The following is a 47,967-nucleotide window of genomic DNA, read 5'->3' on the forward strand; positions in this document are numbered from 1 at the left end:
CAGAATTAATACATAGGCTTTTAAGTTTCATTTAAAATAATTAATTCATAACTCAAAAACCCATCGCAAAATAATAAATTTAAAGATGTACTCTTGTTTATTTTAAAACCATTGGCTTTATTAAAAACCTTAAAAATACGAAATATTATACTGTCCCTCTATTTGTGCAAAATTTTGTTATGAAAAAAATTCAAACGATTGTATTTATTACCTGCTGCTATGCGCTTTATGCTACGGCTGAAGTTAAATCTTCAGCAAACAGTATACTCATGGAACTCATGAGCTTAAGCTTAGAAAAATTATCTGAAGTTGAGGTGATTACGGTATCTTCTGCTAGCAAAAAATCGCAAACTATTATGGAAACGGCTGCCGCATCTTATGTGATCACACAGGAAGATATTCGCAGAGCGGGTATTACAAATTTGCCAGAAGCTTTACGTTTAGTACCGGGGATTCAAGTAGCACGAATTGACAGTAATAAATGGGCTATTTCTGCGCGAGGATTTAATAGTCGTTTTTCTAGTAAATTACTGGTTATGATTGATGGGCGTGCAGTTTATACACCATTACGTTCAGAAGTGAATTGGGATTCTCAAGATGTGTTATTAGAGGATGTTGAAAGAATTGAAGTCATTCGAGGGCCTGGAGCATCCTTATGGGGCGCAAATGCAGTCAATGGTATTATTAACGTTATTACTAAACAAACCTGTGATACACAAGGTGGATTAGTTAGCACAACAATAGGTTCAGGTGAAGAAAAAGGGGGGGTTGGTGTACGTTATGGTGGAAAACTATCTCAAGGACATTATCGAGTGTATGGAAAATTACGCCAAAATGATAATTTTATGAATGCACAGGGTAATGAACAACATGAAAACTGGGGAACACAGCAAATAGGCTTACGTATTGACCAATCAGCGCAAAAAGATACATGGGGTATGGAAACTGAATATTATGAAAGTCAGTATGATAGATTTGACACCAGTTCTGATAGTAATAAGCAAGTTAAAGCGACAAATTTTCATCTGTTAGGTCGTTGGAAGCGAGATTTAACTGATGGAGATATGCAATTACAAAGTTATTATACCCATACGAATAGAGATGATACTTTATACAAAGAACGTCGGGATTTAGTTGATATAGATTTTCAACATAGTATAAGAAGTTGGCAAACACATGAAATTATTTGGGGTTTAGGGTTTCGGTATACGCAAGATGATATTCAGGGAACAAAGAACGTATATTACTCACCAGAACAACGCAAAGATAGTTTATTCAGTGCATTTATACAACATGAATGGCAACTTGCTGAACAATGGCGTTTTACTTGGGGTACAAAGTTAGAACACAATAATTATACAGGCTTTGAAATACAACCTACCGTGCGGATGCTATGGTCGCCAGATCAATACCATAGTGTTTGGGGTGCGGTTTCGCGTGCAGTAAAAACCCCTTCACGGACGGATAGTGATTTTAATTTAAAAGTAGCAGGTTCAAGCATACCTATTTATATTAATGGGAATAATGAGTTAGATTCTGAAACATTAATCGCATATGAATTAGGTTATCGCTTTCAGCCCAACTCGCATTTTTTTATAGATTCCAGCCTGTTTTTTCATGATTATGATGATCTCATTGCTTCTGGAAACCCAAGTTTTGTACCTTACCCTGAACCTAGTTTGCATTTCTACAGTCAAAACAATATTCAAGGGCATTCTTATGGTGCTGAACTCTCGGTACAATGGCAGGCTACAACAGATTTGAAAATAGCGTTGAAATATAATTATTTAAAAGAGCAAGAATCATTGAAAAATGAGTCATATTCAGCACAAGATCAAGCTAATTTACAAATATATTGGAATATTAGACCACAATTTACATGGGATAATAGTATTTACTATATGGGAAATGTACAAGATACCGATATCGAAGCTTATACCCGTTGGGATACCAATTTAGGTTGGAAAATATCCAGAAGTACACACCTCAATATAGGTATACATAATATATTGGATAAGCAACATCATGAATTTGTAACAACTTCGGGTATTGAAGCATTGGAAATACCAAGAAGTTTTTATCTAAAGCTACAATATACTTTTTAACTTACTTCTGTTCAGTTTTATAAATATCCCTATTTTCAATAGACGAAAAAAAACCTCTCAAGAGAGAGGTGACAAAGGGAGAATTAATTGATATAAACTCACGCAATTTCAGTGCCATTAAATCTATATCCAATCCATTGCTCCTCAATAATGTATTCTGGATTTTCTGGATCAATTTCTAACTTCTCCTTTAATTTTTTAACTGTATAACCTAAGCGTTTTTCTTCCCGTTTTGATAAATGTAAACGTTTCAACAAGCATGAAGAAATCACGATGTCTCCCGCTTCACGCATCAAAATATGCAACACTTTAGTTTCTAATGCGGAAAGAGGAATACTTTGACCACATTTGATGGCTCTTTGATGGCCAAAATCAATACTTAAATTTTCATCAATCACAATATGTGCGGTTAAGGGATAAGCATAATGTCCAAACTTTTGTAACACTCTTTGCACTCGCGCAATTAATTCTAAAGGTTTGAATGGTTTTGTCACAATATCATCATAAATATGTTCAAAATGATGACTTTCCGCACTTTGTCCATGCTCTCTTTGAATTAAACTAATCACGGGTAAATCACTAAATTGTTTAATGGCAATACAAAATTCATAAGCTTGAACTTCAGGTGAGTCTAAATCTACAATGGCTAAATGAGGTAAACCATGAATTTTAATTAAATCAAGTGCTTGTTCTTGACTATTGGCTGTAAAAATTTGATAACCTAAATAATTTAATTTATTGCTAACAGATTGGACGCGCAAAGCTTCACTTTCTAACACCAGCACTCGATATTTTTGTTGTAAATAGCAGTTTTTTTCTTTTAGCAGCGACATCATTTTTTTCTACTTATGTTTAGACTTTATACAATTAAGTCAAAATTTATACCACTTAATATATTTTTATTTTATTCAATTATTTAACCTAGATTTGTTGTTTTTAACTGCATTGATTCCAACAAGCCCTATTCCTCACAAATTGCTTGTCTAGCGGCTTAACATGAGTAATACCAGAGATTAGTAGGATATTATGTGGGCAGTTTTTTGACAGATTTATCATAAGATGCGTCCTAATTTAAACAGGGATGTGCTTGCAAAGTAGCTCTTAATCGCCAAGATGGTTATAATCTGTTACAAAGAGTTTGCCTAAAGGATATATGTTGATGGATTACAGACCGCGTGATAATTTACTTCAAGATAAACTTATTCTCATCACAGGCGCAGGTGCGGGCATTGGACGTGCTGCGGCGAAATCATTTGCTGAGCATGGTGCAACAGTCGTTTTGCTTGGTCGCACGATTAAAAAACTAGAACATGTTTATGATGAAATTGAGCAAGCAGGCTCACCACAACCTGCAATCTATCCAATGAATTTGGAAGGCGCAAGCCCTAAAGATTATGAAGATTTAGCTGATACTTTAGAAAAAGAATTTGGCCGATTAGATGGTTTATTACACAACGCATCATTATTGGGTGTTTTAACCCCGATTGAACAATATGATGTTAATTTGTGGCATCAAGTCATGCAAGTGAACTTAAATGCACCGTTTATGCTCACTCAAGCCTGTTTGCCATTATTAAAACAATCTGACAGCAGTTCAGTTGTATTTACTTCATCAGGAGTTGGACGTAAAGCCCGTGCTTATTGGGGAGCGTATGCGGTGTCAAAGTTTGGTAATGAAGGATTAATGCAGGTTCTAGCGGATGAATTGGAAAATACTAATATTCGGGTGAACAGTATTAACCCAGGGAAAACCCGTACTACGATGCGTGCGGCGGCTTATCCTGCTGAAGACCCAAACACATTAAAAACGCCTGAAGAAATCATGTCAATGTATTTATATTTATTTGGCGAGGATAGTAAGGAAATCAATGGACAAGCATTTAGTGCTCAAGCTTAATAGTTCATTTATTAATTAAAATCATTGTAAAACACATGACTTTTGCCACGCTGGCTTGTAAAATGCTCCCTAGGTTTTCAAAACAAAGCTGTCATAGAACTTGAATAGCGATAGGTTACATAGATAAGGCTTTTGTGTTAAAGTTTTGCACCCTGCCTTAGATTTGGGGATTTTGTTTATAAGTCAGTCGATTGCATTGAACAATGTGATTTAAGGGCGACCTTTTATAACACGCAACCTCTTGCTATTCGTTGGACGTTAATATGAAAATAACTGCTATCGGTGTCAACGCAGCCTTTTCCACAGGTGTATTTGAAGATGTCATCTCCACAGAAGATGCCTTACAATTAATGTTAGAGCTTGCGCGCTCGCCTCGCTTTCAGGATTTATCAGAGGAAGAATTATTAACACATATAAAGCAGTACGCGAAACGTCTTTATAATCCAAAATGGCAATCTAATTTTTTGCTTGAATTTGATATGCCAAGCAAGCGCGGCAATGGCCCTTATCGTTTATTACTCGATGTAGGTGGCGATGTGCGTCATGCTTTAAAAGCTTTGGGTCTATCTTCTAGTGATATTGACGGCATTTATATTTCACATCCCCATAACGATCATATTGGTGGTGTTGAGTATATGGCACTGACGACTTTATTTAACCCGTTTTATACTAAAGAGAAAAAACAGTGGTTAGGTAATCAGTTCATTGCCGACAAATTATTTTTAGAATATACCACGTGGCCAAATCCGCCAAAAAATACCAAACCCGATTTATTTATTCATCGCAAAGTATTAGAGCCTTTAACCCGTGCAGTAAGCCCCGGTTTAGACACAGTGCAAGGCGTGCCTGATGTCTGTTTAGAAACTTATTTCGATTTGCATTTAGTTGGTAAACAGGAGAATGGCAAAACCATCACTCATGTATTCCAAGATGGTGATGAAACATGGACGATGAAGCCCGTGTTTGCGATGCACGTGATTTCCAGTTCTGAAGAAATGCCAAGTTATGGGATTAATTTTGAGTATTCTGGTGGGTATAATGTCCTAATGCCAACAGATATACAATTTATGATTCCGCAGCAATTAGATGCACATTATCGTAAAGCTGATTGTATTTATATGGATTGTGAAACCAGCCCATTTGCCTCAGGCGTACATCCACATGTTTCTGATTTAGTTAAGAATCTATCTACTGAAATTCAGAAAAAATGCTTGCTTTATCATTATGATGGTTATCCTGATGTACCAGATAATATGTTTTTAGGCATTTTGGAAGCGGGTGATTCACATACTTATCCACCTGAAGGGTTTGAGCCAAGGTATCGTATTAATAATAATCCAAATAATGACATGAATGGATGATAACTTAATGTAGACTTGAGTGTTCTACATTAAGTTTTAATATGATTAGCCTAACTCAAATTCAATAATCCATAATGGCTGTTTGCTTTTATCATAAGCCTGCCATAAATCTTTGTAAGCTTGCTTTGATTGCGGGTGAGCTGCATCAGGTGCAATTTCAGCTAATGGCTGTAATACAAACGCATATTTTTCAATTTCATCGCGAGGAATCTCTAGCGACTGCTCCTTGATAATCCAATCATCGTACAGCAATAAATCCAAATCTAAGGTTCGAGCCGAAAATTTAGCGGTATTACGTTCTCGCTGATTATCATGCTCTATTTGACGCAAGGTTTGTTGAATGTGTTGAGGTGTGTCATTTGTTTGAGCACCAACCACTAAGTTATAAAAATTATCCCCTTCAAACCCAACAGCTTCGCTTTCATACACGGAAGAGACTTGCAATTGACCATATTGCTGACGCAGCGCTTTAATACTATTTCTAATATATTTTTTAGGGTCAATATTACTGCCAATACTAATATAAATCTGAGCCATTAAGATTTAGTCCCTCTTTCGATAATAATTCCAACATCGCGTGCACCTCTTAAAGCACCCCGTTTATTCAGTTGTACTCTAACCCAAGGAACAGAAAATTCAGTCAAAATAATTTCTGCAACTTGTTCAATCAGTTTTTCAACCAATTGGAAGTCACTACTACTCACAAAGTCAATGAGACGTTTAGCAACCGCTTTGTAGTTTAAGGTATGCTCAATACTATCAGTGGCAGCCGCTTTGCTAATGTCAGTCGCCATTTCAATATCAAATACCACTGTTTGCTTGATTTGCCGTTCCCAGCCATAAATACCAATAACAGTATCGATCTTAAGTTCTCGAATATAAATAATATCCATAGTTCACCTTGTGCAGAATGAGGCAGCAAGTGTTATTTAAAACACGCATTATAGGGGGGTTATGAGAATGAATAAAGTAATATAGTCAGTTTAAGCTAAAAGGGGAACAGCATAAACCGTGCACTATTTATTGAAAACAGGGTCATTTACAATAGTGGGGATTATTATTGATTTGCTCTAGCTTGAAAAACTTTAAATAATGAGCGGTTCATTATCGAAAAACCTTAAAACACAAGTCTTGCTACATTTTTTATGAGTTACTTGGTAAAATGAATGTGCCTATTTAAATTATTTATGCTAACTAATTGAGATTGATAAATATGACCGTCATTCGTGAAGCAGATTTCATTCAAAGTATTGCTGATGCTTTCCAGTTTATTTCTTATTATCACCCTACCGATTATATTCAAGCCTTAGCTAAAGCTTATGAAGCGGAGCAATCACCTGCTGCAAAAGATGCAATGGCGCAAATTTTAGTCAATTCACGGATGTGTGCAGAAGGTAAACGCCCTATCTGTCAGGACACAGGTATTGCAATGGTGTTACTCAAAGTGGGTATGCAAGTGCAATGGGACAGTAAAATGACCGTGACTGAAATGGCCAACGAAGGTGTACGCCAAGCGTATATGAATCCTGATAATAAATTGCGGGCTTCAATTTTGACTGATCCTGCAGGTGCTCGTAAAAACACCAAAGACAATACCCCAGCCGTGGTGCATGTTGAATTGGTCGAAGGTGATAAAGTTGAAGTCAACGTTGCGGCAAAAGGTGGCGGCTCTGAAAATAAAACCAAATTTGTGATGTTAAATCCAAGTGATAGCATTGTGGATTGGGTATTGAAAACTGTACCGACGATGGGTGCGGGTTGGTGTCCACCGGGGATTTTAGGTCTTGGTATTGGTGGTACAGCGGAAAAAGCCATGTTATTGGCCAAAGAATCCTTAATGGGACATGTCGACATTCATGAATTACAAAAACGCGGTGCAAGCAATCGGGTTGAAGAATTACGTTTAGAGTTATTTGAAAAAGTGAACGCTTTAGGCATTGGTGCACAAGGTTTAGGCGGTTTAACCACGATTTTAGACGTGAAAATTTTAGATTATCCAACTCATGCGGCATCTCTTCCAGTGGCGATGATTCCTAACTGTGCAGCGACTCGTCATACGCATTTCACATTGGATGGTTCTGGTGCAGCAGTTTTAACCCCACCAAAAATTGAAGATTATCCCGCCGTGACTTGGGAAGCTGGCAGCGATACCAAGCGGATTGATTTAAACACGATGACAGCAGAAGACGTGGCAAGCTGGAAACCGGGTGAACGTTTATTACTCAATGGTAAATTATTAACAGGTCGTGACGCAGCGCATAAACGCATCCAAGACATGTTAGCCAATGGTGAACAGCTTCCTGTTGATTTCAAAAATCGCTTTATTTATTACGTAGGCCCTGTTGACGCGATACGTGATGAAGTGGTTGGCCCTGCTGGTCCTACAACCGCAACCCGTATGGATAAATTCACTGATATGATGTTAGAAAAAACAGGCATCATCGGTATGGTGGGCAAGGCAGAACGCGGCGCAATTGCGATTGAAGCGATTAAGAATCACAAAGCGGTTTATTTAATGGCTGTTGGTGGTGCGGCGTATTTGGTATCAAAAGCGATTAAAGGGGCTAAAATCGTTGGTTTTGAAGATTTGGGCATGGAAGCGATTCACGAGTTTGAAGTAGAAGATATGCCTGTCACGGTTGCGGTAGATTCTACAGGTGATTCTGTACATCAATCTGCACCAAAAGAATGGCAAGCGAAAATCGGTAAAATTCCTGTCGTGAGTTAATAAGAATCTAAAATTGGGGGTGTCAATTAGTGTGGCACTCCTCCTTAAGGCTATACAAATAGCACTATTTATTTGTTCATTGTGATGGAGATATTTGAATAGAGGCAATAATAAACAAAATGATAAGCACAGTAATTTCCCATTCAATAGGAATAATTATATTTATTTGTTTATGAAACCATTCTCGTGAAGGTGGCAATACTAAAAAACTCATACAATTAAATATTAATCCAGTAACTATATTGTTTTCAAATATAAAGGCAACTCCTGATAGTAAAAATAAAATACCAAATATCCAACCCAAAATGAGAAAAATATAATCTACCCATGTTTTGTGTTGAATGATCTTAATGTCTAGTAACATAGAGTGTTTATATTTCTTGTCATAGTCTCCATCTGGATAAAATGCATTCAATAGTTTTTTTCCATCAAATGAATCTAAAGGAACAAGCTCATTATTTTGGCACTGGCAACAGATTCTATCTATCGATGTAACAAGTTGTATTGTGCGTATAAATAGAAAAACTATAAGTGCTAGCCATATTAGCAGATTTAGGAAGAGTAAAATTAAACCTGGAAAAAAAGCCAATACCCAAAATATAAATATACTGAAGGGTTTTCCACCCAATTTATACTGTCCTTTTCCTTTATAGCCACACTTAGAACAAATCAATTCAACACCTTTAGTCTGAATAATAACTTCTCGGCTTTTTACTTGTTTTTCATCATAACCCCTACGTAAATCAGGATTAGATAAAATACTGTACGCTTTCTTGGTTTTTTGGATACGAAGCTGGGCAGCTTGCTTTAATTGTTCGGTAGAAGCATCATCTTTAAGACCTAAAAACAGATAATGCTTTTTTTGTACAGCAAGTTTAACTTTATTAATTTGAACTTGAGCCGCTCGCTTAATTTGAGCTTGCTCAATGTCTTGCTTAACACCTAGTATTTTATATAAAGATGGCTTCATCACCTTAACCTACAAATCATTAAAAGACAGAAAGTGAATAAGCAGATTAGCATTAAGGTTATATCAGGACAAGCATTTAAATTCCTCATAATTTAGGAACAGACTGCTCAACAGACTCATCCTCAAATTCAGATATAGCAAAATCCTCTAGCTTTTTAACTGGGGTTTGAGGCTCTAATCTATGAACCTTTTGTTTTATCATATTTAAGTAATTCAATAAGCTGTCAAACCTCAGCTAATTTACTCTCAGGTAAAATCATTAATTCTCGATAAATATCATCGGCTATTGTACTCATACAAGCACCTCTTCATTATTTGATGATGTCTAAATCGATTATGATGGTGGTCTGAATTAGGGTTTACTGAATTTTAGGACTAACAAGATTAAGATTTTAGAGGTATTTAGAAATTGTAGCAAATACTTGAGATTAGCTTGGATATAATCCTGATTTAGATATTGAGGATTGAAATGCAAGTTTTGCACGATTGTCATACGACAATATGTGCAAAACGAGGACTACGTGTTTAATTGGTGTCTGGCAATGGCTCACCAATAGTAAAACTACGGCCTGAACGATTAGGATGATTTTCTATGGTAATCACCTCATTTTTATATTCTACAGTCACACCTTGCACCACCCCAAAACGCATTTTAAACGGAGGCTCACCTGTCACCGTCACACTGCGCCCAGCTTTGGCCACACCTTCAAATACTTTTTCACCAGTATTGTCAATAATCCGTGTCCATGAATCAAGCGAGTAGTTCACGACGGCAGTATGCAATTGTTCCGCAGTAAATGTCGGCGTTGCCTCTTCAGCACTGGCTTCGCTTGCAGCATCAGTTGAAGTCAATGAAATAGTGACGCTGTCAACATCATCAGATGACTCTGTTGCTGTGGTTTCATTATTATCGGCAGACTCTTTATCACTACCATTTTCAGCACTTAAACGTGGTAATGCTAAAAGATGTTCCCCAGCATTATCAATTGTTTCAGGTAATTCCATTCCTATGCCACCTTGCATTGGCTTACCCGAAAATGAACGAATGCTGCCCAATACCACTAATGCTGCCACCGCTAAGAAAAACAGGATAGTAAAGGTTTTAACGCGCCAATCTTTACTATTCACACTATTCACTTGACCGCCATAATTAATTTGAGGCGTAATCATTGGCAATGACTCATCAGGCTGAATCGTATTGTATGCACCAACTAACGCATCAGATGATGGTACATCCAATAATTTAGCATAATTGCGAATATAACCGCGTACAAAAATAGGTGGGGGTAGTGCTCCATAATCCCCTGCTTCCAATGCTGTTACAACACCAGTATCTAAATAAAGCCTATCTGCGACATGATCTATAGAAAGATTTTTTTGTTCACGCAGTTGCTTCAACCATTCACCAGGTTTTAAGCCATTTAATTCAATTGAGTCCGAAACGGGTTCTACAGGCTCTGCTGATTCTTGTTGTTCACCCTCAGCCGAATCTTCAGTCGTAATTTTAATGACACCCTCTTCCGTAGCATCATTTCCATAAGTTGTTGTCATATTATGTACCGTAATTCTCTATTTATGATAACGTTTTTTGTTCAACCATTGTACTTCAATAGCATCTGGAAATTCAGAACGCAAAATTCGTGCATAACGTGCTTTTGTCTCTGTATCATGTAGTGCATGTGCAATGCGAACCCCTAGCCATAAAGTTTGTGCATTATGAGGTCTATCTTCTATATAGCGTTTAAAATAGTCTTGTGCTACATTATAACGACCTGTATCAGAATTCAGTAGTGCCATTTGATATATAGCACGAGAAAAACGTGGGTTTAAAGTCAAAGCATGGCGTAAATAGGCTTCTGCCTCTTCATTATGATTATGCCGCATCGCACAGATCGCCGCATTGGTTGCAGGCACTTCAGGCCGTGCATATACAGGATTTGCCAACGAAATAAGAAATGACCGATTCGCATTTTCCCAAGTGCCATATTTGCATAAAAACTGACCATAATTATTTTGAATCGTCGCATTATAAACCTGCAATTTCACCGCTGTTTCATAGTGATTTCGTGCATCTTCAATTTGGCCAACCCGTTCAAATAAAATAGCAATCGTGCTATGGGCATCGGCATAATTCTCATCTTTTTCAATCGCTTTGCGTAAGCGATTCAGTGCAATTTCCATTTTGCCCCGTCTCATATACTCAATGCCTAGATTCAAATTGATTTCAGATACTTTTTCAGGTTTATAAGGCTTCACTTGGCTAATGTCGTATTCCAAATGCTTTAGGTCATCTAAACTGTTAAGCTGAGTAAAATCCTTATCAGTAATCACAGGGTTGCTGCCACAAGCCACTAACGATATTGAGATTACAAATAAGATTAAATACTTCATCCCATTATTCTCGGTTGCATAGTAATCGGCTTAGTGTGGCCTTGCCTTTTATTAAAGACCCGTCCAACAAGTTGACCACAAGCCGCATCAATGTCATCGCCACGGGTTTTGCGGGTCACGGTGATTAGACCTGCATTGATTAAAATATCTCGAAACGTATTGATTCGCGCCTGACTCGAACGTTGATAAGGCGAGTTAGGGAATGGATTAAATGGAATCAAATTAATTTTTGCAGGCACATTGCGTAATAGCTTAGCCAGTTGTTGTGCTTGTTTAGGACTATCATTGAAATCTTGCAACATCACATATTCAAAGGTAATTTTACGACGGTTTTCATTTTTAATATAATCACAACAAGCTTCAAGTAATTCTGCAATCGGATATTTTTTATTGATTGGCACTAATTCATTGCGTAACTCATCTGTGGGCGCGTGTAATGAGACCGCAAGATTGACAGGACATTCTTGTTTTAAACGTTCCATCGCGGGGACAATGCCTGCGGTGCTTAATGTAATTCGTCGCCATGATAAGCCGTAGCTAAAATCATCTCGCATCAAATTCATCGCTTTGACCACATTTTTAAAATTCGCCAACGGTTCACCCATACCCATTAACACAACATTGCTGATGGCTCGCTGTTGTACATCGGTTGCATAGATGTCTTGAGAACGTAAGTGATGTTCTGCTAACCACAGTTGCCCAATAATTTCGCCAACAGTTAAATTACGACTAAACCCTTGCTGTGCGGTGGAACAAAAGCTGCAATCGAGTGCACATCCCACTTGGGAAGAAATACATAAGGTATTGCGATCATCTTCGGGAATAAACACCATTTCAATACGGTTACCATCAGCCAGTTCCAGCACCCATTTTCGTGTACCGTCTACTGATATTTGCTCCGTGACGATTTGCGGGATTGTTAAGCTGGTTTCAGTCTGGAGGCGTTGACGCAATGTTTTGCTTAAATTGGTCATTTGGTCAAAATCTGTTATGCCAAGCTGGTGCACCCATTTTAAAACTTGAGTCGCACGAAATGGTTTTTCACCCCATTCAGTAAAAAATTGGCCTAAATCTTCGCGGTTATAATCTAATAAATTCATCATATTCAATTATCAATTAGTAGTTATCAAATAACAGTCATCAATGAGCAATGAGCAGTATAAAAAACGATACTTAATCGCTTACTGATAACTGTTTACTGACAACGATTCACTGATTAGCGTGTTCTTGGGCAAAGCTCAGCATCAGTGAAAAAATAAGCAATTTCAGTTGCAGCAGTCTCTGTAGCATCAGAGCCGTGTACTGCATTTTCATCAATCGATTCAGCAAAGTCAGCACGGATAGTGCCAGCAGCCGCATCTTTAGGATTTGTCGCACCCATTAAATCACGGTTTTTCTGAACGGCAGCTTCACCTTCTAACACTTGCACCATGATAGGGCCAGAAATCATGAAGTCGACTAATTCGCCAAAAAATGGGCGTTCTTTATGAACAGCATAGAAGCCTTCAGCTTGTTCACGCGATAAGTGCAACATTTTAGCCGCGATGATTTTTAAGCCACCTTTTTCAAAGCGAGCATAAATTTCACCAATCACATTTTTTGCAACTGCATCTGGCTTGATAATAGAAATAGTGCGTTCAATCGCCATTCAAAAGTACTCCAGTTGGTTTTTAGAGAACGCAATTATATCAATTTATCAGCCAGTTAGGATATAAGATTTACATTTGTTTAATAAAAAGCTTAATGTGTTGATTATATGCAGGTTTAATTTTAGCTATTTGTTTTAGAATAATGAGGAAACTAAAGCGCATTCTCCAATTTTAGATAACGTATTCCAGATGAAAAATAAGCCGTTATAAAATAGATTAATCCTCTGTTATATCTGAATTATAATTAATTTCTGACAGCTTGTTATCGAGCATTTCCAGTTTCTGGATTAGAAGCCATTAGCAGATAGATAACGCTGATATTTTTTAAAAAAATTAGTTGACTCAATTTTCTATGATTAAGTTGAACTAATATCATCAGAGCAAGATAAATAATGGCGTTTACGGTATTTTTAAAACAACGGTGGCCATGTTATTCTAGCAGTTAGAAATACCATTGATTGTTGGAACGACTGGGCTTTCTATATAAAAAATCAAATCGCTTAAGCAAAACTGGCTGTGGAACGATAATGGATAACTTTTCCCAATTGCTAACTATTTTACCAACCCATAAAGTCTTACTGACGGATGAAGCAGTACGCCCTTATGAATGTGATGGTTTATCTGCCTATAAACAACGTCCGGGCGCGGTGGTGCTACCCGATACGATTGATGAGATTAGAGCTGTGTTACGCTTTTGTCATCAGCAGAAAATACCGATCGTTCCGCGCGGAGCAGGTACAGGCCTATCGGGTGGTGCTTTGCCGCGTGAAGATGGGGTTTTACTCAGCTTAGCCAAATTCAAACATATTCTAAAAATTGACCCTGAAGCTCGTAGCGCAACGTTACAACCCGGTGTGCGTAATTTAGCCATTTCACAAGCAGCGGCTGCTTACAATTTGTATTATGCACCTGATCCTTCTTCACAAATTGCTTGTACGATTGGTGGTAATGTGGCAGAAAATTCAGGCGGTGTGCATTGTTTAAAATATGGTTTGACTACCCACAATATTTTACAGCTTAAAGTGCTCACAATGGACGGCGAATTATTAACTATTGGCAGTGAGGCTCTCGATAGCTCAGGTTATGATTTATTGGCTCTGATGACAGGTTCAGAAGGCTTGCTTGGTATTATCATTGAAATTACAGTGAAATTATTAATCAAACCACCTGAGATTAAAGTCTTACTCGCCAGTTTTGATGAGGTCACTTTAGCAGGTCAGGCTGTGGCAGATATTATTGGCTCTGGCATTATTCCAGCAGGTTTGGAAATGATGGATAATGCGGCGTTATGTGCGGCTGAGGATTTTGTCAAAGTGGGTTATCCCAAAGGCGCGGCGGCCATTTTATTGTGTGAATTAGATGGCAATCAAAATGAAGTTGATTTACAGGTCGAACGGGTACAAAAATTACTTAAACAAGCAGGTGCAACTGAAATTCGGGTAGCAGAAACGGAACAAGAGCGAATGCAATTTTGGGCAGGACGTAAAAATGCGTTTCCAGCGGTTGGACGGATTTCACCTGATTATTATTGTATGGATGGCACAATCCCTCGTAAACACTTACCCAAAGTTTTAGAAGGCATTAACCAACTGAGTCAGCATTATAATTTGCCTGTGGTGAATGTATTCCATGCAGGTGATGGCAATTTACATCCTTTGATTTTATATGATGCGAATCAAACGGGTGAGCTGGAAAAAGCCGAAGAATTTGGTGGCAAAATTTTAGAATTATCCGTTGCTTGCGGTGGTTCAATTACGGGTGAGCATGGGGTCGGTATCGAAAAGATTAACCAAATGTGTGTGCAATTCAATGCAGATGAGTTGAGTCAATTTCATTCGATTAAACAGGCTTTTGATCCCCTCAAATTATTAAATCCAGGGAAAGCGATTCCGACTTTGCATCGTTGTGCGGAATTTGGTGCATTGCATGTACATAATGGTCAATTGCCATTTCCTGATTTAGAACGGTTTTAGAGAGTGTATTGGAAATACGCTTTGCTATTCGATCTAGCATCATTTTACAAGGCAATATTTTGTAAATAAACACGCTCTAATCAGATTGGAGAACAGCCCACAAACTGGATAACTCTATTAATTACAACTTTAGCTTGTATCAATATCAGAGGCTAGAGTGTTAAAATAGAGCCAGATAAGTTTTATAATCTCACCAAATAACAATAGGCATAAAGAGTTCTATGGCACGTATCACGGATTGCTTTGACCGTCTCAAACAGCAAAATAGCACTGCATTGATTCCATTCATTACGGCAGGAGACCCACAGCCTGAATTTACTGTCCCATTTATGCACGCTTTGGTGAGTGCAGGTGCTGACATTATTGAATTAGGGATTCCTTTTTCTGACCCAATGGCCGATGGGCCCGTGATTCAAAAAGCCAGTGAACGCGCTTTGGCCGCAGGCACGCATTTAAAAGATGTGTTAGAGATGGTTAAAACCTTTCGCCAACAAGACAGCGATACACCTGTGGTACTGATGGGTTATTTAAATCCTATCGAAATGATGGGTTATGAAGCCTTTGCTCAAGCAGCTCATGCGGCGGGTGTTGATGGTATTTTAAGCGTAGATTTACCTCCTGAAGAAGCTGAAGAGCCTTTGAAAATATTCAAAAAATATCAGCTTGATCCTATTTTCTTACTTGCACCAACCAGCGATGATGAACGGATTCAAAAAGTAGCACATTATGCTTCGGGCTATTTGTATTCAGTTTCACTGAAAGGTGTGACAGGCAGTGCTAATTTAGATGTGAATGCAGTGAGTGAGAAAATGCAGCAAATTCGCCAGCATACTGATATTCCAATTGGGGTTGGATTTGGGATTAAAGACCCTGAAACAGCGGCTCAGGTTGCCAAAGTCAGTGATGCGGTGATTGTTGGAAGTGCTTTAGTTAAACGTATAGAAACACTACCACATGGTGAATTATTAGAATCCATGAGTGATTTTGTAAAATCCTTACGTCATGCAATGGATAATGTCTAATGAGTAAAGTTGATACAGTTTTTGGTATTCATGCAGTTCAGAAAATTTTAGATTCTGACCCGATTCGTATTTTAGAAATTTGGGTATTAGAAGGACGGCATGATAAACGGCTGCAACCCCTAATTAGGGAGCTTGAGAAGCTAGGATTGACTTTAAATACGGTTCAGCGCAAGACTTTAGATAAATTATCTCAAGAAGGCCAGCATCAAGGTATTGTGATTCGTTGCAAAGCGTTGCCAGCTCTGAGTGAAAATGATTTACAGCCGCTTATTGACCGACTAGAAAAACCTGCTTTTTTCCTTATTTTAGATGAAGTGCAAGACCCGCATAATTTAGGTGCTTGTTTTCGGACGGCAGATGCAGCAGGTGTGGACGCGATTATTGTGCCGAAAAATAAAGCCTGTGGCTTATCGCCAACGGTGCATAAAGTGGCTTGTGGTGCAGCAACCACGATTCCTTTTATCCAAGTCACTAATTTAGCGCGGACATTGCAATGGTTACAAAAGCAAAATATCTGGATTATTGGTACTAGCGATCAGGCAAAAAAATGGGTTTATGAGATTGATTTTACTGCAAATATTGCGTTGGTCATGGGTGCTGAAGATACAGGCTTGCGTCGTCTGACTGAAGAGCATTGCGATGAACTGGCTAAATTACCCATGTTAGGTTCAGTTGAAAGTTTAAATGTCTCTGTTGCTACAGGTATTTGTTTATACGAAGTGGTTAAACAACGCTTGGCATAACAAGCTATTTAATCAAATACAATGCTTTAGAGTGTTTTTTGGAAGGCCTTCTATTCCTAAGCATTCGCATAAAAATGGCTCTATTTGCAATTCTTAGCATTTTGCCATGATTACAGGTAAGCCATATTGAATCTTAGTTTAAGCTTGCCTGTAAGTTTTTCCAAAAAAGCCTAAAACCCGTTATACTAAAAAACTGCTTGTTCTCTCACATTGGTAATAATAATGAAAAGTATTTTTTCCATATTATTTATATTGTTATATAGCAATATTGCTTGGGCACAATTGCCTGTTTATGTCAGTATTTTGCCTCAAAAATATTTTGTGGAACGGATTGGCGGAGAACATGTCAATGTTTCCGTAATGGTACAAGCAGGGCATAGTCCTGCGACTTACGAACCCACGCCACAGCAAATGGTAAAACTAAGCCAAACAAAGCTTTATTTCAAAATTGGTGTACCGTTTGAGAACGTGTGGTTACATAAATTACAGCAAAATAATCCGCAATTAATGGTTATTGATACGAGACAGGGTATTGATTTGCAGGCAATGCCAGATATAGAAATGCTATTTTCTGAACATCATGAAGAAGCACATGAGCATGAGGAACATCATGAAGAAGCGCATGAGCATGAGGAACATCATGAAGAAGCGCATGAGCATGAGGAACATCATGAGGAAGCGCATGAGCATGAGGAACATCATGAGGAAGTGCATGAGTATGAGGAACATCATGAAGAAGCGCATGAGCATGAGGAACATCATGAGGAAGCACATCAGCACGGCGAATTTGACCCGCATATTTGGTTAAGTCCGCGTTTAGTCAAAGTAATGGCGCAGCACATTTTACAGCAACTTATCAAATACGATCCTGAACATAAAACCGACTATCAACAAAATCATACACAATTTATTCAAGATTTAAATCAACTTGATGCTGAGATTCAACAAACTTTGAGTGTAATAAAAGATAAACGTTTTATGGTGTTTCATCCTTCATGGGGCTATTTTGCTCAAGCTTATGGCTTGCAACAAATTCCAATTGAAATTGAAGGTAAATCACCGAATTCAAAAGATTTAGTCCGCCTTATCAACTATGCACAACAGCAAAATATCAAAGTCATTTTTGTACAGAAACAATTTAGCCAAAAAGCCGCTCAAGCGATTGCTGATAATATTCAAGCCCAACTGATCGTTGTAGACCCATTAGCAGAAAATTATATTCAGAACCTGAGTGCAATAGCCCATACATTTGTGAAAGTGATGAAATAATCCATGACAACGGCGATTCAACTTGAGAATGTCAGCTTTGCTTATGATGCTCCAACTATTTTGGAAAACATTAGTTTAAACATTGAAACTAAAGAATTTTTAGGCATTATTGGTCCAAATGGCGGCGGTAAAAGCACTTTATTAAAAATCATTTTAGGCTTATTGAAACCGACTCAAGGCCACGTCAATATTTTTGGTAAACCGCCCGCCAAACAGCGGGTTCATATTGGTTATGTACCGCAATTTGCAGCCTTTCCGCGCCATTTTCCAATTTCAGTACAAGAAACAGTATTAATGGGACGTTTAGGGATTAGTCGTTCTTGGCTAGGTTTTAATCGTGAAGACAAGGCCATTGCTCAACATGCAATGCAAACCACTCATATTGCCGATTTAGCACAGCGTCAGATTGGGCGTTTATCTGGAGGGCAATTGCAACGGGTTCTGATTGCGCGGGCTTTAGCTTGCCAGCCAAAAATTTTGATTTTAGATGAACCCACCGCCAATATTGACCAACGAGTGGAAGAAGATATTTTTGATTTACTAAAAGAATTAAATCGAGAGTTGACGGTGCTAGTGGTTTCACATGATATTGGATTTATTTCAGCTTATGTGAGTCGAGTGGCTTGCTTGAATAAAACCTTGTTATGTCATCAAACCTCATCTGTTACCCCGCAAAAACTTGAGCAACTTTATCATATTCCAGTTCGTGCCATCCAACATCAACATTATTAGGTCATCATGAGTACATTTTTGGACGCTTTGTGGCAATTCAGTTTTTTGCAACATGCCATGCTTGCAGGCTTATTAGCGAGTATCGGCTGTGGTGTGATTGGCACGTATGTGGTTGTAAAACGGATTACTTTTCTTGCAGGCGGCATTGCTCATGCTGTGCTTGGAGGAATGGGGATTGCCTATTATTTTCAACAACCTGTATTGCTTGGTGCACTGGTTGCAGCTTTGGGAACAGCACTATTTATCGGTTGGGTGTATTTATATAATAAGCAAAATGAAGATACTTTAATCGGTGCGGTGTGGGCAACAGGGATGGCGATTGGGATAATGTTTATTTCACAAACTCCAGGCTATAACGTTGATTTGATGAGCTATCTATTTGGCAATATTTTGATGGTTTCTCGCACTGATTTATACTTAATGGCAGGTTTGGACGCAGTGATCGTGTTGACCGTGATTGTATTTTATAAGCAATTATTAGCGACTTGTTTTGATGAAGAGTTTGCACAATTACGTAATGTATCGGTGACGTTTTTCTACTTATTATTGTTGTGCATGGTTGCATTGACTGTTGTATTGTTGATTCGAGTTGTGGGCTTGATTTTGGTAATTGCATTGCTAACATTGCCCGCAGCGATTGCGTTACAGTATGCTTTATCACTCAGCTATATTATGTTGCTGGCGAGTGTATTGGGGATTGTGTTTACTTCCACAGGTTTGGGTATCGCTTATGAGTATAATTTACCAGCGGGTGCTAGTATCATTCTCGTTGCTGCTGCCAGTTATTTTAGCTCAACCTTGTTTATTCAGTCATTATCAAATAAACGCTAACACTCAGCATCGTAACTTGAGAATGGTTCAAGTTTCCTAAACTAAAAAAGCCACTCTGTGGGAGTAGCCTTGTTAGCAGGGTGTGTTTTATTTGAAAAATATTTTATAGCATAAGTTATGAATTTTTTTTATTTTCAGGGGTTAACGTACGCCATTTTGAGTAAGAAACCATAGTGAAATAAAAATAATAGATAATATTGCCCAAATCCACGCCAAATTGTCTTTAACCAAACTTCCACCTGCATGGATTTTGTCTTCCTGACATAAACGTAATGCACTGTTAAGCATATATAATTCATCGCCTAAACGATAGGTTCGGCCGCCAATCATTAGATTATTCTCTGGCTCAATATTTGTAATTCTAACAAAGCAACCTAATTCATTCACCCGCGTGATTTTACCTTTCACATCTACGCGAGTACTAGAAAATAATTCTCGACCCTCAAAATAGAATTCTACATAATCGTCAATATTAAACATAATTTGCTCTTTTTAGTATATGTTATCTAAAGATATTTCTTTTAGAGCAAAGGAAATGCCATTCTAATTTTTGACGAAATAATATAATAAATTCAAACTATTACTAAAACAGGCTTTATTTAAGCACAACGCAGACTGACGATAAAAATGGCATTATCAGCGACGATGGCTGGATTTTCGTCACATTTTTTGTACCGCATCGACATGCAATCCGCATTGTTCCCGTTCCAAGGTTAAAACCTCAGTTGACTTCAAAGACCATGCTTTGGTGCGTTGCATGACCAAATTGCTTAATGCGGCGATATGCTCATCTTGTGCATTTAAAGCTGGAATATAATGATAATGTTCACCGCCTGCTTGTAAAAAATACTGACGATTTTCTTGGTCAATTTCTTCCAGTGTTTCCAAACAATCGGCCGCAAAACCGGGGCAAATCAGATTGACATGTTTTATACCTTGCTGTGGCAATTGTTTTAAAATTTCATCGGTATATGGTTTTAACCATTGCTCACGCCCAAAACGAGATTGAAAGACCACTTGATATTTGTCGGTTGTTAAATCCAGTTCAGTAGCAACTAAACGAGCGGTTTTATGACACTCACAAAAATAAGGATCACCTGCATCAAAAAAGCGTTGTGGGATACCATGGAATGAAAATAATAATTTATCGGGCTGTCCATGTTGTATCCAATGCTGTTGGATACTGTGGGCTAAAGCTTTAATATAATCATCATTATCATGATAATGGCTAATAAACTGTAAATCTGGAATCCAGCGCCATTTTTTCAAACAATCTCCAACGGCATCATAAGTTGAGCCTGTCGTGGATGAGCTATATTGAGGATAAAGTGGTAACACAATAATACGTTGTGCATTCATTTGTCGTAGCTGTTCTAAACCTGTGGCAATTGATGGCTGACCATAACGCATTCCTAAGACCACTTTAACAGGTGAATCAAAGTGTTGAGATAACATCTCTTGCACACCATCTACTTGTTGCTGGGAAATGGCTAAAAGTGGTGAACCTTTATCTGTCCAGACTTTGGCATAGCTTTTTGCAGAACGGGCAGGACGGACGCGTAAAATAATTCCGTGTAAAATTGGCCACCATAACCAGCGAGGCATTTCTGTAATCCGTGGATCACTTAAAAATTCTGCTAAATAACGGCGTAATGCAGTGGCTGTTGGCGCATCAGGTGTACCTAAATTCGTCAGCAAAACACCTGTCAAAGCCAGTTTGTCATGTGGGTTTTCACTGCTGTTTAAATAACTTTTCATGTTTTAGCTATTTCCAATCTGATTTTGCAATAGATATTATCGCCATAAGAGTGGATAAACAAGAGAGAATGAGGAGGACAGGATAATATAGTCAATTTTGGTTTGTATGTTAGGACTGGCAGTTCTTTTATACTTTAAATATCAATCACTTTTAAAATTAAGGATTGCCAGTCCTGTATCACTTTAAAATAAAACGACTATAGGTTGGACAGAACAGGGCATTGCAGAGAGCCCTTTCAACGATTTTTTGCTCTACACAAACCATTAGAAAACATTTGAAACAATCATTTAATTGTTCTTCCAATGGTTGCTACAAACTCTTGCGTGCAGAGCATTCAAAATCAGATGAGAACTTTAACAGCCTTTATCATTATAAAGTGTGGTTAAATATGCCCGTCTTTCATTGATTAATTCTTCAGCTTGTCCTGCATCATAGTAAGTATAAGCAAGACCAGGTAACCAAAACAATGCGGACGCAACATTGGTGCCTGTGACTCCTTTCTTAGAGTCTATATCTGTCTCAGCATCGTCTAATCTTGCTAATTCTGAGGTTAACTCATTACAAGATAATTTATGATCACCGGGTTGAACGGTCTGAATTTTTGTAGATGTTGCACATCCACCTAGTAATAATGTCGCTAATAATATTGACATAAACATTATTGTCATTTTATTCATATTATGATTGCCCTTCAAATATAAGAAAGTGAGTGTTTTATTAAATCAATTGTATTTTTAACTACTTTGTCTTGAATATCAATATTTATAAAATATAAAGCGGTTGATTTTTTAGGAAAGAGTAAATCTTTACCAAAATTTCTTTAATCGTCTAAGCCAATAATTTTTTTGGTTTTGAAACACATTGTAAATCCGTTTAACTTGATGGTTCTCAATAAACTCAAGTAATAATTGCTGAAACGCTTCAGGCTGTTCTAACTGTGGCGCATGACCCACGTTATCCCATATTACAAATTGGGCTTGTGGCAAGGCCTCAACCATACGTTCCAATGCCGCTTTTTCCACAATCGTATCTTGTGAGCCCCATAATACCAACACGGGTAAATTCAATTTTCCAAGTTCGTCTTGCACCGACCACGTTGTCAAGGCCTCATAAAAACCTACAATGGCTTCTGGTGACATGCGAGCAGCGTCATCCAATAAAGTCACAAAACTCTCTTGATTAGTCTTAATATTGGGCATCATGCGAGTAAGGGCTTTATACAAACTCATGCGATTTAAATTCAAGGTTTGCATTACATGGTGGAAATCAGATGATTCCGTCAAACGTAACTGAGGAAAACTAGGTTTTAAATGCGCCATACCCTCCGCAGGTGCTGAAGAGACTAAAGTTAAAGTACGCACTTTTTGCGGATAGTTGAGTGCAAACTGCATTGCCACCGCACCGCCCAAGGAATGGCCGACTAAATGTACCGCAGGTAAATCTAAAGCTTGGGTAAATTCATAAATATCAGCTGCCATTTGCTCGATAGTATAACCGCCATCAGGTCGAGTCGTATCACCACAACCACGCAACTCTGGGGTATAAGCACGGTAACGCTCGGGTAAATGCTGCAATAATGGTTGCCACCATCGCCATGAGGCAAAATTACCATGAATTAGCAATAATGTGGTTTGAGCAGATTCAAGTCCACAATGTTCGTAGTGCATCTCAATATTGTGAGGTAGTCGCGCAAAAGGCATAGTTTATAACACCATATAGTTTATAACACCATCAAGGTACGTTCATGCGCACTGAGTTCAGTGTATAAAGCATCAAGTTGAGTTTTGCTACGGGCAATAATATCAACCGTAACCGCCACATAATTACCGCCTTTACTCTCACGTTGTCGTACCGCACTTTCACCCATATCGGGGCAATGTTTGCGCACGATTTCCACAACCAGCACATCAAAATCCGTATTGGCTTTACCCATGACTTTGATCGCAAAATCGCATGGGAATTCGAGTAAGGTTTCTGGTTGATCTTGTTCTGTATTAGTTGATTTCATGAGCACGTAATGATTGTTTATAAACTTGAAATAAATCCCAAGCCTGTTTCCAAACCGTACCAACTTGGCCTTGACCTACAGGTTTACCATCTAATTCAATCACGGGCAAAATTTCACGCGTCGAGCTTGTAAGCCAAATTTCATCCGCATCGCGTAATTGCGCTTCAGTGATTTGGGCTTCTTTACATACTAGATTCGCTGATTGCATCGATTCCATAATTAAATCGCGGGTAATGCCTGTTAGAATAAAAGGCCCTTCTGGTGGTGTTAAGGCCGTACCATCCTTAATCACAAAAACATTACTGGCAGCACCTTCGGTTACATAACCTTCACGTAACAAAATAGACTCGGCTGCACCTTGTTCTACCGCTTGTTGACGCAATAAAACGCTGCCAAGCAAGGCAATTGATTTGACGTGACATAATTGCCAACGAATATCATCCAAAGTAATCGCACTGACACCTGTTGAAGGCGGAGAGTCAACCAACGGATCGCTCATCATAAATACAGTGTGATGGGTTTGGTCTGGAAAATTATGTTTACGTTTTGCAACGCCGCGCGTCACTTGTAAATAAATAGATTGGTCACCGTCACCTGCTTGGTTTTTGGCAACCAATTGTTTTAGTGCTTCAGTCCATTCCGCATTCGTCATCGGGTTGGATAATCGGATACTGGCTAAGCTGTTATCTAAACGCTTTAAATGCGCGTCCAAACGAAATAAACGCCCAGAATAGACAGGAATCACTTCATAAACACCATCACCAAAGATAAAGCCACGATCTAAAACGGGAATCTGTGCTTGCTCTAGTGGTAAGAATGTGCCATTAAGGTATGCAATTGACATATTAAATCAGTTTATTTTAGCTGCTAAGTTAAAGCTTATTATACTGTATTTAGTGCTGCATATTGTGAAAAAGTCGGCGATTGAGAAGAAACAATTCAGCCAGTTTAATCAACAATTGCAGCTCAAATAGTGCGGGCTATCTTAGTGAGGCCAGCATATTGTGCATACCATAGTGAACTAAAGTATATATTTGACTGCCCACTTGATGCCAAGTCAGCTTCATTGATGAAAAGGTAAGATGCCATGTTTTTGCCATTGCAGTCATCCACTTTCCCATGAATATTAAAAATTTAGACAACATTCCAAGCATTGTTGCTATCATTGTAATACCCTCCAAGTTACTCATTATCTCATTTTGAGTATGACTGATAAATACCCAATTTGCAAAGAAATTAAGACTCTAAATACCTCTCAATTTTATGGTAATCAAGCCTCTTTTTCTAACTTAGAAACAGCAGATTACTTAAAATTAACGATGCCAAACTTTAAATCGTTCTAACTGTAACTATAATAAGCCCTATCATCCGCCAATTCTCAAAAGCCATCCACTTATGCCTCAATTTAATGGCCACACGTTTCAACAACTGTTTGAATTAGACACGCTTAAAGCATTTGACCAACAATTTTTAGATGCCTTAACGCCTGAATTAAAACAACAATTATTAGCTTATCGCCGACAATCTCAAGCATTTTCAAATATTAAAATCAGCGAGTTATTATTAGATTGTGCACCTGTGTTAGAACAGTTTATAGCTCAGCTATTCGATATTGAATTTGAGCTTGAGCAGCTAAAAGGGCAGATGGTACAAAATGACCCTATATTGCAATTTAAAAAATGGTTTGTTTTGCGCCGTGCGCGACGCAGATTAAATAAACAAGAATCTTTACCTAGTTTTGAATTATTAGATCAGTGGTTAGAACAGCAAATAGCTGGTGATTCCTCTGATAAAGAGTTGGCGACCGCAAAATTGGGATTGCACTATTTAAATAATAAAGATGAGTATAAAGAGGAAATTGAGCAATTAACTCAATGGTGTATTCAGGCGATAAAAGTCTCTGTAGGTCAAGCCACGGTTAAAAGCTGGATCAGTTTCAATTTACCACAACAAACCGATCCACAAAATTTAGTCGCATTAATCCCAGCTCAACCACATTGTCAACAAGCACCACATCATCATCAACGCCAAGGTTTTGATTTAACTGATTGGGGAATGTCATTGCGTGAAATCCAAGGCGAAATTCATTATTGTTTGTTTTGTCATGAACATGATGGCGATTCGTGTTCTAAAGGATTTTTAGTTAAAAAAGCGGACTATGAATCAGGCTTTAGGCAAGATGCGTTACAAAATACCCTGACAGGTTGTCCTTTGACTGAAAAAATTTCAGAAATGCATGTTTTGAAACGCGAGGGCTACAGTCTTGCCGCTTTGGCGATGGTGATGACTGATAATCCCATGTGTCCTGCAACGGGGCATCGGATTTGTAATGAATGTATGAAAGCCTGCGTTTATCAAAAGCAAACCCCTGTTAATATTCCTGAAATTGAAACTCGGGTTTTATCTGATGTATTGGATTTACCTTATGGAGTTGAGGTTTACGATTTATTGACCCGTTGGAATCCATTGCGGCAACAGCAATTTTTACCTCAAGCGTATAACGGCTTAAAAGTATTGATTGCAGGTCAAGGGCCGGCGGGTTTTACACTTGCACATCATTTGTTAATGCAAGGTTTTGCGGTGGTTGGTGTGGATGGGTTGAAAATCGAGCCATTAGATCAACAATTAATCCATAATCCAATTAAAAATTATACAGATATAACAGAGGATTTAAGCAAAAGAATCACTTTAGGTTTTGGCGGCGTGGCTGAATATGGGATTACGGTACGTTGGGATAAAAATTATTTAAAATTGATTTACTTAAGTCTCTTGCGTCGTTCGCATTATCAAGTGTTTGGTAATATTCGTTTTGGCGGTACGATTACAGTTGAAGATGCTTGGGAGTTGGGTTTTGACCATTTGGCGATTGCGGTTGGGGCGGGTTTACCGCAGGCTTTGCCAATTGAAAATAGTTTAGCCACAGGGATGCGCCAAGCCAATGATTTCTTGATGGCGTTGCAACTCACAGGGGCGGCAAAATCAGATAGTTTGGCTAATTTACAAATTCGATTACCTGCGGTTGTGATTGGTGGTGGCTTAACCGCGATTGATACCGCAACTGAAGTGCAAGCTTATTATTTAGTCCAAATTGAGAAAATAGCCCACCGTTATGCTGAATTGGAAAAAGCGGGGCTAAAAGATAATATTTGGCAACAATTGACTGCCACGGAACAAATGATTTTACAACAGTTTTTAACTCATGCGCAACAGTTGCACGATTTGAAACAGCAAGCGGCAGAACAGTGTATTGAGCCAGATACTCAGAGTCTGATTCATCAATGGGGCGGTGTCAGCATTATTTATCGAGGGAATTTGCAACAATCACCTGCTTATACTCGTAATCATGAGGAAGTGATTCAGGCCTTAGAAGAGGGAATCTATTATGCACAAGGCTTTGAACCTAAAGCGGTTAAATTGGATTCTGAAGCTCATGCTACAGGTCTGACTTGTATTAAACGTGAACAAGATGAAGCAGGACAATGGCAAGCGACTGAAAATGAAGTGACTTTTGCAGCCAACAGCATATTAGTTGCAACAGGGGCAAAAACCAATATTGCCTATGAATTTGAGCATCGTGGCACATTTGAGCGGGTTGGTTTTGAATATCAGCCTTATCATTTACAAGATGGCGAGCTACAAAAAGTCGATGCGGTTGAGCATTGCAAACAAGCAGAATTCGGTGCATTTACCTCATATCAAAATCAGGGCAATAAAGTCACATTCTTAGGTGATACGCACCCCGCATTTCATGGCAATGTGGTCAAAGCGATTGCATCAGGCCAGAAGGTATATCCACATATTGTTCAAGCCTTGGCTGACAAAAAAGTTGATAAATCCGACTTAGAATCTGAATATCAACAATTTAAAACAAAAATCCAAGATTTACTCACAGCTAAAATAACTTCAATTCAATATTTGACAGAAAATGTATTAAGTATTCAGATTCATGCGCCTATGGCGGTACAGAAGTTTTCACCGGGGCAATTTTTCCGTATTCAAAATTTTGAAACAGATAGCCCAACTGTGCAAAATACAAAATTACAAATGGAAGCGATTGCGGTTTTAGGGGCTAATGTAGATAAGGAAAAAGCAGAGCTTCAAGTGATAGTGATTACACAGGGAACAAGTTCTCGTCTATGTGGTCAATTACAAGTAGGACAACAAATTGCGCTCATGGGGCCTACGGGTGCAAAAGCAAAAATTACTGAGGATAACGAAACCATTTTATTTATTGGCGGACAGTTAGCAATTCCTGAAATATTATCTGTAGGCAAGGCTTTGAAGCAAAAAGGTAATACAGTGATTTATCTAGCGACGTTGGATCATGCTGATGCTGCTTTTTGTCATCAAGAGTTATTGGAAGCAACCTCCCAAATTATTTGGTTAACCCGTCAAGGCCAAGCCATCAAGCCGCAACGACCACAAGATACAGCCGTGGTGGGTGATTTAAAAGAAGTATTGCAACAGTATGCGAATGGCGCACTCTGTGCTGAATATGAATTGAAAACCGTGTCGAGAGTGGTTGTCATTGGCGGGGCACATTTAGTTAGTTTAGTGCAGTCTTTGCGTAGAAATGAATTAAAACACGATTTTAATCACAATACTCAATTTTCTGCTTCTACTTTCAGTACCATGCAATGTATGCTAAAAGGCGTTTGTGCACAGTGCTTACAATGGCAAATTGATCCTGAAACAGGGGAAAGAACCAAAGCGGTGTTTGCATGTTCATGGCAGCAGCAACCCATGGAACTCATTGATACAGCGAATTTAAGCGAACGTTTACGCCAAAATCGAGTATCAGAAGTGTTAAATGCAGCTTGGTTGGATTATCTAAATATTTAGTTTTTTGTATAAATTCAATGAATTTCTAAAGTTCTGCAAAAAAGTAGTATTTATAGTGTAGGGTGGAATGGCGCAGCGTTTTTCACTATGGCAATATTATATAGTCGTTTTATTCTAAGATGATACAGGACTGGCAGTCCTAGACTTTAAAACTGATTGATATTTAAACTAATGACAGGACTGCCAATCCTCACACTCAAGATAGAATTGACTATATTATCAACATGATCGATAAACAGATTATTGGTCATTATTCTTAGGGCTACGAACCTTATGGTCAATAGCCCTCGAATACTGCTATAAACGCATTGGCATTACAACAAATTTAGTGGTATCCACATCTTTAGGTTTGATTAAACAACTGCTGTCTGAATCAACAAAACATAATTGCGCTTCTTTGGTCTTAATCGCGCCTAAAGCATCTTGTAAATAACTGACATTAAAGCCAATTTCTAAATTCTCATCATCATATTCCACTTCACAATCAACCACTGCTTCTTCCTGCTCAGGGTTACGAGAAGTCACCCGTAATAAATTCTCACCTAACATCAGCTTAATGCCGCGATATTTTTCATTACTCAAAATACTGGCTTGAGTCAGCGCATTTTTCAGTTTGCTAATTTCTACCGTCATGATTTTATCGGGATTTAAAGGAATCACGTTGTAATAATCAGGGAACTTACCATCAATTAATTTTGAAGTAATAATCAATGCATCAGACACCACAAATTTAACATGATTCTCATCTACATAAATTTGGACTTCTTCACCGTCACCACCATCTAACATCCGTTCTAATTCAATCACTGCTTTTTTAGGCACAATGACTTTGATTGGTTCTGCTTCACCCAAATCAAATGCGGTTTCAGCCATAGCAAGGCGATGCCCATCTGTTGCGACGACGGACAACCTATCTTTTTGTAAATCAAAACAAATACCATTTAAATAATAACGCACATCATTATTAGCAATTGCAAATGAAGTCTGACTTAATAAATCACGTAAAGTGGCTTTAGGCAAACTAAATTGATACATCCCTGTCATTTCAGGACTGGCAGGAAAATCGCTGGAAGGCAATGTCGATAAAGTAAAACGGCTTGTTCCTGATTTGAGCACAATGCGCTCTTCACTTTCTTGATGCACTTGGACTCGATTGGCATCATCTAAAGTTTTAACAATATCAAGGAATTTGCGCCCCGGTACTGTGGTTTCCCCTTCATGGTCGTCGCCTAAACCTGTTTCGATCGGTAAACGACAAGAAATTTCGACTTCGGCATCAGTACCTGTTAAATGTAAGTGTCTGTCTGCAACTTTGACTAATATATTGCTTAAAATAGCTAAAGTTTGGCGACTTTCAACCACACTTGCCACAGTTTTCAATGGGTTCAATAATTCTTTGCGCGGGATTTCAAAGTACAAAACAATACCCTCAGTTATCAACAATGCTTAAAGAGCTATTATAACTCACAGATTATGCATTGCATAACTACAGAAAGATAACATGTTAAACTTTGTGTTCTGCATGAGAATGAGAATTAAATTTTTATGGACGCATTTTCAATACGATCTGATTATCAGCCTCAAGGTGACCAACCCACAGCAATTCGGCAATTATTGCAAGGTATTGAGCAACAACAGCGTCATCAAGTATTACTCGGTGTCACAGGTTCGGGCAAGACATTTACCATTGCCAATGTGATTGAGAAATTGCAGCGTCCAACGTTAGTGCTTGCGCCGAATAAAACCCTTGCAGCTCAGCTATATAGTGAAATGCGTGGCTTTTTTCCTCATAATTCTGTCGAATACTTCGTATCTTATTATGATTATTACCAGCCCGAAGCCTATGTGCCTGCTTCTGATACTTATATTGAAAAAGATGCCTCAATCAATCAACAAATTGAACAAATGCGTTTATCAGCAACCAAAGCGTTGTTAGAACGTTCTGACGCAATTATTGTGGCCACGGTATCGGCGATTTATGGTTTAGGTGATCCTGAATGGTATATGCAAATGGTATTGCATTTTATTCGTGGTGAGCAAGTTGAGCAGCGATTTATTTTACGTCGATTGGCTGAACTGCAATACACTCGCAATGATATTGTGTTAGAACGGGGTTGTTATCGGGTGCATGGTGAAGTGATTGATATTTATCCTGCGGAATCGGATCGGGATGCGATTCGGATTGAATTATTTGACGATGAAATAGAGCAGCTCAGTTATTTCGATCCATTGACAGGCAAAACCTTGCGTAAAGTGCCACGTCTTACGGTTTATCCTAAAACCCATTATGTCACGCCACGGCATGTTTTATTGCAAGCAATTGATAATATTAAATTAGAACTGAAACAACGCTTAGAAAAATTATACGAAAAAAATAAATTGATCGAAGCCCAACGCTTAGAACAGCGGACTTTATTTGATATTGAAATGATTGCAGAATTGGGTTATTGCTCAGGGATTGAAAATTATTCGCGTTATTTATCCCAGCGTGAACCGGGAGAACCACCGCCGACTTTATTTGATTATTTGCCTGCTGATGCGCTGCTGGTTATTGATGAAAGCCATGTCAGCGTGCCACAAATTGGCGGAATGTATCGGGGCGATCGTTCGCGTAAAGAAAATCTAGTTGAGTATGGATTTCGTTTGCCTTCAGCCTTGGACAATCGGCCACTGAAATTTGAAGAATTTGAAAAGTTGATGCCACAAACCATTTACGTATCAGCAACACCAAGCACTTATGAATTAGAACACGCTCAACAAATTGTAGAACAAGTCGTGCGGCCAACAGGCTTAATTGACCCTGAGTTGGAAGTTAGGCCTGTCACTACTCAAGTTGATGATGTGTTATCAGAAATTCACCAACGGGTAGCGGTCAATGAGCGGGTTTTAATTACCACTTTGACTAAGAAAATGTCTGAAGATTTAACCGATTATTTAGCTGAATATGATGTGAAAGTGCGTTATTTACATTCAGATATTGATACCGTCGAACGGGTTGAAATTATTCGAGATTTACGATTAGGTGTGTTTGATGTTTTAGTTGGAATTAACTTATTGCGTGAAGGTTTGGATATGCCTGAAGTATCATTAGTAGCCATTTTGGATGCGGATAAAGAAGGCTTTTTGCGGTCAGAGCGTTCTTTAATTCAAACCATTGGCCGAGCAGCGCGAAATATCAACGGCAAGGCGATTTTATATGCGGATAGAATTACTAATTCAATGCAAAAAGCCATAGATGAAACAGAACGCCGTCGAGCCAAACAGGTGGAATATAATCAAACGTATGGCATTATTCCCCAAGGCATTCAAAAACAAATTGGTGATATTTTAGAAACAGAACAACAAGAAAATAATAAGGTCGATTACTACGCTAAAGTTGCTGAAGAAGCAGGTGCTTACGGTAAATTAACTCCTGCTGCTTTAGACAAAAAAATCCAGCAGTTAGAAAAACAAATGTATCAACACGCGGAAAATTTAGAGTTTGAAGACGCAGCCAAATTACGTGATGAAATTCGTCATTTACAGAATAATAGTTTGCAGATTATTTAAAGTTTGAAATAGGGCTTGGAATAATGAATAAGAGACCTTGCAAGACTTGAAACCTGGCCGTCTCGACAGTTTTGGCGCAAGGGAATGCCCGATCTAATTCATTTAATTATGGCAATATGATTGGATTTTCTTAACTTGGTTAGAACGATTTTATCGTCTATAAAATATCTAAAAAATTACCATTATTGAATGGGATATTTTACAATACGTTCCGCTTGTGCACAAATTTTGTATTCTGAGTAGGTAAAGCTGGGATTTTTTCTTAACTATTTAATATCAGACACTTGAAATTTTTATTTACAAGCAACGTGCAAAAATTGTAATATGTGGTCTATACTTATGCGTAAACCTTAATGTGTAATATAGGTATCCTTTGTAACATCTAGGTTTTAAAAGGAAAACTTGTGAGCCTCCTCAGCTTAAAACCCGAACCCGTTGTGGGTATAGACATTAGTACAACGGCGGTTAAACTGTTAGAACTCAGTAAATCAGGCCAAAGCTATCGTGTCGAAAGCTATGCCATGGAACCGTTGCCTGAAAATGCAGTCGTGGATAAAAACATCAATGAAAGCGAAGTTGAAGTCGTTGGTGCTGCGATTGAAAAAATCGTGAAAAAAGCAAAGCCTAAAGCCGATCATGCTGCTGTCTCTGTTTCAGGCCCTGCCGTAATGACTAAAATTGTTACTATGGATGGCGGTATGTCTGATGAAGACATTTTAGGGCAAATTGAAATGGATGCAGAGCAACTGATTCCATTCCCATTGGAAGAAGTTAACCTGGATTTTGAAGTACAAGGCCCCAATGAACGAGAGCCTGACCGTGTTGACATATTACTGGCAGTGTCACGAAGCGAGAATGTTGATGCAAGAGTGACTGCTGTTGAAATGGGTGGCTTAAAAACCCGTGTGGTAGATATTGATAAATATGCTTTAGAAACCGCATTCCGAATGGTGATGTTAAATGATCCTGAAATCAATGATGAGGATACCATCGCTTTAGTTGAAGTGGGCGCAACGACAACCACATTGAATATTATGGGTGAAAATCGGATTGTATTTACCCGTGAAGATATGTTTGGTGGTAAAAAATTAACCGAAGATATTCAACATACTTATGGCCTGAATTATGAAGAAGCTCAGCTTGCCAAACGAGAAGGCACGTTACCCGAAGATTATGAAACCACATTGCTAGAAACATTTAAAGAAGATGTCGCCCAAGAAATCAGCCGTTTGATTCAATATTATTATTCTACTTCGACCTACGGCAAATTATCACATATCTTGGTTGCAGGTGGTTGTGCATCTATCAATGGGATTATCGATAATATCAGTAATAAAGTCGGTGGCCATGTTACGATTGTAAATCCTTTTGTCGGCATGTCAGTTTCAGATAAAGTAAATAAAAAAGATTTGATGTCTGATGCACCATCCCTAATGATTGCCTGCGGGCTGGCTTTACGCACTTTTGATGAGTACTAATTATGCCTAATATTAACTTATTACCTTGGCGCGAAAAACTTAAGAAAGAACGTGAAGCTCGGTTTGGTATTGCAGCAGGGGCAGGTTTAGCTGTAGCAGGCTTAATCGTGTTGGGCGTGCATTTATATATGCAAAGTTTGATTAGCTATCAACAAAGCCGTAATGGTTATTTGAATAGCGAAATTAAGTTGATGGAACAAAAAATAAAAGAAATTGAGCAGCTAGAAGATAAAAAACAGCACTTGATTGAACGGATGAACGTAATTCAAGAGCTGGAAACCAGTCGCCCACGTATTGTACATTTATTTGATCAACTCGTATTACAAGCTCCTGCTGGTGTTTATTTCACTAAGATGGAGCAAAAAGGTGAACAAGTGACTTTGGAAGGCTATGCCCAATCTGATGCCCGAGTATCTACGCTGATGAAAGCAATTGAGCGTTCTGAATGGATGAAAAATCCAACTATTATTGAGATCATACGTCAAAATCGTAAAGATTCCAGTTCGGGTAACAAAAAAGGCAGTAAAGGCAGTACGGTAAGCACATTTAAGCTTAAATTTAACCAAGCTGCTCCTAAAGCAAATGAAGATGAGGCATCGTGACTTATGGCTGCTTTTAAAATAGACCCCGAAGAGTTTAAGAACCTCGACCAGAATAATGTAGGTAGTTGGCCAGTAATGGTGAAAGCCGTTATTGTGCTGGTATTGTTTATGATTGCTTTAGGTGCAGGCTACTATTTTGATACCCAGAAACAACAAGCACAATTATCAGTAGAAAAGCGCAAAGAAAATGAACTTCGAGATAAATTCAAACAAAAGCAATGGGAAGCGGCAACATTACCTAAATTGCAAGAACAATTGCGTGAAATTGAATCTAATTTAGAAGAATTACAAAACCGTCTACCCAATAAAGCCCAAGTCGCGGGTTTAATTCAAGATATTTCTCAACAAGCGATTGCGACAGGATTGAGCTCAGAATTATTTAAACCGGGGCGTGAAGAAGTTGGGCAAGTTTATGTCAAATTACCTATTACTTTACGTTTAAATGGTGATTACCACTCATTTGGCAATTTTGTGAGCGGTATTGCAGCAATGCCTCGGATTGTGACGCAACATAATATTTCCATCAGTACCTCTAGTGGTAAAAGTAGTGACAAACCACTAACAATGGAGCTGAATGCACAAATCTATCGCTATTTAGATGAGACTGAAGCTCAATAATCTAGGAATCGTCATGAATCAGCGCACTTTACCCCATTTTATATTTATTAGCCTATTTAGCTTGATGCTTGGTGCTTGTAGCAACGGCAATATGGATGATTTAAGACAATATGTTACAGATATTAAAGCACGCCAAAACCCTCAAGTTGATCCCATTCCTTCCTTTACGATTATTCCCAACCATTTTTATGAGGTTGAAAATAAACGTGATCCATTTCGCCCAATGGAAGATTTAACAACAGGAGGAACGGAAGATACACTGATTAACCTAGGTTCTAAGCGTAATTGTGAACGCCCAGACCCATACCGTATCCGAGCTGGCCTAGAATTGCTTCCACTTGATGCTTTGGATATGGCTGGCACATTATTAGATGGTCAAAATAATTTATGGGGTTTAGTCACAGCGCGTTCTGAACGTATCACTTATAGGGTTCAAATAGGTGATTACATTGGTGAAAATAATGGGGAAGTGATTTATATTTCTGAAAATAAAATAGAAATACGTGAACTTTATCCAGATGGTTCTGGTTGTTATGTAGAGCAAATTAGTTCTATTGCTTTATCATCAGATTAATTGCAATTCTGCTATCTAAAAAAGAATGAGAGCTGCTGTCATGAAGCTAAAAAAATATACTTTATACCTATTCTACTTACTTATTGCTAATTTAATTTTCAATACAATGGCTTACGCCGTACAATTGGATAAAATTAGTCACTCTAGTTTGCCCGGTAATAAAGTCCAAGTTAATTTAATATTTTCAGGTACAGCTCCAGAACCGCTGAGTTTTACAACAGATAATCCATCAAAAATTGTATTAGATTTTCTAGGTGTAAGTTTAAATTTAAAAAAACGCTTTCAAGTTATTGGGGTCGGGGCGGTGCAAGGTATTAATGCAGTTGAGACACCTGATAGAGCCCGCGTTGTATTAAATTTAGTCAGTTCTGTACCTTATGACATTAAAGTTTATGGCAATAAAGTATCAATTACCTCAGATAATTTTTCAGGGCAAGTAAATCAATTAGCCGGTGGTGGCTCTGACGACCCTATTGTAAAAGCCAGCTTGCCAACAGCACCGCCTATTAATCAATTTGATGATGTGGTTGCAGTCGATAGCTATGTCGCTCCACGCCATAATATCCCTCCTAGTATTACTCCTCAAAATACGTTTAAACCTAGCAGCAACTCAGTTCCAACTCAACGAGCTTATACCCCAAGAGAGCCGCATATTTCAAAAATAGATTTTCGCCGCTCTGAAAGCCAATCAGGTTTAGTCATGATTACACTTTCAAATCCCAATATTGTCGTTGATATGCGTGAGGAAGGGGGGGAGATTATTATTGATTTTTTAGAGGCTGAATTACCAGAAAAACTGGATCGCCGTCTGGATGTCATCGATTTTGCGACCCCAGTTACTTATATTGACACACTTAAACGAGGTGGAAATGTACGAGTTAAAATTGCAGTAACAGGTGAATATGAGCATTTAGCTTACCAAACTGAAAACACTTATGTGATTGAGATTAAAGAATTGACTCCAGAGGAAAGAGCAGAAAAACAAAAAACAGAACCGAACTATACAGGACAAAAAGTCACTTTTAGTTTCCAAAAAATTGATGTTCGAGCCGCTTTGCTACTGCTAACAGAATTACCGGGAGTGAATCTTAACTTAGTTGCCAGTGAACAAGTACAAGGGGATGTCACATTGCGGCTTAAAAATGTGCCTTGGGATCAAGCCCTAGATATTATTTTAGAGGCGAATGGCTTAGGCATGAAAAAAGTAGGCAATGTAGTGATGGTTGATAGAAAAGAATTGATTGCTAAGCGTGAAAAAGATGAGTTAGAAGCAGAGCAACAAATTAAGAAATTAGAGCCATTGCGCACTGAATATATGCAAATTAATTATGCTAAAGCTGAAGATTTCGAAGGATTATTAAAAAGCAAGAGTGGTGGTGAAAGTTCTCATTCTTTTTTATCTGAGCGGGGCAATGTTTCAATAGATGAAAGAACCAATACCCTTATTTTGCAAGATACTTCGGAACGCTTAGCAGAAATTAGAGAATTATTGGCTGCCCTTGATACACCAGTGCGCCAAGTTTTAATTGAATCCAGGGTGGTGATTGCCGAGGATACCTTTAGTAAAGCACTTGGGGTTCGGTTTGGTTACAGTGCTAATCAAGACTTAGGCAATGGCGATGGTATTGTTATAGGTGGTAAAGTTGCAGGTAATACTCAGTTTTCTAATGGTACAGCCTTTACCAGTGATAATACTCTAGGAGCAGGCGACGGTGAAAATTTTATTGTCAGTTTGCCTGAAACTCTAGGTAGTGGTAACACTGCAGCCTTAGGTTTGGCTATTGGTAAAATTGGTAGCTATTTACTGAATTTGGAGTTGTCTGCACTACAACAAGAAGGACGTGGTGAAATCGTCGCAAGCCCTCGGGTAATTACTGCAAATCAAAAAACCGCAACGATTTATCAGGGTCAACAACGTTCTTACCAAGCAACAGCAGGTATTGGTGCAATTGCCCAAGTACAGTTTAAAGATGCTTACCTTAAATTAGAAGTCACCCCGCAAATTACACCTGATGATCGGGTTATTATGGAGCTATCTGTGAGTAAAGATGACTTTTTACCCGCAGTAGGTGGGGGTGAACCACCAATTAGTAAACGTCAAGTTCAAACTCAAGTGCTTGTTGATAATGGTGAAACGGTTGTATTAGGCGGGGTCTATGAACAAAATTCAACCAACTCGCTTGAACGTGTGCCATTCTTGAGTAGCATTCCATTCTTAGGTAATTTATTTAAACGTCGTAGCCGTTCAGATACCAAATCTGAATTATTGATTTTTGTGACCCCTAAAATTCTTAAAGAATCAACATAATTAGCTTTTGATCAGCGTTTCTATTAAAAAAAACTGGGCTATCTTTTTATATGCTAGCCCACTTTGACGCTTAGCGTCGTAACCGATAGTATTTTGCCAACGTAGGCATAATTTTTATTTTTTATGAGGGAACTTGGATGTTAGCAAAAAAGGTTTTTAAGTGGCTGGCATTGGCGATGATGCTGAGCATATTAGCTGCTTGTGGTGGTGGTTCAGGTGGTGAAACCAGTAGCCTATTGTCTGATCCGGGTACTAATCCGACTAACCCAACTAATCCGACGACAGACACAACCGATGTTACTTTTTTCATTAGTTCCGCACAGGTTATCCCTACAGCGGGTAGTAGTATAGTTACTGTGACTGTTTTTGAAGCTAACCCAGATGCAACGGTTACAGATGCTGCGGGTAATACATTTACAGATATTACCCAGCTTGTTACTGAAAATAATGTACCTTTACGAGTCAGTGTGACAGATGATGCCTATTTTTTAGAAAATGGTAAAAGTTCCTTAGATATTGAATCAGACCAACGTGGCCAAGTGTCTTTTACTGTGGCACATCCTGGTAATGGCACTGTATTATTAACTGTACAAGGTCGGGTAAATTATGAAGGTGGTGGTAGTGATTATTTATACTTTGGTGGCTCTGTGGTTGCTGAAATTGCTAATAACAATACACAGATTCCTGCAGACGGTTCAAGTAGCGCACAAATATTAGTATCAGCCCGTGACGCGTTTTTATCACCTATTTCAGGTTTAGGAATTAGCTTAAGTTATTCACCTGACTCTCAAGCAACAGCCAGTTCAGATACTGCGTTTGTAACCGATGCAAATGGCCAATTTAGAGCCAATATTTCTAATGCAGTGGAACAAGCGGTTTCAGTGATTCCTTATGCAGGTGGCGGTCGTGGTAATACAATTAAATTAAACTTTACTAAAGCTGCTCAATCTACAGCTGTTGTGAGCGCGACCTTAGTCACTCAGGGGATTATTCCAGCCGATGGTGAAACACCTGCGAAAGTCATTGTTTTAGCCCGCAGTTCTGACGGGGTTGCTTTATCTGGTTTGCCTGTTTCATTGTCTTTCCCAACAGATTCCTTTGCCGTTGCTACGCCTTCTGTGGGTTCTACGAATGAAAGCGGTCAATTTACAACTAATATTACTAACTATGTGACTCAAACAACTGAAGTAACACCTATCGTTGGTGGTATTGCCGCAGACCCAATTACATTAAACTTTGGTACAACAGCACAAGATTCTAACGTGGTGGTAACAGCAACCGTGTTAACACAAGGATTGATTCCAGCCAATGGTACAACAACCGCAAAGTTATTGGTTTTAGCTCGTGATTTAGATGGTGTTCCAGTTGAAGGTTTGCCCGTTGCCTTAGCCTTCCCCAAAAACTCATTTGCAGTGGCAACCACCTCAATTGGTAGCACGGATGCAAATGGACAGTTCTTAACCGAAATCAGTGATTCTGTACCTGAATCTGTATCCATTACCGCAATTGCAGGGGGTTCTAGTTCTAATGCCGTCGTCATTGAATTTATTGCCTCAGGTGGTGGAGAAGCACCTACTCAGTTAGATATTGAAATTACAGATAGCAGTGCCTTAGCCAATGGTGCAGATACAGTGCAAGTAGTTATTGTTGCTCGTGATAGCTTAGGTAATGTTGTACCCAATATCCCAGTTAAATTACGCGGTGGTACAGCAACATCAGTTATGCGTGTGTCTGGTGCAGAAACGGTTGGAACGCTTTATGTGTCAGGTAATACGGGTGAGCAAGGCTTAACTGTATTAATTACCAATAGCACAAAAGAAGTTTTAGATTTAGAAGCAGTTGCGGTTGTAAATGACACTGAATTAACCAGTGAAGGTCAGGCGGTTATTTTTACATCAACTGCATCGACTGCATCAACTGTTACTTTAACAGCCACTTCAACTGAAACGATTGCAGATGGACAGTCTAGTATTACATTATCAGGTCAAGCATTAGCCTCAGATAGTCAACCATTAGATAATGTTACAGTTTCTTTTGAATACAGAGGTAGTCCCGTTATTTCCGTAGATAACAATGGTCGTACTTATGCTGATGGACGGTTTTTTGCGACAGTAACCAATAGCAATGTTGAGTCATTTAGCATACGTGCAGTTGTTGAAAGCACAAGCAGTGCCCCTGTCATTTTAACCTTTACCAATCAAACAGGTTCAAATGGTTCTACAGTGACACCTGCAACACCACCTGCTGCAATTAATTTGATTGCAACGTCACTTTCACAATTAGCTGATGGTAAAAGTGAAATTACACTGACAGCAGTTGTATTAGATAGTAATAGAATTCCAATGGAAGGTGCTCAAATTGCATTATCAGCGTCGGCAGGCACAGCTGTTGATACTGCTCTGTTTGATAAAGCGAGAGACAAAACGGGAGTTGCAGGAAGTGCTGCTTTTAAAATAACGAATACGCAAGTCGGTACAGTTGTTATTTTTGCAACAGCTCAAGGAGTGGATAGCGAAGGCAATGTGTCTGGCGCAACAGCTCAAAACACCATTGCTCTCAATTTTATTGAGCCGATTCAAGCCACTCAACTTACTTTAGTTTCTACACCAAGCAGTGCAATTGCTGATGGTATAAGTACGATTAGTGTTGATGTGATTGCAAGAGACAGCGATGGTGTGACTGTGGCTAATGTACCGATTAATATGATTTTAGGCGATAATACCGCGCGTGCGACTCCATCGACAGGTACAACGGATGACAATGGAGTGTTTACTACCCAAATTACCTCAAATCAAGTTGGGACATTAGGTATTACAGCACAAGTACAAGATATCAATGTATCTGAGAACTTGGATTTACAGTTTACATCTGCATCAAACAGTAGTGATGTGACTAAGCTTGTGATTAGCCAATTTAGCGATAATGAACAATTAGCCAATGGGCAAGATTTGGTTACAATTCAAGTTTCTGCCTTAGACGATCAAGGTACGCCTGTACCGAATGTCACTATTGAGTTGATTACTTCAGCAGATTTCCCAGTCTCTTTTAGTAGTTTGAGAGGAGTGACGGGTGACGATGGTATTTTCACAACTGAAGTCAGCTCAATTGAAATTGGTGTCGTCTCAGTTACAGCTCAAGCACCAGATACAGCCAGCAGTCTGCGTAGTGAGACTTTAGCTGTGACATTTAATGCGTCGAATCAAGATGCAGTACCTGCTACGATTGAGTTAACGATTGAAAACAACAATCAACCAGCAGATGATACGGCTCAAGTAATTTTAGTTGCAAAAGTCCTAGACGAAAAAGGTCAAGCTGTTGTTGGAGCTAGTGTTGAGTTAATCAGTAACAATCCTGCATTAGACCCAGCTGACGGTGTAACTAATGGTTTAGGTGAATGGCGTACCACTTTAAGCAGTGCTATTGCAGCTTCCGTTACAATTACTGCAGTCACAACAGGTGGTAGTTCAACAAAACAAAGCACAGCTCAAACCGTTACATTTATTGAAACAGCCCAAGCAACACCGCCTGCAAGCTTAGTTCTCAATACCACAGCAACCACTGCGGCAGTTAATGATCCTATTAGCTTAATTGTATCGGCTAAAGACTCAAATGGCGTACCAATGGAAAATGTGAATATAATTTTTGAAATTGTATCTGGCGCAGGTATTTTTCAAGAAGCTGCCAGTGGTAATACAGGAGCAAGTGGTACATTCTCTTCTTCTATCTCTAGCACCGATGCAGGCTTAGTTGAAGTTCGGGCAACGGCTGCCAATAGAAGTATTACCAGTAATTCCGTATCGTTGACATTTGAAAATGCGGCTAATACTCAAGTGCCTGTTGCTAGCCTAGCACTATTTACAGATAGTCAAACCTTAGACTCAGAAGGTAAGACTGACGGCATTATTATTAGTGCACGGGTTAAAGATGAAAACAATAATATCTTGGTTGGTAAAAGTGTTAGCTTTGTAGTTGATTCTGGTGATATTCAACTTGTTACCCGAACCTCTAATGCAGGTACAGTTGAATATGGAATAGGCGATTCAGATGGTAAAACCGATGGGACAGGGCAAGCCTATGCACGCTTAACCACTATTGGTAATTCCAACAATAGAACAATTACTGTAACTGCAAGCAGTGAAACGGCAACTGCAATACCACTACAAATTGGTGTGATAGGAACTGAAATCACTATTGAAGGACGTAGCTCAATTGTTTTAGACCCAGCTGATGCCACTCAAAATGATACGGTATTAACCATTTCATTACGTGATTCAGCAGGTAATCGGATTGCCAATAAATCATTGACTGTTAGCTCACAACTGGGTCATAGTTTGTCTGCAACTCAAGTGGTTACCGATGGCAATGGACAAGCAACGGTGACAGTGACACCTGACCCAACTAAAATTGGTACTGATACCATTAAGGTTGAAAAAATCAAAGAAGATGCAACTGAAACAACAGTGAGTGCAACACATCAACTGACGATTTCTAATGAAAACTTTACCTTAACTTACAATGGTACTGTGTCTAGTACTGGAGTCATTGAAATTGCCATTGGTAATAATAGTAGTTCAAATGGTGATGGTTCTGGCCTACCTTGCGTGAATACATCTGATCCTAATTGCGATACAGGCACTGACACCACGAGTAGCTCTAGTAGTCAAACTTTTACTATACGTTGGTTGCAAGGCAGCCTGCCAAAAACAGGGGAACATGTCACCATTTCTACTACACGAGGTTCAATTAATAGTTTGATTCCATCAGATGGTATTTTGGATGCAAATGGTGAAGTGAGCTTCAAAATTACTTCTGACAGTGTAGGTGACGCGGTTATTACTGCCTTTGCTGATGCAGGGCCAAGTGCTTCTATTACAGTTGAGTTTGTTGCAACCACCGCAAATAGCATTTCACTACAAGCAACACGTCCTGTTGTGAATGCTAATACTGCGGGTAGTAGTACAGAACAAAGTGAAATCATTGCAACTGTACGTGATATCAATAATAATCTAGTGAAAAACAAATCAGTCGACTTTTCACTAAATGATATTACGGGTGGTAGCTTAAGCCAATCTCGGGTTGTGACTGACAGCGCGGGTCAAGCGAGAATTACTTATATTGCAGGTACAACATCCAGTGCAGCCAATGGGGTAGAAATTACCGCAACGATTGTAGAAGATAGCGTCACTCCAAAAACCGTTGCATTGACAGTGGCTCAGCGCAGCTTATTCGTGAAGATTGGTTCAGGTAATACACTCATAGATGAAGATGGCCGTCGTTATGAAACCTTAGAGACTGTTTCTGTAACAGATTCAAATGGCACGCCTGTCGATGGTGCTACGGTGACATTGAGCATTTACCCTACTCTATTTTCAACAGGTCTCAGTGTATGTCCAAATGAAGATGTGAATAAAAATGGTATTTTGGATTCAGGTGAAGACCTTAATTCGAATGGTCGACTAGACCCTGGTAATGTCTTGACACTGGATGCTTTAACCATTGTTACAGGTGAAGGTGAAGGTATTGCAAGTGGTTATGCAGACTTTAAAGTTGTCTATGCCGTTAGCTATGCAACATGGGTACAAGCTGAAATCAGCGCACGAACTGAAGTTGCAGGTTCAGAAGCCATTAGTATCGCTAACTTTATCGCAACGTGTAGTAAAGCTGATGTTGATAATGAAACATGTCCAGTGGCTAATCCATTTACTGGTTTAGATCATTCTGGATGTATTGCTTTACCTTCACAGTAAAATATCTCTTAACTCCCAGACAATACTGTTTGGGAGCTTTCTTTATCTATTTGCGTCACAAAATTAGGAGGCAAATAATGCGTTATCTCATTTTATTTTTCCTATTATTTTCAACAACAGTTTATGCAGGTAAAATGTATCAGTGGGTTGATGATGAAGGAACAACTCACTACACTCAAACCCCTCCGCCTAGCTATATTGGAGCAGAAGAACGGGTGCTTAAAACACCAAAACCCAAACCTGAGCTCAAAGATGCTGAACAAACAGAGAATACAGACCCTCTACAAGCACTAAAAGAGGCCAGAGCACAAAATTGTAAACAGTCACGGCAAAATTTAACCACGCTCACTTCTAATCAAGAATTAGTTTCATTAGCCACAGGTAACGAAACTGATGAAGAAATGGCTGAAATGAAGCCAATGAGCATAGAAGAACGTGAAAAAGAAATTGCGACGGCACAAGGTTTTATTAATGAATTTTGTCAGAATGTCCCTGTTGAAGAAGAAACTGAAGAGTCAGCAGAATATGAGGTTGAGCAGGAATAATAATGCCTTATTTATTAATTCAAACGAATATCGAGTTGGAGTCGGAGCAGCAAACTGCACTGATAACCCAAGCTTCAAAAGCAGTGGCAGAAATGTTGGGTAAACCAGAAATTTATGTGATGGTTGCTTTACACCCTAATACGGCAATGTCTTTTGCAGGAAATTCAGAGCCAACCGCTTATTTAGAATTGAAAAGCTTGGGTTTACCTGAACAGAAAACAACGCAGTTTTCTACAATTTTATGTCAGTTGATTGAGCAAGTATTGAACATTCCACCTGCACGTATTTATATTGAATTTAGCAATAGACAAGCGAGTTTATGGGGCTGGAATAGTAAGACATTTTAAAAAAAGTGGTGTGATGTAAAATGGGGAGGAGCTCAATGAGATAACTGTAATACGTTGTCACCCATGAAACGCATTTTTAATCCATTCAATCTTTGAATTGGGTGGTCGTCCAGAAATTAATATCGCATCAAATCGACAAGCCAATTGTTCACAATCATGACAATGCTGAATATAATGTTCTGCTGTTTTATAAATTTTCTGTTGCTTTCGACTGTCAATACTTTCGGCACTTGAACCAAAACGGGAATGAGCCCGATAACGCACCTCAATAAACACTAAAGTTTGTTCGTGCTTCATGACTAAATCGATTTCACCTGCGCGACAACGATAATTACGCTGAATTAAATTCAAACCATGTTGTGTCAAATAGTGCAAAGCTTCATCTTCTGCCCATCGACCCCATTCATGACTGTCTGACATAATCTATCCTAATCCCATGTTATAGTCACTAAAACACTTGAGAATCAATATTTCTATTAAAAAACAGTATCATAAATATTGAGGGCTGATAGCCGTAATAATCCCAAACAAAATAATGATTAGGATTACTAATGTTTGCCATAGCTATTTTTTTTCATTCTTAAATATTTGTGCAAAGTACTTATTCATGTAGGATGGTGCGCCAAAAAAATTAAAATAGATAAATAAAGCATCACGTACCGTGTTCTACATTATTCAATATCAATCTATTTTGGAAAATACGATGCCATCCCATCCTACATGTTTACTCTTCATTAAAAGCTATTATTCAGAAATTGCAGGCCGTTGCAACAATCTAACTTTAAAAGCCTTTTGCTCTATCTCTGAATTGGCTTCCTCTGCTGTTGTAACTTCAGAACTCAGAGCCTCAACATTTTTTGCCTCAGGAGGTGTTTCAATATTCACCTCATTATTTACCTTCGCCGCAATTTCCTTTTTCATTTCAGACTTTAAAGCCTCAATGTTAATTGCTTGAGGTTTTTCACTATTTAATCTTTTTATAGTCTCATTCGTCACTGGCTGGATTGTATCTGGGATTTCTACAGGCAAGCTTGTGGCATCATCTGGATTGACAGAAATTCCTACTGGTGTAGTCAATTCAGGTTCAAGTTTTCTAATTTCATCAGGAGTTGGTGCAGTAATATCCCACGCATCTGAACCGTCTAATAATTGTACTTTGCCCTGTTGGAAATAAGCCCACATCAATTTACGCCAAATACGTTGCTGATTATCAACAAATAATTGCCCAGTTTGCCCTTGCCATAAGGAATAAGGCTGTAAGCTGAAATGCTGCAAATGGCTCATCAATGAATAAGCATCAATACCTAAAGCAAATAAGCGTTTAAATTGTAATAATTTATCAGGAAATGACTCTATTAATGTTTGCTGTAAACGCCGACCCTGCTCATTTGGTGATAATACCCAAGGCATATCCCCAAAAATAATACCTTCTAAATCAATATCCATTTGTGGATCAGGTGAACCTGCATATGAATGAGAAGTACTATAAATAGGTAAATTTTCTGCATAATAGCGTTTAAGGAAAGGTTGAATTAAGCGAGCAAATTTTGGATATGCTGCAATAAATGCCATATCCGCTGATGCTGGATTATTTGAAATAAAATCAATGGCTTGAGACACATCTTGAGTATAGCCCTGAGTTAATACAATATGGCCACCACGTTGTTGCCATGCAGCTTGAAATGCTTGTAATACACGAGAACCCCAACTATTTTGTGGCACTAATACTAAGGCAGTTCGATGCCCATCTGCCCATGCTTTATCCGCAACTTCCTGCGCTTCATTTTCTGGTGATAAGCCAAATTGATATAAATTATGTATATTGACCGCTTGTGGCGCATAATTTAACAGCAATGTGGGTACTGGCATACTGGTTTGATTCTGTAAAACTTTAGCGATATTGTCTTTTTGCAAAGGTCCTACTACAAAATCAGCTCCATCATATACCACTTTGTTATACACTTCCTGTGGATTGCCTTTTCCTACATCATGTACAGTAACATTCGGTTTTGTTCCAGCATTCACCTCATAATAAGCGGCTAAAAAGCCATCTCGTATCACTTCAGCTTGCACTTTAAATCGACTGCTTAATGGCAATAATAATGCGATTTCTTTAGGCTGTGGCGGTAAAGCAAGCACTGATTGAACTAATTTAGGGGCAAATGTATGGCTAGCAGGATGGCTTGGGAATTGGGTTTGCCAATTTGTTATCACTTGTTGTACCGCTTTAGGCCGTACTGTTTTTGCAATCCGAGCTAAACTTGTCCAGCCAGCTAATACATCTCCAGCCGTTTGTGGCACAGCATTTAATTCAGTGGGTGAAAGACGTTGCAAGTTATCCCATAAAGTTTGCTGATTTTGAGTCAAAACAATGGATTGTTCAGGTAATAATCTGTCTAAAATAATACGTTGTTTGGCAGCATCTAAATAATAACGTTGTTGCTCTAAAATTTTAGAATAAACTTCATAATAATCTATTTGTAATTTGGGCGGTAAGGTCTGCGGATTGCCGACGACTTTTAAATAATTAAAGGCTTGCTCAATGCGTTTATCTGCAATAGAAAATTGAGCATACACCAGTTGTAAAGGGACTTGTAAACCGAAACTTTGTTGCAAATTAAACCGTGACCACTCTGCTTTAGCTTCTTCAACATAATTGCCTTTTAAATAGGCTCGAATCGCTGCTAATTGGTAAGCCTGACGGGTTGGTGGGTTGATTTTATACGCTAAACGTAAATACTCACGCGCGGCTTCCGTATAGTTGGCTTGATATTCAAATGCTTCAGCTTGGCGTGTAGGGTTTGGCGGTGGCTGTACAGGTTTATCAGGCTCAGCTTGTTCTTTTTTTAATGGGATTTGTACACATCCCACAACCAATATTAAACATAAAAAAGTCAGTATCCGCGTTAACATGATAATATGAGTATTCCTATTCAGTGTTTTTAAAGGAGTATGCCGTGTCCGCCGTAGGCATATTATATGTGGTTGCCACGCCAATTGGAAATTTACAAGATTTTAGTTCTAGAGCTCAATCTATTTTGAAAACAGTTAACTTGATTGCTGCTGAAGATACGCGCCATACTAAAGTGCTATTAAATCATTTTGCCATCTCGACTGCACTACAATCTTTACATGAGCATAACGAAAAACACCTTGCACCGCAATTAATCAAACGCTTACAGCAAGGTGAAAGTATTGCTTTAGTCAGTGATGCAGGCACTCCATTAATCAGTGATCCGGGGCATTATTTAGTGCAATTAGCCCATGAAGCAGGTATTGCAGTGAGTCCCATTCCCGGTGCCAGCTCCTTAATCTGTGCGTTATCTGTGAGTGGCTTAAGGGCTGATAAATTTCGGTTTGAAGGTTTTTTGCCAGCAAAATCACATGCACGACAACAAGTTTTACAGTCTTTAATCTCACAACCATATACTTTAGCTTTTTATGAAGCACCGCATCGCATTGAAGATTCTATCATTGATATGATAAGTGTTTTTGGAGAACAACGCACTGCGGTATTAGTCAAAGAATTAAGCAAAGTATTTGAAACAGTAAAACGAGGGCAATTAACGGATATATTAGCTTGGTTACAAGCAGATAGCGTACATAAAAAAGGTGAATTTGTGATTCTCATCGAAGGGGTTGATGATAAAATACAGCCCGAAATTGAGGCTGAAACACAGCAATTATTAACTATTTTATTACAAGAATTACCTTTGAAAAAAGCCGCCAAATTAGCCAGCCAAATTACAGGTGTCAGTAAAAATAAATTATACCAATTCATGCTTGAACAAGCATCATCAGCTGAGCCATAAAGTTTAATATATAGTCAATTTCGGTTTGTATGTTAGGACTGGCAGTCTTTTTATACTTTAAATATCAATCATTTTTAAAATTGAGGACTGCCAGTCCTGGTATCACT

At 38.7% G+C, this 47,967-nt stretch carries 38 protein-coding genes; 21 read left to right on the top strand and 17 right to left on the bottom strand.

Annotation, left to right across the window (positions count from 1 at the left end):
- The first annotated feature begins 179 nt into the window (after positions 1–179).
- A complete protein-coding gene (locus tag ABXH34_RS02105; protein ID WP_353570201.1) occupies positions 180–2,105 on the top strand; it encodes a TonB-dependent receptor plug domain-containing protein in 1,926 nt (641 codons plus the stop codon).
- A 98-nt stretch (positions 2,106–2,203) separates the two neighbouring features.
- On the opposite strand, the gene ABXH34_RS02110 is transcribed toward ABXH34_RS02105, so the two are convergent.
- Complete coding sequence (locus ABXH34_RS02110) at positions 2,204–2,941, bottom strand: response regulator (protein ID WP_353570202.1); 738 nt, start codon at positions 2,939–2,941, stop codon at positions 2,204–2,206.
- A gap of 323 nt (positions 2,942–3,264) precedes the next feature.
- On the opposite strand from ABXH34_RS02110, the gene ABXH34_RS02115 reads away from it, so the two are divergent.
- The gene (locus ABXH34_RS02115; RefSeq protein WP_353570203.1) at positions 3,265–4,002 is read left to right on the top strand and encodes a YciK family oxidoreductase; all 738 of its coding nucleotides are present in this window, start codon (positions 3,265–3,267) and stop codon (positions 4,000–4,002) included.
- Positions 4,003–4,265: 263 nt separating this feature from the next.
- The gene (locus tag ABXH34_RS02120) at positions 4,266–5,363 is read left to right on the top strand and encodes an MBL fold metallo-hydrolase (protein WP_353570204.1); all 1,098 of its coding nucleotides are present in this window, start codon (positions 4,266–4,268) and stop codon (positions 5,361–5,363) included.
- 45 nt (positions 5,364–5,408) lie between these two features.
- Here ABXH34_RS02120 and folK read toward each other — a convergent pair whose 3' ends face one another.
- A complete protein-coding gene (gene folK / locus ABXH34_RS02125; protein ID WP_353570205.1) occupies positions 5,409–5,900 on the bottom strand; it encodes a 2-amino-4-hydroxy-6-hydroxymethyldihydropteridine diphosphokinase in 492 nt (163 codons plus the stop codon).
- Entirely contained in the window at positions 5,900–6,256 is a 357-nt protein-coding gene (folB, locus tag ABXH34_RS02130) for a dihydroneopterin aldolase (RefSeq protein WP_353570206.1), read from the bottom strand. The genes folK and folB overlap by 1 nt, the downstream gene beginning before the upstream one ends.
- Before the next feature lie 320 nt (positions 6,257–6,576).
- Here folB and ABXH34_RS02135 point away from each other — a divergent pair, with 320 nt between their 5' ends.
- A complete protein-coding gene (locus tag ABXH34_RS02135; RefSeq protein ID WP_353570207.1) occupies positions 6,577–8,091 on the top strand; it encodes a fumarate hydratase in 1,515 nt (504 codons plus the stop codon).
- A gap of 76 nt (positions 8,092–8,167) precedes the next feature.
- Here ABXH34_RS02135 and ABXH34_RS02140 read toward each other — a convergent pair whose 3' ends face one another.
- The 5 genes from ABXH34_RS02140 to ndk form a co-directional block, all read right to left on the bottom strand.
- Complete coding sequence (locus tag ABXH34_RS02140; protein ID WP_353570208.1) at positions 8,168–9,061, bottom strand: J domain-containing protein; 894 nt, start codon at positions 9,059–9,061, stop codon at positions 8,168–8,170.
- Positions 9,062–9,586: 525 nt separating this feature from the next.
- Complete coding sequence (locus tag ABXH34_RS02145) at positions 9,587–10,612, bottom strand: RodZ domain-containing protein (protein ID WP_353570209.1); 1,026 nt, start codon at positions 10,610–10,612, stop codon at positions 9,587–9,589.
- A gap of 18 nt (positions 10,613–10,630) precedes the next feature.
- Positions 10,631–11,452, bottom strand: coding sequence for a type IV pilus biogenesis/stability protein PilW (pilW, locus tag ABXH34_RS02150; RefSeq protein WP_353570210.1), 822 nt, complete (start codon positions 11,450–11,452; stop codon positions 10,631–10,633).
- Complete coding sequence (gene rlmN / locus ABXH34_RS02155) at positions 11,449–12,555, bottom strand: dual-specificity RNA methyltransferase RlmN (RefSeq protein WP_353570211.1); 1,107 nt, start codon at positions 12,553–12,555, stop codon at positions 11,449–11,451. Before rlmN ends, pilW begins: the two co-directional genes overlap by 4 nt.
- A gap of 113 nt (positions 12,556–12,668) precedes the next feature.
- Positions 12,669–13,100, bottom strand: a complete 432-nt coding sequence (gene ndk / locus ABXH34_RS02160; protein WP_353570212.1) for a nucleoside-diphosphate kinase — start codon at positions 13,098–13,100, stop codon at positions 12,669–12,671.
- A 528-nt stretch (positions 13,101–13,628) separates the two neighbouring features.
- On the opposite strand from ndk, the gene ABXH34_RS02165 reads away from it, so the two are divergent.
- The 6 genes from ABXH34_RS02165 to ABXH34_RS02190 all read left to right on the top strand — a co-directional run bounded on the left by ABXH34_RS02165 (position 13,629) and on the right by ABXH34_RS02190 (position 19,671).
- Positions 13,629–15,074 carry an FAD-linked oxidase C-terminal domain-containing protein gene (locus tag ABXH34_RS02165; RefSeq protein ID WP_353570213.1) on the top strand — a complete coding sequence of 482 codons (1,446 nt, stop codon included), beginning with the start codon at positions 13,629–13,631 and terminating at the stop codon, positions 15,072–15,074.
- Between the two features lie 221 nt (positions 15,075–15,295).
- The gene (trpA, locus tag ABXH34_RS02170) at positions 15,296–16,096 is read left to right on the top strand and encodes a tryptophan synthase subunit alpha (RefSeq protein WP_353570214.1); all 801 of its coding nucleotides are present in this window, start codon (positions 15,296–15,298) and stop codon (positions 16,094–16,096) included.
- Positions 16,096–16,839 carry a 23S rRNA (guanosine(2251)-2'-O)-methyltransferase RlmB gene (rlmB, locus tag ABXH34_RS02175; RefSeq protein ID WP_353570215.1) on the top strand — a complete coding sequence of 248 codons (744 nt, stop codon included), beginning with the start codon at positions 16,096–16,098 and terminating at the stop codon, positions 16,837–16,839. Before trpA ends, rlmB begins: the two co-directional genes overlap by 1 nt.
- Positions 16,840–17,061: 222 nt before the next feature.
- Positions 17,062–18,108, top strand: a complete 1,047-nt coding sequence (locus ABXH34_RS02180) for a metal ABC transporter solute-binding protein, Zn/Mn family (RefSeq protein WP_353570216.1) — start codon at positions 17,062–17,064, stop codon at positions 18,106–18,108.
- Between the two features lie 3 nt (positions 18,109–18,111).
- Complete coding sequence (locus ABXH34_RS02185; RefSeq protein WP_353570217.1) at positions 18,112–18,840, top strand: metal ABC transporter ATP-binding protein; 729 nt, start codon at positions 18,112–18,114, stop codon at positions 18,838–18,840.
- Between the two features lie 6 nt (positions 18,841–18,846).
- Positions 18,847–19,671: a metal ABC transporter permease gene (locus ABXH34_RS02190; protein ID WP_353570218.1), complete on the top strand. Its 825-nt coding sequence runs from the start codon at positions 18,847–18,849 to the stop codon at positions 19,669–19,671.
- 141 nt (positions 19,672–19,812) lie between these two features.
- Here the strand turns inward: ABXH34_RS02190 and ABXH34_RS02195 are convergent, their stop codons facing one another.
- The 6 genes from ABXH34_RS02195 to ABXH34_RS02220 form a co-directional block, all read right to left on the bottom strand.
- Positions 19,813–20,151: a hypothetical protein gene (locus tag ABXH34_RS02195; protein WP_353570219.1), complete on the bottom strand. Its 339-nt coding sequence runs from the start codon at positions 20,149–20,151 to the stop codon at positions 19,813–19,815.
- A 180-nt stretch (positions 20,152–20,331) separates the two neighbouring features.
- Complete coding sequence (hemH, locus tag ABXH34_RS02200; RefSeq protein WP_353570220.1) at positions 20,332–21,429, bottom strand: ferrochelatase; 1,098 nt, start codon at positions 21,427–21,429, stop codon at positions 20,332–20,334.
- Between the two features lie 354 nt (positions 21,430–21,783).
- Positions 21,784–22,089 carry a hypothetical protein gene (locus ABXH34_RS02205; protein ID WP_353570221.1) on the bottom strand — a complete coding sequence of 102 codons (306 nt, stop codon included), beginning with the start codon at positions 22,087–22,089 and terminating at the stop codon, positions 21,784–21,786.
- 147 nt (positions 22,090–22,236) lie between these two features.
- On the bottom strand, positions 22,237–23,130 hold the full coding sequence (locus tag ABXH34_RS02210) for an alpha/beta fold hydrolase (protein WP_353570222.1): 894 nt from the start codon (positions 23,128–23,130) through the stop codon (positions 22,237–22,239).
- A 20-nt stretch (positions 23,131–23,150) separates the two neighbouring features.
- A complete protein-coding gene (locus tag ABXH34_RS02215; RefSeq protein WP_353570223.1) occupies positions 23,151–23,438 on the bottom strand; it encodes an HP0495 family protein in 288 nt (95 codons plus the stop codon).
- Positions 23,425–24,282 carry a D-amino acid aminotransferase gene (locus ABXH34_RS02220; RefSeq protein WP_353570224.1) on the bottom strand — a complete coding sequence of 286 codons (858 nt, stop codon included), beginning with the start codon at positions 24,280–24,282 and terminating at the stop codon, positions 23,425–23,427. The genes ABXH34_RS02215 and ABXH34_RS02220 overlap by 14 nt, the downstream gene beginning before the upstream one ends.
- 551 nt (positions 24,283–24,833) lie before the next feature.
- Here ABXH34_RS02220 and ABXH34_RS02225 point away from each other — a divergent pair.
- Positions 24,834–28,280 (top strand): FAD-dependent oxidoreductase, encoded by a 3,447-nt coding sequence (locus tag ABXH34_RS02225; protein ID WP_353570225.1) that lies wholly within the window; start codon positions 24,834–24,836, stop codon positions 28,278–28,280.
- Positions 28,281–28,577: 297 nt separating this feature from the next.
- Here the strand turns inward: ABXH34_RS02225 and dnaN are convergent, their stop codons facing one another.
- Positions 28,578–29,699 (bottom strand): DNA polymerase III subunit beta, encoded by a 1,122-nt coding sequence (gene dnaN, locus ABXH34_RS02230; RefSeq protein ID WP_353570226.1) that lies wholly within the window; start codon positions 29,697–29,699, stop codon positions 28,578–28,580.
- Positions 29,700–29,825: 126 nt separating this feature from the next.
- On the opposite strand from dnaN, the gene uvrB reads away from it, so the two are divergent.
- The 9 genes from uvrB to ABXH34_RS02275 all read left to right on the top strand — a co-directional run bounded on the left by uvrB (position 29,826) and on the right by ABXH34_RS02275 (position 44,048).
- On the top strand, positions 29,826–31,829 hold the full coding sequence (uvrB, locus tag ABXH34_RS02235) for an excinuclease ABC subunit UvrB (protein ID WP_353570227.1): 2,004 nt from the start codon (positions 29,826–29,828) through the stop codon (positions 31,827–31,829).
- 404 nt (positions 31,830–32,233) lie between these two features.
- A complete protein-coding gene (locus tag ABXH34_RS02240; protein ID WP_353570228.1) occupies positions 32,234–33,307 on the top strand; it encodes a pilus assembly protein PilM in 1,074 nt (357 codons plus the stop codon).
- Positions 33,308–33,309: 2 nt separating this feature from the next.
- Positions 33,310–33,909, top strand: coding sequence for a PilN domain-containing protein (locus tag ABXH34_RS02245; RefSeq protein ID WP_353570229.1), 600 nt, complete (start codon positions 33,310–33,312; stop codon positions 33,907–33,909).
- 3 nt (positions 33,910–33,912) lie between these two features.
- The gene (locus ABXH34_RS02250) at positions 33,913–34,527 is read left to right on the top strand and encodes a type IV pilus inner membrane component PilO (protein ID WP_353570230.1); all 615 of its coding nucleotides are present in this window, start codon (positions 33,913–33,915) and stop codon (positions 34,525–34,527) included.
- Between the two features lie 13 nt (positions 34,528–34,540).
- Positions 34,541–35,101, top strand: a complete 561-nt coding sequence (locus ABXH34_RS02255; protein WP_353570231.1) for a pilus assembly protein PilP — start codon at positions 34,541–34,543, stop codon at positions 35,099–35,101.
- 40 nt (positions 35,102–35,141) lie between these two features.
- Entirely contained in the window at positions 35,142–37,409 is a 2,268-nt protein-coding gene (locus ABXH34_RS02260) for a type IV pilus secretin PilQ (protein WP_353570232.1), read from the top strand.
- Between the two features lie 137 nt (positions 37,410–37,546).
- Positions 37,547–43,156 carry a beta strand repeat-containing protein gene (locus tag ABXH34_RS02265; protein ID WP_353570233.1) on the top strand — a complete coding sequence of 1,870 codons (5,610 nt, stop codon included), beginning with the start codon at positions 37,547–37,549 and terminating at the stop codon, positions 43,154–43,156.
- A gap of 77 nt (positions 43,157–43,233) precedes the next feature.
- Positions 43,234–43,701, top strand: coding sequence for a DUF4124 domain-containing protein (locus ABXH34_RS02270; protein WP_353570234.1), 468 nt, complete (start codon positions 43,234–43,236; stop codon positions 43,699–43,701).
- Between the two features lie 2 nt (positions 43,702–43,703).
- Positions 43,704–44,048, top strand: a complete 345-nt coding sequence (locus tag ABXH34_RS02275; RefSeq protein WP_353570235.1) for a phenylpyruvate tautomerase MIF-related protein — start codon at positions 43,704–43,706, stop codon at positions 44,046–44,048.
- 57 nt (positions 44,049–44,105) lie between these two features.
- Here ABXH34_RS02275 and ABXH34_RS02280 read toward each other — a convergent pair whose 3' ends face one another.
- On the bottom strand, positions 44,106–44,468 hold the full coding sequence (locus ABXH34_RS02280; RefSeq protein WP_353570236.1) for a YraN family protein: 363 nt from the start codon (positions 44,466–44,468) through the stop codon (positions 44,106–44,108).
- A gap of 324 nt (positions 44,469–44,792) precedes the next feature.
- Complete coding sequence (locus tag ABXH34_RS02285) at positions 44,793–46,961, bottom strand: penicillin-binding protein activator (RefSeq protein WP_353570237.1); 2,169 nt, start codon at positions 46,959–46,961, stop codon at positions 44,793–44,795.
- Between the two features lie 44 nt (positions 46,962–47,005).
- On the opposite strand from ABXH34_RS02285, the gene rsmI reads away from it, so the two are divergent.
- Positions 47,006–47,860, top strand: coding sequence for a 16S rRNA (cytidine(1402)-2'-O)-methyltransferase (rsmI, locus tag ABXH34_RS02290; RefSeq protein ID WP_353570238.1), 855 nt, complete (start codon positions 47,006–47,008; stop codon positions 47,858–47,860).
- The last annotated feature ends 107 nt before the right edge of the window (positions 47,861–47,967 follow it).

This window comes from Candidatus Albibeggiatoa sp. nov. BB20 (genome assembly GCA_016744725.1).
Classification (GTDB): domain Bacteria; phylum Pseudomonadota; class Gammaproteobacteria; order Beggiatoales; family Beggiatoaceae; genus Albibeggiatoa.

Coding starts and splice junctions, on each gene's coding strand:
- folK (WP_353570205.1), bottom strand. CDS start 5,900: ATGGCTCAGATTTATATTAGTATTGGCAGTAATATTGACCCTAAAAAA.
- ABXH34_RS02140 (WP_353570208.1), bottom strand. CDS start 9,061: ATGAAGCCATCTTTATATAAAATACTAGGTGTTAAGCAAGACATTGAG.
- ABXH34_RS02275 (WP_353570235.1), top strand. CDS start 43,704: ATGCCTTATTTATTAATTCAAACGAATATCGAGTTGGAGTCGGAGCAG.
- uvrB (WP_353570227.1), top strand. CDS start 29,826: ATGGACGCATTTTCAATACGATCTGATTATCAGCCTCAAGGTGACCAA.
- ABXH34_RS02180 (WP_353570216.1), top strand. CDS start 17,062: ATGAAAAGTATTTTTTCCATATTATTTATATTGTTATATAGCAATATT.
- ABXH34_RS02120 (WP_353570204.1), top strand. CDS start 4,266: ATGAAAATAACTGCTATCGGTGTCAACGCAGCCTTTTCCACAGGTGTA.
- hemH (WP_353570220.1), bottom strand. CDS start 21,429: ATGAAAAGTTATTTAAACAGCAGTGAAAACCCACATGACAAACTGGCT.
- ABXH34_RS02115 (WP_353570203.1), top strand. CDS start 3,265: ATGGATTACAGACCGCGTGATAATTTACTTCAAGATAAACTTATTCTC.
- ABXH34_RS02255 (WP_353570231.1), top strand. CDS start 34,541: ATGAATCAGCGCACTTTACCCCATTTTATATTTATTAGCCTATTTAGC.
- ABXH34_RS02210 (WP_353570222.1), bottom strand. CDS start 23,130: ATGCCTTTTGCGCGACTACCTCACAATATTGAGATGCACTACGAACAT.
- ABXH34_RS02185 (WP_353570217.1), top strand. CDS start 18,112: ATGACAACGGCGATTCAACTTGAGAATGTCAGCTTTGCTTATGATGCT.
- ABXH34_RS02245 (WP_353570229.1), top strand. CDS start 33,310: ATGCCTAATATTAACTTATTACCTTGGCGCGAAAAACTTAAGAAAGAA.
- folB (WP_353570206.1), bottom strand. CDS start 6,256: ATGGATATTATTTATATTCGAGAACTTAAGATCGATACTGTTATTGGT.
- ABXH34_RS02250 (WP_353570230.1), top strand. CDS start 33,913: ATGGCTGCTTTTAAAATAGACCCCGAAGAGTTTAAGAACCTCGACCAG.
- ABXH34_RS02190 (WP_353570218.1), top strand. CDS start 18,847: ATGAGTACATTTTTGGACGCTTTGTGGCAATTCAGTTTTTTGCAACAT.
- trpA (WP_353570214.1), top strand. CDS start 15,296: ATGGCACGTATCACGGATTGCTTTGACCGTCTCAAACAGCAAAATAGC.
- ABXH34_RS02215 (WP_353570223.1), bottom strand. CDS start 23,438: ATGAAATCAACTAATACAGAACAAGATCAACCAGAAACCTTACTCGAA.
- ABXH34_RS02195 (WP_353570219.1), bottom strand. CDS start 20,151: ATGTTTAATATTGACGATTATGTAGAATTCTATTTTGAGGGTCGAGAA.
- ABXH34_RS02165 (WP_353570213.1), top strand. CDS start 13,629: ATGGATAACTTTTCCCAATTGCTAACTATTTTACCAACCCATAAAGTC.
- ABXH34_RS02105 (WP_353570201.1), top strand. CDS start 180: ATGAAAAAAATTCAAACGATTGTATTTATTACCTGCTGCTATGCGCTT.
- ndk (WP_353570212.1), bottom strand. CDS start 13,100: ATGGCGATTGAACGCACTATTTCTATTATCAAGCCAGATGCAGTTGCA.
- ABXH34_RS02260 (WP_353570232.1), top strand. CDS start 35,142: ATGAAGCTAAAAAAATATACTTTATACCTATTCTACTTACTTATTGCT.
- rlmN (WP_353570211.1), bottom strand. CDS start 12,555: ATGATGAATTTATTAGATTATAACCGCGAAGATTTAGGCCAATTTTTT.
- ABXH34_RS02285 (WP_353570237.1), bottom strand. CDS start 46,961: ATGTTAACGCGGATACTGACTTTTTTATGTTTAATATTGGTTGTGGGA.
- ABXH34_RS02205 (WP_353570221.1), bottom strand. CDS start 22,089: ATGTTTATGTCAATATTATTAGCGACATTATTACTAGGTGGATGTGCA.
- ABXH34_RS02110 (WP_353570202.1), bottom strand. CDS start 2,941: ATGATGTCGCTGCTAAAAGAAAAAAACTGCTATTTACAACAAAAATAT.
- ABXH34_RS02145 (WP_353570209.1), bottom strand. CDS start 10,612: ATGACAACAACTTATGGAAATGATGCTACGGAAGAGGGTGTCATTAAA.
- ABXH34_RS02220 (WP_353570224.1), bottom strand. CDS start 24,282: ATGTCAATTGCATACCTTAATGGCACATTCTTACCACTAGAGCAAGCA.
- ABXH34_RS02225 (WP_353570225.1), top strand. CDS start 24,834: ATGCCTCAATTTAATGGCCACACGTTTCAACAACTGTTTGAATTAGAC.
- pilW (WP_353570210.1), bottom strand. CDS start 11,452: ATGAAGTATTTAATCTTATTTGTAATCTCAATATCGTTAGTGGCTTGT.
- ABXH34_RS02280 (WP_353570236.1), bottom strand. CDS start 44,468: ATGTCAGACAGTCATGAATGGGGTCGATGGGCAGAAGATGAAGCTTTG.
- ABXH34_RS02265 (WP_353570233.1), top strand. CDS start 37,547: ATGTTAGCAAAAAAGGTTTTTAAGTGGCTGGCATTGGCGATGATGCTG.
- rlmB (WP_353570215.1), top strand. CDS start 16,096: ATGAGTAAAGTTGATACAGTTTTTGGTATTCATGCAGTTCAGAAAATT.
- ABXH34_RS02135 (WP_353570207.1), top strand. CDS start 6,577: ATGACCGTCATTCGTGAAGCAGATTTCATTCAAAGTATTGCTGATGCT.
- ABXH34_RS02270 (WP_353570234.1), top strand. CDS start 43,234: ATGCGTTATCTCATTTTATTTTTCCTATTATTTTCAACAACAGTTTAT.